61 protein-coding genes (2 of these 61 cut by a window edge) are annotated in these 52637 nt (G+C 67.9%); 33 read left to right on the plus strand and 28 right to left on the minus strand.

The window, feature by feature from the left end:
• The 3 genes in view from AC3WMR_RS16725 to AC3WMR_RS16735 are tightly spaced (at most 15 nt apart) and all read left to right on the plus strand, a layout consistent with a single transcriptional unit that may run on beyond the window.
• Nucleotides 1–720, plus strand: partial view of a DnaJ C-terminal domain-containing protein gene (locus AC3WMR_RS16725; protein WP_492264226.1) — the 3' portion only. It extends 228 nt beyond the left edge of the window; the window shows 720 of its 948 coding nt (coding positions 229–948); its start codon lies off the left edge, out of view; it ends in the stop codon at nucleotides 718–720.
• Nucleotides 721–722: 2 nt separating this feature from the next.
• Nucleotides 723–1037, plus strand: coding sequence for a chaperone modulator CbpM (locus tag AC3WMR_RS16730; protein WP_492264121.1), 315 nt, complete (start codon nucleotides 723–725; stop codon nucleotides 1035–1037).
• Nucleotides 1038–1052: 15 nt separating this feature from the next.
• Nucleotides 1053–1667, plus strand: coding sequence for a glutathione S-transferase family protein (locus tag AC3WMR_RS16735; protein WP_175194141.1), 615 nt, complete (start codon nucleotides 1053–1055; stop codon nucleotides 1665–1667).
• A gap of 13 nt (nucleotides 1668–1680) precedes the next feature.
• On the opposite strand, the gene AC3WMR_RS16740 is transcribed toward AC3WMR_RS16735, so the two are convergent.
• The 4 genes from AC3WMR_RS16740 to AC3WMR_RS16755 form a co-directional block, all read right to left on the minus strand.
• Nucleotides 1681–2328: a DsbA family protein gene (locus tag AC3WMR_RS16740; RefSeq protein WP_492264120.1), complete on the minus strand. Its 648-nt coding sequence runs from the start codon at nucleotides 2326–2328 to the stop codon at nucleotides 1681–1683.
• Nucleotides 2329–2434: 106 nt separating this feature from the next.
• Nucleotides 2435–3910: an inorganic phosphate transporter gene (locus tag AC3WMR_RS16745; RefSeq protein WP_263911364.1), complete on the minus strand. Its 1476-nt coding sequence runs from the start codon at nucleotides 3908–3910 to the stop codon at nucleotides 2435–2437.
• A 94-nt stretch (nucleotides 3911–4004) separates the two neighbouring features.
• Nucleotides 4005–4130: a hypothetical protein gene (locus AC3WMR_RS16750; RefSeq protein ID WP_255358783.1), complete on the minus strand. Its 126-nt coding sequence runs from the start codon at nucleotides 4128–4130 to the stop codon at nucleotides 4005–4007.
• Between the two features lie 52 nt (nucleotides 4131–4182).
• Complete coding sequence (locus tag AC3WMR_RS16755) at nucleotides 4183–5307, minus strand: D-alanyl-lipoteichoic acid biosynthesis protein DltD (protein WP_492264119.1); 1125 nt, start codon at nucleotides 5305–5307, stop codon at nucleotides 4183–4185.
• Between the two features lie 194 nt (nucleotides 5308–5501).
• On the opposite strand from AC3WMR_RS16755, the gene mog reads away from it, so the two are divergent.
• The 3 genes from mog to AC3WMR_RS16770 are packed head-to-tail and all read left to right on the plus strand — an operon-like array spanning nucleotide 5502 to nucleotide 7422.
• Nucleotides 5502–6152, plus strand: coding sequence for a molybdopterin adenylyltransferase (mog, locus tag AC3WMR_RS16760; protein WP_175219160.1), 651 nt, complete (start codon nucleotides 5502–5504; stop codon nucleotides 6150–6152).
• Between the two features lie 41 nt (nucleotides 6153–6193).
• The gene (locus tag AC3WMR_RS16765; protein WP_025137363.1) at nucleotides 6194–6541 is read left to right on the plus strand and encodes a hypothetical protein; all 348 of its coding nucleotides are present in this window, start codon (nucleotides 6194–6196) and stop codon (nucleotides 6539–6541) included.
• Nucleotides 6541–7422: a peptidoglycan DD-metalloendopeptidase family protein gene (locus AC3WMR_RS16770; protein ID WP_492264118.1), complete on the plus strand. Its 882-nt coding sequence runs from the start codon at nucleotides 6541–6543 to the stop codon at nucleotides 7420–7422. Before AC3WMR_RS16765 ends, AC3WMR_RS16770 begins: the two co-directional genes overlap by 1 nt.
• 33 nt (nucleotides 7423–7455) lie before the next feature.
• On the opposite strand, the gene AC3WMR_RS16775 is transcribed toward AC3WMR_RS16770, so the two are convergent.
• The 5 genes from AC3WMR_RS16775 to AC3WMR_RS16795 form a co-directional block, all read right to left on the minus strand.
• On the minus strand, nucleotides 7456–7785 hold the full coding sequence (locus AC3WMR_RS16775) for a hypothetical protein (RefSeq protein WP_175219162.1): 330 nt from the start codon (nucleotides 7783–7785) through the stop codon (nucleotides 7456–7458).
• Nucleotides 7786–7947: 162 nt separating this feature from the next.
• Nucleotides 7948–8211 carry a translation initiation factor IF-1 gene (infA, locus tag AC3WMR_RS16780; protein ID WP_006221179.1) on the minus strand — a complete coding sequence of 88 codons (264 nt, stop codon included), beginning with the start codon at nucleotides 8209–8211 and terminating at the stop codon, nucleotides 7948–7950.
• A 589-nt stretch (nucleotides 8212–8800) separates the two neighbouring features.
• Complete coding sequence (locus AC3WMR_RS16785; RefSeq protein ID WP_492264117.1) at nucleotides 8801–9340, minus strand: SRPBCC family protein; 540 nt, start codon at nucleotides 9338–9340, stop codon at nucleotides 8801–8803.
• Nucleotides 9333–9698, minus strand: a complete 366-nt coding sequence (locus tag AC3WMR_RS16790; RefSeq protein ID WP_492264116.1) for an ArsR/SmtB family transcription factor — start codon at nucleotides 9696–9698, stop codon at nucleotides 9333–9335. The genes AC3WMR_RS16785 and AC3WMR_RS16790 overlap by 8 nt, the downstream gene beginning before the upstream one ends.
• 53 nt (nucleotides 9699–9751) lie before the next feature.
• Complete coding sequence (locus AC3WMR_RS16795; RefSeq protein ID WP_492264115.1) at nucleotides 9752–10183, minus strand: GFA family protein; 432 nt, start codon at nucleotides 10181–10183, stop codon at nucleotides 9752–9754.
• Nucleotides 10184–10379: 196 nt separating this feature from the next.
• Between AC3WMR_RS16795 and phnC the strand changes: the two genes are divergently transcribed.
• From phnC to phnE, 3 genes are all read left to right on the plus strand, one after another.
• Nucleotides 10380–11222, plus strand: a complete 843-nt coding sequence (phnC, locus tag AC3WMR_RS16800; RefSeq protein ID WP_025137369.1) for a phosphonate ABC transporter ATP-binding protein — start codon at nucleotides 10380–10382, stop codon at nucleotides 11220–11222.
• A 28-nt stretch (nucleotides 11223–11250) separates the two neighbouring features.
• Nucleotides 11251–12234, plus strand: coding sequence for a phosphonate ABC transporter substrate-binding protein (gene phnD, locus AC3WMR_RS16805; protein WP_492264114.1), 984 nt, complete (start codon nucleotides 11251–11253; stop codon nucleotides 12232–12234).
• Between the two features lie 72 nt (nucleotides 12235–12306).
• On the plus strand, nucleotides 12307–13101 hold the full coding sequence (phnE, locus tag AC3WMR_RS16810) for a phosphonate ABC transporter, permease protein PhnE (RefSeq protein ID WP_025137371.1): 795 nt from the start codon (nucleotides 12307–12309) through the stop codon (nucleotides 13099–13101).
• A 37-nt stretch (nucleotides 13102–13138) separates the two neighbouring features.
• Here phnE and AC3WMR_RS16815 read toward each other — a convergent pair whose 3' ends face one another.
• The 3 genes from AC3WMR_RS16815 to AC3WMR_RS16825 all read right to left on the minus strand — a co-directional run bounded on the left by AC3WMR_RS16815 (nucleotide 13139) and on the right by AC3WMR_RS16825 (nucleotide 16539).
• Nucleotides 13139–13636: a GAF domain-containing protein gene (locus AC3WMR_RS16815; protein ID WP_492264113.1), complete on the minus strand. Its 498-nt coding sequence runs from the start codon at nucleotides 13634–13636 to the stop codon at nucleotides 13139–13141.
• Complete coding sequence (locus AC3WMR_RS16820) at nucleotides 13633–14604, minus strand: Bug family tripartite tricarboxylate transporter substrate binding protein (protein ID WP_025137373.1); 972 nt, start codon at nucleotides 14602–14604, stop codon at nucleotides 13633–13635. Before AC3WMR_RS16820 ends, AC3WMR_RS16815 begins: the two co-directional genes overlap by 4 nt.
• 99 nt (nucleotides 14605–14703) lie before the next feature.
• The gene (locus AC3WMR_RS16825; RefSeq protein WP_492264112.1) at nucleotides 14704–16539 is read right to left on the minus strand and encodes a gamma-glutamyltransferase family protein; all 1836 of its coding nucleotides are present in this window, start codon (nucleotides 16537–16539) and stop codon (nucleotides 14704–14706) included.
• A gap of 113 nt (nucleotides 16540–16652) precedes the next feature.
• On the opposite strand from AC3WMR_RS16825, the gene AC3WMR_RS16830 reads away from it, so the two are divergent.
• Nucleotides 16653–17621 carry a LysR family transcriptional regulator gene (locus AC3WMR_RS16830; protein ID WP_492264111.1) on the plus strand — a complete coding sequence of 323 codons (969 nt, stop codon included), beginning with the start codon at nucleotides 16653–16655 and terminating at the stop codon, nucleotides 17619–17621.
• Here AC3WMR_RS16830 and phnN read toward each other — a convergent pair.
• The 4 genes from phnN to phnF all read right to left on the minus strand — a co-directional run bounded on the left by phnN (nucleotide 17586) and on the right by phnF (nucleotide 20909).
• Nucleotides 17586–18164 carry a phosphonate metabolism protein/1,5-bisphosphokinase (PRPP-forming) PhnN gene (gene phnN, locus AC3WMR_RS16835; RefSeq protein ID WP_492264110.1) on the minus strand — a complete coding sequence of 193 codons (579 nt, stop codon included), beginning with the start codon at nucleotides 18162–18164 and terminating at the stop codon, nucleotides 17586–17588. The two genes, AC3WMR_RS16830 and phnN, sit on opposite strands and share 36 nt — an antisense overlap.
• Nucleotides 18161–18904, minus strand: coding sequence for a DUF1045 domain-containing protein (locus AC3WMR_RS16840; RefSeq protein WP_492264109.1), 744 nt, complete (start codon nucleotides 18902–18904; stop codon nucleotides 18161–18163). The genes phnN and AC3WMR_RS16840 overlap by 4 nt, the downstream gene beginning before the upstream one ends.
• A gap of 2 nt (nucleotides 18905–18906) precedes the next feature.
• On the minus strand, nucleotides 18907–20103 hold the full coding sequence (locus AC3WMR_RS16845; protein WP_175195412.1) for an alpha-D-ribose 1-methylphosphonate 5-triphosphate diphosphatase: 1197 nt from the start codon (nucleotides 20101–20103) through the stop codon (nucleotides 18907–18909).
• 83 nt (nucleotides 20104–20186) lie between these two features.
• Nucleotides 20187–20909 (minus strand): phosphonate metabolism transcriptional regulator PhnF, encoded by a 723-nt coding sequence (gene phnF / locus AC3WMR_RS16850; protein ID WP_025137379.1) that lies wholly within the window; start codon nucleotides 20907–20909, stop codon nucleotides 20187–20189.
• Nucleotides 20910–21093: 184 nt separating this feature from the next.
• Between phnF and phnG the strand changes: the two genes are divergently transcribed.
• The 8 genes from phnG (at nucleotide 21094) to AC3WMR_RS16890 (ending at nucleotide 27529) form a co-directional block, all read left to right on the plus strand.
• Nucleotides 21094–21564: a phosphonate C-P lyase system protein PhnG gene (gene phnG / locus AC3WMR_RS16855; protein ID WP_492264108.1), complete on the plus strand. Its 471-nt coding sequence runs from the start codon at nucleotides 21094–21096 to the stop codon at nucleotides 21562–21564.
• Between the two features lies 1 nt (nucleotide 21565).
• Entirely contained in the window at nucleotides 21566–22183 is a 618-nt protein-coding gene (gene phnH, locus AC3WMR_RS16860; protein WP_492264107.1) for a phosphonate C-P lyase system protein PhnH, read from the plus strand.
• Between the two features lies 1 nt (nucleotide 22184).
• Entirely contained in the window at nucleotides 22185–23336 is a 1152-nt protein-coding gene (locus AC3WMR_RS16865; protein ID WP_492264106.1) for a carbon-phosphorus lyase complex subunit, read from the plus strand.
• Complete coding sequence (locus tag AC3WMR_RS16870) at nucleotides 23333–24223, plus strand: alpha-D-ribose 1-methylphosphonate 5-phosphate C-P-lyase PhnJ (protein ID WP_492264105.1); 891 nt, start codon at nucleotides 23333–23335, stop codon at nucleotides 24221–24223. The genes AC3WMR_RS16865 and AC3WMR_RS16870 overlap by 4 nt, the downstream gene beginning before the upstream one ends.
• The gene (gene phnK / locus AC3WMR_RS16875) at nucleotides 24220–24996 is read left to right on the plus strand and encodes a phosphonate C-P lyase system protein PhnK (RefSeq protein WP_492264104.1); all 777 of its coding nucleotides are present in this window, start codon (nucleotides 24220–24222) and stop codon (nucleotides 24994–24996) included. The genes AC3WMR_RS16870 and phnK overlap by 4 nt, the downstream gene beginning before the upstream one ends.
• 2 nt (nucleotides 24997–24998) lie before the next feature.
• Nucleotides 24999–25715: a phosphonate C-P lyase system protein PhnL gene (gene phnL / locus AC3WMR_RS16880; protein WP_492264103.1), complete on the plus strand. Its 717-nt coding sequence runs from the start codon at nucleotides 24999–25001 to the stop codon at nucleotides 25713–25715.
• 4 nt (nucleotides 25716–25719) lie between these two features.
• Nucleotides 25720–26919, plus strand: coding sequence for an alpha-D-ribose 1-methylphosphonate 5-triphosphate diphosphatase (locus AC3WMR_RS16885; protein WP_492264102.1), 1200 nt, complete (start codon nucleotides 25720–25722; stop codon nucleotides 26917–26919).
• 175 nt (nucleotides 26920–27094) lie between these two features.
• On the plus strand, nucleotides 27095–27529 hold the full coding sequence (locus AC3WMR_RS16890) for a hypothetical protein (RefSeq protein ID WP_175195426.1): 435 nt from the start codon (nucleotides 27095–27097) through the stop codon (nucleotides 27527–27529).
• Between the two features lie 63 nt (nucleotides 27530–27592).
• Here the strand turns inward: AC3WMR_RS16890 and AC3WMR_RS16895 are convergent, their stop codons facing one another.
• Nucleotides 27593–27970, minus strand: coding sequence for a hypothetical protein (locus AC3WMR_RS16895; RefSeq protein ID WP_199166658.1), 378 nt, complete (start codon nucleotides 27968–27970; stop codon nucleotides 27593–27595).
• Nucleotides 27971–28190: 220 nt separating this feature from the next.
• Nucleotides 28191–29498 carry a dicarboxylate/amino acid:cation symporter gene (locus tag AC3WMR_RS16900; protein ID WP_492264101.1) on the minus strand — a complete coding sequence of 436 codons (1308 nt, stop codon included), beginning with the start codon at nucleotides 29496–29498 and terminating at the stop codon, nucleotides 28191–28193.
• A 306-nt stretch (nucleotides 29499–29804) separates the two neighbouring features.
• Here AC3WMR_RS16900 and AC3WMR_RS16905 point away from each other — a divergent pair, with 306 nt between their 5' ends.
• Together AC3WMR_RS16905 and fba are read left to right on the plus strand one after the other, a co-directional pair.
• Entirely contained in the window at nucleotides 29805–30704 is a 900-nt protein-coding gene (locus AC3WMR_RS16905) for an SMP-30/gluconolactonase/LRE family protein (protein WP_492264100.1), read from the plus strand.
• Between the two features lie 153 nt (nucleotides 30705–30857).
• Nucleotides 30858–31922: a class II fructose-bisphosphate aldolase gene (gene fba, locus AC3WMR_RS16910; RefSeq protein WP_183004456.1), complete on the plus strand. Its 1065-nt coding sequence runs from the start codon at nucleotides 30858–30860 to the stop codon at nucleotides 31920–31922.
• Nucleotides 31923–32027: 105 nt separating this feature from the next.
• Here fba and AC3WMR_RS16915 read toward each other — a convergent pair whose 3' ends face one another.
• Nucleotides 32028–32483: a GFA family protein gene (locus tag AC3WMR_RS16915; RefSeq protein WP_492264099.1), complete on the minus strand. Its 456-nt coding sequence runs from the start codon at nucleotides 32481–32483 to the stop codon at nucleotides 32028–32030.
• A 174-nt stretch (nucleotides 32484–32657) separates the two neighbouring features.
• Between AC3WMR_RS16915 and AC3WMR_RS16920 the strand changes: the two genes are divergently transcribed.
• The 6 genes from AC3WMR_RS16920 to AC3WMR_RS16945 all read left to right on the plus strand — a co-directional run bounded on the left by AC3WMR_RS16920 (nucleotide 32658) and on the right by AC3WMR_RS16945 (nucleotide 37287).
• Entirely contained in the window at nucleotides 32658–33539 is an 882-nt protein-coding gene (locus AC3WMR_RS16920; protein WP_025137393.1) for a phosphoribosylaminoimidazolesuccinocarboxamide synthase, read from the plus strand.
• A gap of 161 nt (nucleotides 33540–33700) precedes the next feature.
• Nucleotides 33701–33859 (plus strand): DUF5993 family protein, encoded by a 159-nt coding sequence (locus AC3WMR_RS16925; RefSeq protein ID WP_025137394.1) that lies wholly within the window; start codon nucleotides 33701–33703, stop codon nucleotides 33857–33859.
• Nucleotides 33860–33868: 9 nt separating this feature from the next.
• On the plus strand, nucleotides 33869–34441 hold the full coding sequence (locus AC3WMR_RS16930) for a disulfide bond formation protein B (protein ID WP_492264098.1): 573 nt from the start codon (nucleotides 33869–33871) through the stop codon (nucleotides 34439–34441).
• A gap of 74 nt (nucleotides 34442–34515) precedes the next feature.
• Nucleotides 34516–35037, plus strand: a complete 522-nt coding sequence (purE, locus tag AC3WMR_RS16935; RefSeq protein WP_492264097.1) for a 5-(carboxyamino)imidazole ribonucleotide mutase — start codon at nucleotides 34516–34518, stop codon at nucleotides 35035–35037.
• A 5-nt stretch (nucleotides 35038–35042) separates the two neighbouring features.
• Nucleotides 35043–36233, plus strand: coding sequence for a 5-(carboxyamino)imidazole ribonucleotide synthase (locus AC3WMR_RS16940; protein WP_025137397.1), 1191 nt, complete (start codon nucleotides 35043–35045; stop codon nucleotides 36231–36233).
• Between the two features lie 4 nt (nucleotides 36234–36237).
• Nucleotides 36238–37287 (plus strand): L-threonylcarbamoyladenylate synthase, encoded by a 1050-nt coding sequence (locus tag AC3WMR_RS16945; RefSeq protein WP_492264096.1) that lies wholly within the window; start codon nucleotides 36238–36240, stop codon nucleotides 37285–37287.
• Nucleotides 37288–37355: 68 nt separating this feature from the next.
• On the opposite strand, the gene AC3WMR_RS16950 is transcribed toward AC3WMR_RS16945, so the two are convergent.
• The 4 genes from AC3WMR_RS16950 to AC3WMR_RS16965 form a co-directional block, all read right to left on the minus strand.
• Nucleotides 37356–38183, minus strand: coding sequence for an IclR family transcriptional regulator domain-containing protein (locus AC3WMR_RS16950; protein ID WP_492264095.1), 828 nt, complete (start codon nucleotides 38181–38183; stop codon nucleotides 37356–37358).
• Nucleotides 38183–38824: a 3-oxoacid CoA-transferase subunit B gene (locus AC3WMR_RS16955; RefSeq protein WP_492264094.1), complete on the minus strand. Its 642-nt coding sequence runs from the start codon at nucleotides 38822–38824 to the stop codon at nucleotides 38183–38185. The genes AC3WMR_RS16950 and AC3WMR_RS16955 overlap by 1 nt, the downstream gene beginning before the upstream one ends.
• 25 nt (nucleotides 38825–38849) lie before the next feature.
• Nucleotides 38850–39530, minus strand: coding sequence for a 3-oxoacid CoA-transferase subunit A (locus AC3WMR_RS16960; RefSeq protein WP_492264093.1), 681 nt, complete (start codon nucleotides 39528–39530; stop codon nucleotides 38850–38852).
• Nucleotides 39531–39598: 68 nt separating this feature from the next.
• Entirely contained in the window at nucleotides 39599–40618 is a 1020-nt protein-coding gene (locus AC3WMR_RS16965) for a Bug family tripartite tricarboxylate transporter substrate binding protein (protein WP_492264092.1), read from the minus strand.
• A gap of 354 nt (nucleotides 40619–40972) precedes the next feature.
• Here AC3WMR_RS16965 and AC3WMR_RS16970 point away from each other — a divergent pair, with 354 nt between their 5' ends.
• The 7 genes from AC3WMR_RS16970 to AC3WMR_RS17000 all read left to right on the plus strand — a co-directional run bounded on the left by AC3WMR_RS16970 (nucleotide 40973) and on the right by AC3WMR_RS17000 (nucleotide 48277).
• Complete coding sequence (locus AC3WMR_RS16970) at nucleotides 40973–41995, plus strand: amino acid ABC transporter substrate-binding protein (RefSeq protein ID WP_492264091.1); 1023 nt, start codon at nucleotides 40973–40975, stop codon at nucleotides 41993–41995.
• Between the two features lie 159 nt (nucleotides 41996–42154).
• On the plus strand, nucleotides 42155–43021 hold the full coding sequence (locus AC3WMR_RS16975; protein ID WP_492264090.1) for an IclR family transcriptional regulator: 867 nt from the start codon (nucleotides 42155–42157) through the stop codon (nucleotides 43019–43021).
• Nucleotides 43022–43322: 301 nt separating this feature from the next.
• The gene (locus AC3WMR_RS16980) at nucleotides 43323–44231 is read left to right on the plus strand and encodes an arginase family protein (protein ID WP_492264225.1); all 909 of its coding nucleotides are present in this window, start codon (nucleotides 43323–43325) and stop codon (nucleotides 44229–44231) included.
• A gap of 39 nt (nucleotides 44232–44270) precedes the next feature.
• Nucleotides 44271–45062, plus strand: a complete 792-nt coding sequence (locus AC3WMR_RS16985; protein WP_492264089.1) for an ABC transporter substrate-binding protein — start codon at nucleotides 44271–44273, stop codon at nucleotides 45060–45062.
• A gap of 30 nt (nucleotides 45063–45092) precedes the next feature.
• On the plus strand, nucleotides 45093–45785 hold the full coding sequence (locus AC3WMR_RS16990; RefSeq protein WP_025137407.1) for an amino acid ABC transporter permease: 693 nt from the start codon (nucleotides 45093–45095) through the stop codon (nucleotides 45783–45785).
• Nucleotides 45786–45789: 4 nt separating this feature from the next.
• Nucleotides 45790–46542 carry an amino acid ABC transporter ATP-binding protein gene (locus AC3WMR_RS16995; protein ID WP_492264088.1) on the plus strand — a complete coding sequence of 251 codons (753 nt, stop codon included), beginning with the start codon at nucleotides 45790–45792 and terminating at the stop codon, nucleotides 46540–46542.
• Between the two features lie 175 nt (nucleotides 46543–46717).
• Nucleotides 46718–48277, plus strand: coding sequence for an acetolactate synthase large subunit (locus tag AC3WMR_RS17000; RefSeq protein WP_492264087.1), 1560 nt, complete (start codon nucleotides 46718–46720; stop codon nucleotides 48275–48277).
• Between the two features lie 56 nt (nucleotides 48278–48333).
• On the opposite strand, the gene AC3WMR_RS17005 is transcribed toward AC3WMR_RS17000, so the two are convergent.
• The 5 genes in view from AC3WMR_RS17005 to AC3WMR_RS17025 are tightly spaced (at most 9 nt apart) and all read right to left on the minus strand, a layout consistent with a single transcriptional unit that may run on beyond the window.
• Nucleotides 48334–49056 (minus strand): ABC transporter ATP-binding protein, encoded by a 723-nt coding sequence (locus AC3WMR_RS17005; protein ID WP_492264086.1) that lies wholly within the window; start codon nucleotides 49054–49056, stop codon nucleotides 48334–48336.
• Nucleotides 49044–49832, minus strand: a complete 789-nt coding sequence (locus AC3WMR_RS17010; RefSeq protein ID WP_492264085.1) for an ABC transporter ATP-binding protein — start codon at nucleotides 49830–49832, stop codon at nucleotides 49044–49046. Before AC3WMR_RS17010 ends, AC3WMR_RS17005 begins: the two co-directional genes overlap by 13 nt.
• Nucleotides 49825–50856, minus strand: a complete 1032-nt coding sequence (locus AC3WMR_RS17015; protein WP_492264084.1) for a branched-chain amino acid ABC transporter permease — start codon at nucleotides 50854–50856, stop codon at nucleotides 49825–49827. The genes AC3WMR_RS17010 and AC3WMR_RS17015 overlap by 8 nt, the downstream gene beginning before the upstream one ends.
• A 2-nt stretch (nucleotides 50857–50858) precedes the next feature.
• A complete protein-coding gene (locus AC3WMR_RS17020) occupies nucleotides 50859–51740 on the minus strand; it encodes a branched-chain amino acid ABC transporter permease (RefSeq protein WP_492264083.1) in 882 nt (293 codons plus the stop codon).
• A gap of 9 nt (nucleotides 51741–51749) precedes the next feature.
• Nucleotides 51750–52637: the 3' portion of an ABC transporter substrate-binding protein gene (locus AC3WMR_RS17025; RefSeq protein ID WP_492264082.1), read on the minus strand. The gene runs 273 nt beyond the window's last position; only the last 888 of its 1161 coding nucleotides appear in the window; its start codon lies beyond the right edge, outside the window — the gene reads right to left on this strand; it ends in the stop codon at nucleotides 51750–51752.

Here is a 52637-nt window from a genome sequence, read left to right on the forward strand (position 1 = left end):
GGCTTCCAGCCGCCCCCCGGCTGGGACGAAGGCTTCGAATTCCACCGCGGCGCGGCCCCCGGCGACGAAGCCCAGTTCAGTGAATTCTTCTCGTCGCTGTTCGGCGGGCGCGGCCGCCGCACGGCAGGCCAGGGCGCACAGCAGGAATTTCGCGCCCGCGGCGACGACCATCACGCCGCCATCGAGGTCGACCTCGAAGACGCGTTGCAAGGCGCCACGCGCGACATCAGCCTGCGGTCCATGCAGGTCGATGACCAGGGCCGCCCGCAAGTGCAGACGCGCACGCTCAGCGTGCGCATTCCGCCGGGCGTGCGCGAAGGCCAGTTCATCCGCCTGGCGGGGCAGGGCATGCCTGGCTACGGCGGCGGTGAAAACGGCGATCTGTACCTGGAAGTGCGCTTCAAGCCGCACGCCCGCTACCGGGCCGAAGGGCGCGACCTCTACATGACGCTGCCGGTCGCCCCCTGGGAAGCCGCGCTGGGCGCCAAGGTCAATGCGCCCACCCCGGGCGGCACCGTCGAAGTGTCGATCCCTGCCGGGTCCGGCAATGGCCGCAAGCTGCGCCTGCGCGGCCGCGGCATTCCGGGCGATCCGCCAGGAGATCTGTACCTGGTGCTTGAGCTTGCCTTGCCGCCCGCCGACACCGAGGCTGCCAAAGAAGCCTATCGCAAGCTGCAGCAAGACCTGCCGTTCAACCCGCGGCGCCACCTGGGGGTCTGATCATGAAGAAACTCGTCATCACCAGCGCCACCGTGGTGGGCAAATCGCAGCCGCTGTCCGCCGACGACCTGGCCCGCGCCTGCGGCGCCGAAGTGGAATGGGTCGCGCAACTGGTCGAAGTCGGCATCGTCGAGGCCGCCGGCCCGCAGCCAGCGCAATGGCGCTTCTACAGCGTGGACCTGCAACGCGCGCTGGATGCGCGCCGGCTGCAACACGATTTCGGCGCCGGCCTGGATGCCGTCGCGCTGATCCTGGACCTCAGCCAGGAAGTGCGGCGCCTGAAGGCGCAACTGCGCGCGCTGGGCGGCGGTGACTAACCCAGGAGACCGACCATGCTGACCCTTTATCACGCGCCGCGTTCGCGGTCGTTCCGGATACTCTGGCTGCTGGAAGAACTGGGCGTGCCTTACGACACCGAGATGGTGTCGATCCGCCGCCGTGACGGCTCCGGCCATATCTCGCCCGACTACATCGACATCCACCCGCATGGCAAGGTGCCGGCGCTGGTGCATGACGGCGTGCCCATCTTCGAAACCCCGGCCATCGCGCTGTACCTGACCGATCTGTATCCCCAGGCCGGCCTGGGTCCGGTGATCGGCGACCCGCAGCGCGGGCCCTATCTGACGTGGCTGGCCTATTCCACCGGCGTATTCGAACCCGCCATGACCGAGCGCGCCTTCAAGACGGCGCACCAGAGCGGGACGATGGGCTGGGGCTCGGCCGACGAGGTCGAACAGGTGGTGGCGCACGTGTTGCAGGCGCGGCCCTATTTCCTGGGCGACCACTTCAGCGCGGTCGATATCGTGCTGGGCGGCAGCTTGCAGTTCATGATGCAGGTGAAGCTGATTCCGGAGAATCCCGTGTTCTCGGCCTATGCCGAGCGGCTGGCCGCACGCCCGGCGATGCACCGCGCCTTGCAGCGCGATGGAGACATCGGCGATTCCTGATGCCGGGCGGTGTTTACTTCAGCCGCTCGCGCAGGTCCGCCTGCCATTGCGACGGACGGCCCAGGTAACGGCCCGGTTCCAGCACGGTGTAGGCGCCGTTCATTTCCAGTGCCAACGTCGGAAAGCCCGACCCGCCCACCCGCGTCAGCAGTGCGCGGCTGTCGGCGACGTGGCGCGCGGTGGCTTCGCCGTCGGCCTGCGCATAGGCCGCGCGAAAGGTCTCGGCATCCAGCCCGATGTCTTCGGCCAGCCGTTGCAGTTCGGCGGGGTCGGCGATGCGCAGACCTTGCACGTAGTGCGCGCGTTGCAGCCGCTTGAGCAGGTCCAGGCCGCGGCCGGCCAACGTCTCGGCGGCCAGCACCGCGGTGGTGGGCGGGGTCGAATCGAACACCGCGCCGTGGTCGCGCAGCAGGCCGTCGGTATAGTCCACGCCGAATTTCTGGCCGGTCAGGCCGGCGATGCGCTCGTCATGCGGCATGACGTAGCGGCGCAGCGCATCGGTGACGGGCTGTACGTTGCTGCCGGTCATCATGCCGCCGCCGTGGGGCGCGATCGTCAGGCCTGCGATGCCGCGGGCGGCCTCGATCAGCGGCGCGGCGCCATAGCACCAGCCGCAGAGCGGGTCATAGATGTAATGCAGGGTGGGGGTAGAGGTAGCCATGGCGCCATGGTAGTGGCGCGCCCACGCTGGGCATAGCCCGGCGCGGTTGCCAGAGTGTTGCGCCGGCCGCGCGGATCGCGCGGCCGGGGGGCATGGGCTTTGGCCCTTAGCCGGCGATCTGCACGCCGACCCAGAACAGGCCGGCCGCCAGCAGCATCGAGGCGGGCAGGGTCAGGATCCAGGCCAGCAGGATGTTGCGCACGGTGCCGCCCTGCAGGCCGCTCTTGTTGGCGATCATCGTGCCGGCCACGCCGGACGACAGCACGTGCGTGGTCGAGACCGGCAGGCTGAACACGTTGGCCAGGCCGATGGCGCCCACCGCGGTCAGCTGGGCCGACATGCCCTGGGCGTAGGTCATGCCCTGCTTGCCGATCTTTTCGCCCACCGTCAGCACCACGCGGCGCCAGCCCACCATGGTGCCGGCCCCCAGCGCCAGCGCCACCGCCACGATCACCCAGAAGGGCGCGTATTCGGTGGTGGCGGTCAGGTCGGCGCGCAGGCGTTGCAGGTCGGTGCGTTCACGGGCGGGCAGGCCTTCGATGCGCGCCACCTTCTTGGCCGTGTCGTCCAGGCACAGCAGGTAGCGGCGCACGTCGATGCGCTTGGCCGCCGACAGGTCGGCATAGTTGCTGACGCCGTGCAGGTCGGCCTGCAGCGCGTCGATGGTGGGCAGGGTCAGCTCGGGATCGCAGCGGAAATTGCGCGGCAGGTCCGACGCCGAACCGGCGCGCTTGAGCGCCAGGAAGTCGCCCAGCATGGCTTCGTTGCGCTGGTAGAAGGCGGACAGGTGGGTGGCCGCGTCGCGGGTGCGTTCGATCTGGTAGGTGGTGCTGTTGGTGTCCAGCACGAAGTTGGCCGGCACGATGCCGATCAGCACCAGCATGATCAGGCCGATGCCCTTCTGGCCGTCGTTCGAGCCGTGCACGAAGCTCACGCCCATGGCCGACAGCACCAGCACCAGGCGGTTCCAGAACGGCGGATGCTTTTTATTGTCGATGGCGCGGCGCTGTTCGGGCGTCTTGTGCATCTTGGACAGCGGCAGCCAGCGCTTGAGCGCCAGCAACAGCCCGCCGGCCACCAGGAAGCCCGCCACCGGCGACACCACCAGCGAGGCGCCGATGTCGATGGCCTTGCCCCAGTTGACGCCGTCCGCCAGGGGCAGGTCGGTCATCAGGGCATTGGCCAGGCCCACGCCCAGGATCGAGCCGATCAGCGTGTGCGAGCTGGACGCCGGAATGCCGAAGTACCAGGTGCCCAGGTTCCAGGCGATGGCGGCGGCCAGCATGGCGAACACCATGGCCAGCCCGCGCCCCGTGTCCACGTTGATCAGCAGTTCCACCGGCAGCAGGTGGACGATGGCGTAGGCCACCCCCACGCCGCCCAGCAGCACGCCCAGAAAGTTGAAGATCCCGGAAAGCACCACCGCCAGGTGCGGCGGCATCGCCTTGGTGTAGATGACCGTCGCGACGGCGTTCGCCGTGTCATGAAAGCCATTGATGAATTCGAAGGCCAGGACGAACGTCAGGGCCAGCGCAAGGCTGAGGCCGACCCAGAGGTCTAGGCCATGGAAGAGGGAGAACATGGAGGGCGGGGAGAGGTTCCGGCGAGGCCCAGATTATTACAGATTTGTGACCTGTCCCTGGTTGCTTGGCGCAACTTCGCCCCGGGCGGCAACCCTAGAACTTCTGATACTGGAATTCGATCTCTATCGGCTTGCCCAGGTTGGCCGACGTGTCGGCCTGGATCATCATGACCGCCAGCAGCCCCAGGTACAGCAGGCACAGCCACAGGGTTTTCTTCATCGCGGTCCCTTCTTGGCGGCCAGCACCGCGGCCAGGGGGGAAATGGGGGGCGTCATGGCCGGAATACCTCGGCGATGCGCTGGTTCACCCGCAGCCAGCCCAGTTCGCCCAGGTGCTGCACGTCGCGCAGGGTGCCGACCTCGTAGGGGGCGCCATACATGTCCATGCAGGTCATGGCGTAGCGGGCGCACAGGGCGTTGACCTCGTGCTGGATCGGGGTGAAGCGGTCCAGGTCCTTGAACACCAGCGGGTGCAGCGGTTGCATCACGAAGAGCGCATTCACGCCGTGGTTGCGCAGCAACTGCATCAGCGCGGCCAGCTCGCGCAATTCGTCCTTGCCGGTCAGCGGCTGGGGCTGGAAGGCCGTCTTGCCGCCCGCCGGCACCGTTTGCAGGTATTTGTCGAAGAAATCGTCGCGCACCGCGTAGCGGTTGTGGGCCATCTGTGCCTGCTCGGCGTCCTGGGCCTCGCGCGCCAGGGCATCCCAGTCCACCACGCGGGCGGCGGCGCCGGGGCCCGCGGTTTCGCTTTCCGGGGCCGGGGCGGCGTAGGCCGGCGTCCACAGGTCGACCAGTCGCTGGCGGAACACATAGGCCTGTTCGGAGGCCATCGACCAGGCGACGCGGGCATCGCCCTTGTCGCGCAGCCAGCGCGCCACCTGCTCGCGGCCTTCAGGCTGGCGCAGCAGGCGGGGCAGCAGGGGATTGGCATGCTCGCGGAATTCGTCCGGCCCCAGGCCGCCATCGCCGTCGAACCAGCCGGGCGACACCATCACCACCACCCGCGAGGCGGGCGACAGGTCGTCGGCCAGGGCGGCCAGCACCAGTTGCATGCCTAGCGACTGAAAACCGGAGTGGCCGTAGGCCATGACCGGCATCTGCAATTCGTCGGCCAGGAAGCGGTACGGCACGAAGCGCAGGTCGGTGCTGGTCAGTTCGGACGAACCCAGCACCACCAGCCGGTCGCCGGTGCGCAGCGCCTGGCTCAGGCGCGACAGGTTGCGGGTCTGGTCCGCCAGGGTGTTGCCCAGGTTGTGGATGTACACGCCGGCCGATGCGGCGGGCGCCGGGCCGGTCCGCAGGGCCAGCGAATGGCAGGCGCCCCAGCCGGCGGCCACGGCGACGGCCAGGGCCAGCGCCGCCGCCAGCGCATGCTGCCCGAGGGTGCGTTTGAACATGAGGAACCAGGAAGGCGCGGCGCGCGTCTCAAGTAAGGGATCGGATTGTGAGCGGATGTTATCCAGGCGCCATGACCGAGACAAGCGCGCAAACCCCAGGGTGCCCGCGGATTCCCCTTTTTGCGACAACCTGCGGCCCACCGGCCCGCGTGCACGCCCGGCTCGGCCGCCAAAGAATGCGATAGCATCCTGTCATGACTACCCCTACCCGAATCGCCCGCCGCCACCCCGACGAACTGATCATCGGCCTGGTGTCGATTTCCGACCGCGCCTCGGCCGGCGCCTACCAGGACCAGGGCCTGCCCGCCCTGCGTGAATGGCTGGGCGGCGCCCTGGCCTCGCCCTGGCAGGCGGTGGACCGCCTGATTCCCGACGAGCCCGCGCGCATTTCCGACACGCTGATCGAACTGGTCGACACCTGCGGCTGCGACCTGGTGCTGACCACCGGCGGCACCGGCCCCGCCCGGCGCGACGTCACGCCCGAGGCCACCCTGGCCGTCGGCACCAAGGAAATGCCCGGTTTTGGCGAACAGATGCGCCAGATCAGCCTGCGTTTCGTGCCCACCGCCATCCTGTCGCGGCAGGTTGCCGTCATCCGCGAGCGGCCGTCGCACGCCGCCCTGATCGTCAACCTGCCGGGCCAGCCCAAGGCCATCCGCGAAACGCTGGAAGGCCTGAAGGCCGACGACGGGTCGACGCTGGTGCCGGGCATCTTTGCCGCCATTCCTTACTGCATCGACCTGATCGGCGGCCCCTATGCCGAGACCCGCCCCGAGGTCATCGCCGCCTTCCGCCCGAAATCGGCGCGCCGCCCGCAGCCAGCCCCCGGGGACGCTGCGGTATAGTTGGCCGCCCCCTTTTTCACCCCCAGCCAGAGAGCCGTCCCATGAAGGTCCGTACCGCCTTGTCCCTTACCGCCGTCCTGCTCGCCGTATCGGCCTGCGCCAACGTCAAAGACGTGCGCGACCGCGACCCGGTGTTCTACGGGTCCACCCAACGCTCGGCCGAGGACTACACCAATTGCGTTGCCTCGGCCTGGAAGGGCATCGGCGTGAATTTCGAACGCAAGGCGGTGCGCAACGGCTTTGAACTGATCCAGCAGGACAGCCTGGGCGTCGAGGCCGTGCTGACCACCACCACCTGGAAGGGCAAGACCGAAGCCCGCCTGTCTACCCGCATCACGCGGCGCGACCAGAGCCTGATCGAACCGGCCAACCTGTGCCTGCAACAGTGATGCCGCAACGCCGAGACATGCTGCGGCTGGGCCTGGCCGCCGCCGCCGTGTGCCTGGGCCTGCCGGCCCGGGCGCAGCAAGCCTCCGGCGCGCAAGCCGGCTTCATCACCCGCAAGCTCAATGCGCCGGTGCCCGGCGGCGTGGCCGTGCTGGCGCTGGGCGACGGCCCCCGCGCCCCGGAAGTCACTTACCGTGATCGCCGCGTGCTGGTGCTGCGCGAAGACGGCAAGCAATGGATCGCCGTGGTCGGCATTCCGCTGGCGGTCAAGCCGGGCGCTCAGGAAATTTCGGTGCGCGACGGCAATGCCACGCGCCAGGTGGCCTTCACGGTGCGCCCCAAGGAATACGTGGCGCAGCACATCACGCTGAAGAACCCGCGCCAGGTCAACCCGGACCCCGACGACATGAAGCGCATCGAGCGCGAGATGGCCGAGCAAAGCGCCGCCAACCGCGCCTATCGCGCCGGCGTCACGCCCAGCAACGTGTTGCTGGATCGCCCCGTCACCGGCGGCCGTCTGTCCAGCCCGTTCGGGTTGCGGCGCTTTTTCAACGGCGAAGAACGCAATCCGCATTCCGGCCTGGATTTCGCCGTGCCGGCGGGCACGCCGATCAAGGCGCCGGCCGCGGGCGTGGTGTCGCTGGTGGGGGATTACTTCTTCAACGGCAAGACCGTGTTCCTGGACCACGGGCAGGGCTTCGTCAGCATGTTCTGCCACATGTCGGCCATCGACGTGAAGGTGGGCGACGAGGTGCCTCGCGGCGGCCTGGTCGGAAAAGTCGGGGCTACTGGCCGGGCAACCGGCCCGCACCTGCACTGGAATGTCAGCCTGAACGATGCGCGGGTCGACCCCGCGATCTTCATCGGCGCCTTCAAGCCCTGATGCACGGCGCGCACGGGCGCGCCGGGATGAAAGTCAGGCCGTGACGGCTTGCGCCTGCGGTTCGGGCGCGGCCGCTGCGGCGGCGGGTTGTTGCAGGGCGATGCGATGCAGCACGAACTGGTGCATGCGCTCGGCATACATCATCTGGTCCAGCATGCCGTGCAGCTGCACTTCCTGCTCATCCAGGCAATTGTCGTACTTGGTCTTGGCTTCGGCGTAGGTCAGGCCGGTGTTGCGCAGGCTGTTGATGAACGCCTCGCGCGATTGATGAAGCAGGCGCAGGCCTTCTTCCCCCTTGGCGAATCGTCTTCGCGTCAAAGAGAGCTGGTCAGCGGCTTCTTTCAGTTCCTGTGTCAGATCCATCTTGCTTCGTGCGGGTTCCGCCGGGCCTGGCGGCTGGGCGCCATTTTTTCATGAACCGGGGTCTTCTGCATTACTACGGCAGGGCGCGGGCAAGGTTAAGGGCTGCCCGAGCTGAAGCAAGCGGTGGGGGCCGGCGCACAGGCCGGCCCAGAGCCGGGCGTTTTAGCGGCGGTACTGCTGGGGACGGTGCGGCGCGGGTGCGCGCTCGTCCTTGTGGCGGAAGTTGATGCGGCCCTTGGTCAGGTCGTACGGCGACATTTCCAGGGTGACGCGATCGCCCGCCAGGATGCGGATGCGGTGCTTGCGGATGCGGCCAGAGGCGTAGGCGCCCACTTCGATGCCGTTGTCCAGTTTGACGCGGTAGCGGCTATCGGGCAGCACTTCGTCAACGATGCCATCCAATTCGATGAGTTCTTCTTTAGCCATTTTCTACTCCTTGATCGTTACGCGCCGCCATGCCGTTGGCATGGCGCGCCGCAGGGGCGGCGGGCGCGTTGGACCCTGAAATCCAGGTCCAGCGGTTTGAACGTAAAACGTCCGGGCAAGCGCGGGTAGGGGCCACGGCATCCCGATTGGATGTCTGAAATGACGGATACTCGCGCCGCGAGGGCTGTGTGCGCGCGATGCGCGGCTTGGTCGCGGGTCGGCGCTTGTGGCGCGTTGCCGGAAGAAGCGGGTTGGAGCGTCTGCTGCAGTGCCGGGCGGCGCGGGGTGCTGCAATGCGCTGCGGGACAGTCGTAGGTTTCGCCCAAGAAAACCGGTTGCCGTTCCGACCCGCCACCACAGGGTTGGCACGCAGAGTGAAAAAAGCCCGGTTTTTGCGGAAAAATCACGGACTTATGTTACTGCAAAGCGCAATATTTAGCCAGTTTTTATCCGCCGCCAGGGCGTGATAGTTGCTATTGAACGACTCGGCCGCGCCAGCAGGGCAGGCTGGCGGCGCGGCCGGGCCAAACGGCCCGGGCCAAACGGCCCGAGCCAAACGGCCCGAGCTAGCGGCCCGGGCCAGGGGCAGTCAGCGCGCCGGGATGCGCGCCCGGTAGTCGGCTTCCCAGCGTTGCAGCGCCGACCAGAACGGACCCGGGCTGCGGCCGGCCAGTCGGGCCGACAGCACGCCCAGGTGCGCATGCCAGCCGCCGGCCACGTCGACCATGTCTTCGCGGGTGGCCAGTTTGCGGTGGGTCAGCACCAGCAGGGTGTCATGGCCTTGCGGCGACAGTTCGAACGTGACTTCCGACGGTTCGCCGCGCGAACCGCCCCAGGTGAAGGCCAGCAGCCGCGGCGGCTCGCAGCGGGTGATGACGCCGTGCGTGGTGACCCCGTTTTCGTAGGGTTTGTAGGGGTCGGGCGTAGGTTCGGCCACGGACGACAGGTCGGCGTGCACGAAGCGCAGGGTGACGCCGCCGCCTTCGCGCAGGTCCATGTCGCCGGTGGCCAGCCATAGTCCGCGCTTGTCGGATTCGGTCAGAAACGCCCAGACGCGCTCGACGCTGCCGGGCAGGACGCGGGTGAAGGTCAGGGACTCGGGGCCGGTGACGACGCCGTATTCACTCATGTTGCTCTCCTTGGGGACTGGCCGGGGGTGTGTGGGCGGCGAGCGCGGCGGCCAGCGCGTCCAGCTTGCTGGACCAGAATTGTTCATAGAAGCGCAGCCATTGCATGGCCTCGGCCATGGGGGCCGGTTCCAGGCTGCAGACATGGTTGCGGCCCTTGACGGTGCGCCGCAGCAGGCCGGCCCGTTCCAGCGCCTGCACGTGTTTGGAGGCGCCGGCAAAGCTCATGCGCAGGGGCGCGGCCAGTTCACCGATGCTGCGGTCCCCCTCGGCCAGGCTGCGCAGCATCTCGCGCCGCGTGGGGTCGGCCAGCGCGCGAAAGACGGCATCCAGGGAGGGGGTGGGCATAAGTTCAACCATAGGGTTGAATATAGCCCGCTTTTCGTTGGAAGTTCAACCCCTGGGTTGAATATTCAGGTCACCGCGTGCGGCAGCTCCGCGTCGGCGCTCTCGTAGGCCTCGGGGTGTTGGGGCAGGGTGTCGGTGATGTCGAACCACGGCGCCTTGCTGGCCACGTGGCAATGCGCGGCGGGCTTGACGCCCGGATCGTCGTCCAGCGCGCCCAGCGGCAGGCCGTAGATGTCCGGGGTCTGGTCGAAGCGGCTGAGCAGCGGCGTGCCGCAGGCCTCGCAGAAGCCGCGGTAGTTGCCCGGCGACGAGCAGTACCAGGTCACGTGGTTTTCCCCCTTGGTCCAGGCGAAGTCCCTGGCCTGCACGGTGGCTCGGCTGCGGAACGCCGCGCCGTGCGATTTGCGGCACATGGCGCAATGGCAATTGAGGGCGTCGGTGAGCGGGCCGCTGATTTCGTAGGCAACGCGGCCGCAGAGGCAGGAACCTTTGATCATGATGAGCGCCTGGCGGAAAGGGGGGATTCCTTGAATATACCCGCGGCATGCGACAGCGGCGCGGCCTTATATGACGGATGTCTTTCAGTCGGTTGCCATGCCCCCATTTTCCGCCAAATGATTCGATCGTCAGGTCATCGCGCTGTCATGCCGCGAAAACAGAATGCGCCCATGAACTACCCAAGGGGATTCGACGATGACAACCGCCATCGAAGTGCAAGGCCTGAGCAAATCCTTCCATCCCGGCGCGCTGGCGCTGGACAACGTCAGCCTGCGCGTGGCCGACGGTGAAATGGTGGCGCTGCTGGGCGCCTCGGGCTCGGGCAAGTCCACCCTGCTGCGCCACCTGGCCGGCTTCGTGGCCGGCGATGCCGGGCAGGGCAGCGTGACCGTCAACGGCCAGCTGATCCAGCGCAATGGCCGCCTGTCGCGCAATGTGCGGGCTGCCCGCGCCAGTATCGGTTTCGTGTTCCAGCAATTCAACCTGGTGGGCCGCCTGCCGGTGATCACCAACGTGCTGACCGGCATGCTGCCGCGCGTGCCGATGTGGCGCAGCCTGATCCGCGTGTTCCTGCGAGCCGAAGTCCGCCAAGGGCTCGACGCGCTTGCCCAGGTTGGTATAGACGACTATGCATTTCAACGTGCCTCGACGCTGTCCGGCGGCCAGCAGCAGCGCGCGGCCATCGCCCGCACACTGGTGCAGAACGCTCGCGTGATCCTGGCCGACGAACCGATTGCCTCGCTCGACCCGGAATCGTCCCGCCGCGTGATGGACACGCTGGCGCAGATCAACCGCACCCGCAAGGTGGCCGTGGTGGTGTCGCTGCACCAGGTCGACGTGGCCCTGCGCTACTGCCCGCGAGTGGTGGCGCTGCGCCACGGCAAGGTGGTCTACGACGGCCCGTCGGCCGACCTGACCCCCGCCATGCTGCGCGACCTGTACGGCTCGGAACTGAGCGAGCTGCTTCCCGAATACTCGCCGCCGGTCACGCCGCTGCCCGGCCTGGCGCCGCTTTCCCAACAGGCCTACGCCGCCTGACCGCCCCTTTCCTACCCGGAGCTTTCCCATGCTACGCAGAACCTTTTGTGCCCTGATCGCCGCTGCCGCCCTGTCCACGCAAGCCCACGCCCAGGACGCCAAGCCGCTGAACTTCGGCATCATCTCGACCGAATCGTCGACCAACCTGAAGTCGGTCTGGCAGCCGGTCATCGACGACCTGAGCCGCGCCATCGGCGTGCCGGTCAAGCCCTTCTTCGCGTCGGACTACGCCGGCATCATCGAAGGCATGCGCTTCAACAAGGTGCAGGTTGCCTGGTATGGCAACAAGGCGGCCATCGAGGCCGTGGACCGCGCCAACGGCGAAGTGTTCGCCTCGGTGATCGACAAGGACGGCAACCCGGGCTACTGGTCGCTGCTGATCGTCAACAAGGACAGCGACCTGAAGACGCTGGACGACGTGCTCAAGCGCCGTGGCCAGCTCAGCTACGGCGCGGGCGATCCCAACTCGACGTCCGGCACCGCCGTGCCCGGCTACTACCTGTGGGCCGCCAACAAGATCGAACCCAAGACCTTCTTCAAGACGGTGCGGTCGAGCAACCACGAAGCCAACCTGCTGTCGGTCATCAACAAGCAGGTGGACGTAGCCGTGAACAACACCGAGGCGCTGGAGCGCTATCGCCTGAGCACCGGCAAGGACGCCAACGACAGCGTGCGCATCCTGTGGAAGTCGCCGCTGATCCCGGCCGATCCACTCGTCATGCGCACCGACCTGCCGGCCGACATGAAGGCCAAGATCCGCGACTTCTTCGTGAACTACGGCAAGGGCAAGGACGCCGAGCGTGAAATGGCCAACCTGAAGGCGCTGACCTACCAGGGCTTCCGCGCGTCGGACAACCAGCAACTGGTGCCGATCCGCCAGATCGAACTGGCCCGCGAAAAGGCCAAGGTCGAAGGCGACGCCACCATCAGCCAGACCGAAAAGCAGAAGCAGCTGGCCGAACTGGACCGCAAGCTGGCCAGCCTGGGCCAACCGGCCACGGCCAAGCAGTAACGATGCCGCACGCGCCGGCGCCTGATTGCAGGCGCCGGCGCGTGCGCATCGCACTTTCTACCTGGAATCGATATGACCCTGGCCGTGCCCACTTCCCGTAATTCCGCCGCGCCGCGCTCGTCGCTGCCGGTCCTGCTCGTATGGGCCATCGTGCTGGCACTGCTGGTGATGTCCTGGCGCGGCGCCGACATGCGGCCGCTGGACCTGCTGCGGGACTCCGGCAACATGGCGCAGTTCGCCGCCGACTTCTTTCCGCCCAATTTCCGCGATTGGCGCATGTACCTGGACGAGATGGTCGTGACGGTGCAGATCGCCGTGTGGGGCACGTTCCTGGCGATCGTGCTGGCCGTGCCGCTGGGCCTGCTGTGTTCGTCGAACATGGTGCCTGCCTGGGTCTATCAGCCGATGCGGCGCCTGATGGACGCCTGCCGCGCCATCAATGAAATGGTGTTCGCCATGCTGTTCATCGTGGCGGTGGGCCTGGGTCCGTTCGCCGGGGTGCTGGCGCTGTGGGTGCACACCACCGGCGTGCTGGCCAAGCTGTTTTCCGAAGCAGTCGAGGCCATCGATCCGCGGCCCGTGGAGGGCGTGCGCGCCACCGGTGCCAACGCCCTGGAGGAAATCGTCTACGGCGTGATCCCTCAGGTGCTGCCGCTGTGGATCTCGTATTCGCTGTACCGCTTCGAATCGAACGTGCGCTCGGCCTCGGTGGTGGGCATCGTGGGCGCGGGCGGCATCGGCACCGTGCTGTGGGAAATCATCCGCAGCTTCCGCTATGCCGAGACCTGCGCGGTGATGATCATCATCGTGGCGTTCGTGGTGGTGATCGACATGGCGTCCTCGCGCATCCGCCGCGCGCTGATCTAGGCTTGGCCGAGGTTGCAACCCCGGCCCGGTGCGGGCGTCAGTCCGGCGCCAGCGTCAGGAAGGCGGGCAGGGCCAAGAGGCCCGCCAGCCGCGCGGCGGCGATGTCCGCTGCGGACAGCGCGGCGCGCGGCATCAGGAAGTTGACGGTGCCCAGGCAGGCGCCGTCATGCACCACCGGCACGTTGATCACCGACTGCAAGCCCAGCTCGCGGATGGCATCGTGGTCGTTGAAGAATTCGCGGATGGCGGCTTCGCCTTCGCCAACGAACAGCTTGCGTTCGAGCAGCACGTGATTGCCCCAGGCGGTGCCGCGCTTGTCCTTGCTGCCGCCAGGCGGGTAGGCCGCCGGGTTCGAGCTGTACAGGCGCACCACGCGCATCTGGGCCGCATCGTGGCGGTTGATGGTGCACAGCGTATGGCCGAGCACGTCATGCGCATGGGCGTCGATGGCGGCGAAGGCCGCTTGCACCGATGCGTCGGCGTAGGCCTGCGCCAGGCGGTCGAGAGCGCCGGCGGTGTCCAAAAGCGTGCTCATTCGGCGGTGATCCCCAGTTCCTTGATGAGCTTGCCGTACTTGTCGGCATCGCGCGCCAGCACCTTGGAAAACTGTTCCGGCGTGGTGTCCATCAACAGCACGCCCATGTCGGCCATTTTCTTGATGACGTCGGGCCGCTTCAGGATGCGGTTGATTTCCTGGTTGAGGCGGGCGGTCAGTTCCGGCGGCATGCCGGCCGGGCCGAAGGCGCCGTACCACACCGACAGTTCATAGCCGGGCAGCGTTTCGGCCACCGTGGGCACGTCGGGCAGCAGCGGCGAGCGCTGCTCTTCGGTCACGGCCAGTAGCTTGAGCTTGCCGGTCTGCACGTGCGGCAAGGTCTGCGTGCCGGCGCTGAACAGTACCTGCGTGCGTCCGGCCACGGTGTCCATCACGGCGGGCGCGCCGCCGCGGTAGGGGATGTGCATCATCTTCACGCCCGCGGCCTTCTCGAAGAGCGCGGCGCTGAGATGGTTGGTCGACCCCTGGCCGGCCGACGCATAGGCGACGGTGCCGGGGTTGGCCTTGGCGTAGGCGATGAATTCCTTCAGGTTGGATGCCGGCACCGACGGGTGCACCACCATGGTGTTGGTCACTAGCGCCAGTTCGGCGATGGGCGTGAAATCCTTGACCCCGTCGAACGGCATGCTGGAATACAGCGCCTGGTTCATCGTGTGCGTGCTCATCGAGCCGACCAGCAGCGTGTAGCCGTCGGGCTTGGCGCGGGCCACGTAGGTGGTGCCGATGTTGCCCGATGCGCCCGAGCGGTTCTCGACGATGACCGGCTGGCCCAGCGATTGCGTCAGCCCTTCGGACAGCACGCGGGCCAGGATGTCGGTGGACCCGCCGGCGGCCCACGGCACTATCAGGGTGATGGGCTTTTCGGGCCAGGCGGCATGCGCCAGGGCCGGGCCGGCCAGGGCGACGCCCAGGGTGCAGGCGCGCAGCAGTCGTTGGATGAGCTTCATGGTGTTTACCCCTTGCAATGTGGCCGGTCTGGGCGCCGGCTGGATGGAAATATGGTCAGTCAGTAAAGGCAGTCGTTACGGGCAGTCAGTACGGGCAAGCTAGCGGCCGACGGCATAGCCTTGCATGCCGCGCGGATTGGCGCCCGCGCGCAGCAGCAGGCCACCGCCGGCGGCGGGTTCGCGGGTGCAGGCGCTGATGCGGCCTTCGGACCAGTCCGGCCCCACCCGCACCTCGTGGCCCGCGTCGCGCAAGGCCTGCACGGTGTGCTCCGGCAGACGCGCTTCGACGGTCAATCGATTCAGCGTCAGCGCGCGCGGCCAGAACGAGCCCGGAAAATGGTCGATATGCCAGGACGGCGCCTCGATGGCTTCCTGCAGATTCATGCCCAGCGCGTGGCGCAGGAAGAACGCCACGGTCCATTGGTCCTGCTGGTCGCCGCCCGGCGTGCCGAACGCCATGTAGGGCTGGCCGTCGCGCAGCACCAGACCGGGCGACAGCGTGGTGTTGGGCCGCTTGCCGGGTTGCAGCTGGCCGGGCACGCCTTCGTCCAGCCAGGTCATCTGCAGCCGCGTGGTCAGAGGAAAGCCCAGTCCCGGCACCACCGGGCTGGACGACAGCCAGCCACCCGAAGGCGTCGCGGCCACCATGTTGCCGTCCAGGTCGATGACGTCGATCTGGCAGGTGTCGCCCACGAAAATCTCGCGCTCGGCCCATTCGGCCACGGGCGGCAGGGCGGCAAACGTCGGCTCGCCCACGCCGAAGCGCGTGTCGGACGCGGCCAGCGTACGCACGGCCGCGCCCAGGTCGGGCAGGCGCGGCTCACGGCCGCCGGGGCTGCCGGGGCGCAGCGTGTCGCTGGCGCGCGGGCCGATCGTGGCGGCGCGCGTCCGGGCGTATTCGTCGCTGAGCAGGTCGGCCAGCGGCACGTCGACGAAGTCGGGATCGCCATACCAGACGGCGCGGTCGGCAAAGGCCAGCTTGGCGGCCTCGGCCACGTGGTGCACGAATTGCGGCGAGCACGGGTCGGTGCCCAGGTCCAGGTGGCGCAGTAGCGCCAGTTGCTGCAAATGCGCCGGGCCTTGCGACCAGATCCCGCACTTGGCCACCGTGTAGCGGCCATACTGGACCGTGGCCGGATCGTCGTAGCGGGCGCGCCAGTCGGCCAGGTCGGCCTTGCGCAGCAGGCCGCGGTTGCGCTGGCCGGTGGTGTCGCGCACTGCCTCGTGGGTGTAGTAGCGGTCGATCTCGTCGGCCACGAAGCCGCGGTACCAGACGTCCAGCGCGGCATCGATGCGGCCGCGGCGGTCGGTCGATGCGGCATGCGCCTCGTCCAGGATGCGGGTGTAAGTGGCGGCGATGGCCGGCGTGCGCATCAGCGCATCGGGCGCGCGCACGCGGCCGCCAGGCAGCCACACGGCAGCGGAACTGGTCCATTCGTCGCGGAACAGGGCCTGCACCGCCAGGATGGCCTGCGAGATGCGCGGCACCAGCGGAAAGCCGTTGCGGGCGTAGTCGATGGCCGGGCGCAGCACGTCGGCCAGTTCCCAGGTGCCGTAGTCGCGCAGCAGGGTCAGCCAGGCGCCGAACGCGCCGGGTACCGTGGCGGGCAGCAGGCCGATGCCGGGCACCAGGTCCACGCCCAGGCCGCGAAAGTAGCCGGGCGTGGCCAGTGCCGGTGCCGGCCCCTGGCCGCACAGCGCCCGCATGCGGCCTTCGGTTTCGCTCCAGAACAGGATCGGCACTTCGCCGCCCGGGCCGTTCAGGTGAGGCTCCACGATCTGCAGCGCGAAGCCGCCCGCCACCGCCGCGTCAAAGGCGTTGCCCCCGCGCTCCAGCACGCTCATGGCCACTTGCGAGGCCAGCCAGTGCGTGGACGAGACGACACCGAAGGTGCCGCGGATTTCAGGTCGGGTGGTGAAGGCTGGGGTGGACATGGGCGGTCGGGTCGGCAGGCGGCAGTGAATGGGCCCAGTATAGGATTACGAAATAACTGCAATCGCCTTTATTGGCATAATTGAATAACTATATGGTTATAGGGGGAAGCGTCGTGATCTGGGACCCTGCACGCCTGGCCAACCGCCTGAAGCAGCGCCACCTCGTGCTGTTGGCCAACATCGCCCGGCACGGCACGCTGACCCGTGTGGCGGCCGCCACCGGCATCAGCCAGCCCGCGGCGACCAAGGCGCTGGCCGAACTGGAAGACATCTTCGGCGCGCCGCTGTTCCTGCGCACGGGCCGCGGCCTGCTGGCCACGCCCCTGGGCGAGCTGGCGCTGGTGCGCGCCCGCCACCTGCAGAACGATCTGGACGTGTGGGCGCGCGAAGTCGCCGCGCTGCACGACGGCCGCGCCGCCCACCTGCACGTGGGCGTGGTGCCGTACGTGTCGAGCGCGCTGCTGACGGCGGCGATCAGCCGGCTGCACCAGCGCCATGGCGTGACGCTGACGCTGCATCGCGCCACCACCGACCACCTGGTGCCGATGCTGCGGCGGCACGAGCTCGATTGCATCATCAGCCGCGCTACCTCGACCGTGGCGCAGGACGACCTGAGCCACCGCGTGCTGTACCGCCAGCGGCCGCGCCTGATCGCACACAGCCGGCTGGCGCAGCGCCTGGCCCGCCGCAAGCCGGATTGGGCGGGGCTGGCCGAGATGGATTGGGTGCTGCCGGCCGCCAACACGCCGACGCGCCAGCTGATCGTCGAGCATTTCATCCGCGCCGGCCTGCGTTCGCCGTCGCCGGTGCTGGAAGCCTATTCCACCGACGTCATCGAAGGCATGCTGAGCGCCAACGATGCGCTGATGTCGGTGGTGCCCGAAGACATCGCGCGCGAGATCTGCCAGCGCGGCAAGCTGGGCATGGTGCCGTGGGATTTCGGCTGGGAACTGCCGCCGATCAACCTGATCCGGCGGCGTCGCGAACAGGCGCTGGCGGCGGAAGACCGGTTTTCCGAGATACTGCTGGAACTGTGCGCGCCCGCGTCAGGCGGCCAGCCGGTCCCGGGCGATATCCAGTAATTCTGCCGCCGCGGCTTCCGGCGCGCCGTTGTTGCCCACCCGCAGCAGGCGGCAGCCGTCGGGCACGCCGAAGTCCTGCGCCGCGCGCAACAGGCGCGACGCAATCTGTTCGGACGTTTCACGGCCGCGTTCGGCCAGCCGCTGCGCGAGCCGGGCGGGGTCGACCGTGATCTCGACCGCGGTCAGCGCCGGGTAGCGCTGATAGGCGTCGGCCAGGTGCGCGCGCGAGCCGTTGATGATGACGGCCGCGCCGCAGTCCAGCCAGGTATCGACCTCGATGCCGATGCCGTAGAAGAGGCCATGGCTGGCCCAGCGCAGGGCAAAGCAGCCCAGCGCGGCGCGACGCGCGAATTCCTCGACGGTCAGGCGCAGCGCGTCTTCGGTGGCGCCGCTGTCGCGCGTGATGTAGCGGTGCGCCACCAGCACGGGTTCGTCGCCGCGCAGGCGGGCGCGCATCAGCCGCAGCAAGGTGTCCTTGCCGCTGCCCGAGGCGCCCATCAGGTAGACGAGGCGGGCGCCGCTGGCGGGGGCGGGCGGGTTCATGTCGCGGCCGGCCCTTGCAGCCAGGCGGCGCCGACGGCATCGGTGTGCGTGCCGTCGAAACCGTAGTGGCGCGCGGCGATGAAATCCGCGCCCGCTTGCGGCTGCACATAGACGCTGACGCCCGGCACAGGCATGGCCTGGCCGCGCAACGGGTCGGCAAAGGCGGCTATCGCGGCCTGCGCCCGGGCCAGCGCGGCGCCTTCCAGCTTGCCGGTCAGCGTGATGTGGAAGGTGAAGGTGTCGAACACATACGGGTAACCCCAGCGCGCCAGCATGGCCTGCTGCTCGGGCGGCAGGGTGTGCGGCTGGCGACGGGCCAGTTCGTCGGCCGTGGGCGGGGCGCGCAGTTCGTCCAGCCCGCGCACGGCGGCCGCGGCCAGCGCGTGGATGCGGGCATGGCCGTCGGTGTCTTGCGGCGCCACCCGCCAGGCCAGGAAACCGCGCAGCGGTTCACATTCCAGTTCGATGGCGAAGGCGCTGCCGTCTTGCACCAGGCGGCGAGCCGCGGCATCGACGTCTTCAGGTGCGGTGCCGGTCCGCAGGCGGAACGGCGGCTTGAGCGTGGCGTGCAGGCCGTAGTGGCGCGGCGCGCGGGTCCAGTCGGACGCGGCGTCGGGTTGGCCGGGCAGCGGCGGCAGGGCCGCGCCGGTGTCGGCGCAGCGGCCCAGCCAGCGGCTGCCCAGGTCGCGCCAGGGGCCGGTGGGGGCCAGGTACAGGGCGTAACGGTGAGCCAGCGGCATGATCAGGCGGCCATGCGCTGGCTGTGGTCGTCGCCGAAGGCGCGGGTGGCGTAGCGCAATTCACCACCCACGATCGCGGCGCAGACGCGCGGCAGGCCGGGCACCTGGTCGTCCACCACGATGGCGTCGGCGATCAGGCCGGGGGCCAGCAGGCCGCGGTCCTGCAGGCCGGCGGCGCGCGCCGGGTTCAGCGACACCAGGTTCCAGGCCTGTTCCAGCGGCAGCACGCCGTCGTGGGCCAGGCGCATCACGGCGGCCAGTGGTGCGGGGTAGTAGTAATCGGACGTGAGGATGTCGCACAGGCCTGCGCGGATCATCTCGGTGGCGCTGGGGGCGTTGGTATGGCTGCCGCCGCGCACCACGTTGGGGGCGCCGAACACCACGGAATTGCCCAGGTCGCGCGCCACGCCGGCGGCTTCGCGGGTCAGCGGGAATTCGGCCACGCCGCAGCCCAGCTGGTGGTAGTAGCGGCGGGTGGCGGCGTCCGGGTCGTCGTGCGAGGCGACCTTCAGGCCGGCCGCCTGGGCGCAGGCGGTCAGTTCGCGCATGGCGTCGGCCACGGAATCGGCCGCGCCCATCGCCTGGCGGATGCGGGCCTGGAAGGTGTCCAGGTCGCACTCGGCGCGGTCGGCGTATTGCAACAGCTTGCGGTCATCGCCCAGGCGGCGGGCCATGCTGGGCAGGTGGTCGTTCAGCGCCACGAAGCGCACGCGGCCGTCGCGGATCCATTGCTGGGCGGTCTCGACGCCGCCGACGTGATGGGTCTCGAAGCGCAGGTGCACGTAGTGGCGCGCGCCCATGATGTGGCGCATGCGCTCCAACGCGTCGAACATGCGTTCGGCGTAGGCCTCGCCGCGCAGGCCGCCTTCCCAGGACAGCGTGACGCCGTGGAATTCGGTGGTGATGCCGTTGGCCAGCAATTGGCGGTCGACGTCGAACAGAGCGCCGTCGTACGGAAAGGTGACGCTGGGCCGCGGCATGATGGCGCGTTCGAAGGCGTCGCCGTGCAGGTCGACGATGCCCGGCAGCACCAGCAGGTTGCCGGCGTCGAACCAGGACGCGCCGCGCGCGGCCGTGCCCCCGCCGTCGTCGATCAGTCCTGCGTGAAAGCGCAGGCTGGCGTGCTCGATGCCGCGAGGGGTCAGGATACGTTGGCCTGTGACACCGGCCAGGGGCGAGGGGGCGTGTGCTTGGTTCATGACTGGGACGTTAGCGGTGTTGCATTACAACCAGATGTCTAGATGAGTGGAATCGCACTGCCGCGGCCGAGGCCGCGGGGCGTTCAGGTTTCGTCGGTCACCATCAATTGCACCAGGTCGCCGACGAAGCGGGTGATGCTGTATTGCAACGGCGCGCCGGCCTGGTCGATGTTCAGGGCTTCGACCTGCAGGATCGGGCGCGTCTTGGGCTGGCCCAGCAGCCGCGCCACTTCGGGCGAGGGCAGGGCGGCGGTAATGCGTGACCACTTGCGGGTGTAGTCGCCGATGCCGTAGTGGGCATAGACCTTGGACACCGACTTCAAGGCGGTCAGGCGGTCGGCGAAATCGGGAAAGCGCTTTTCGTCGAAGTAGTGCTCGGACGCGCTGATGGGACGGTTTTCGGCCTTGCCCACCAATTGCACGCGCAACAGCGGCGCGGTGCGCGCCAGGCCCAGGTGCTTGGCCACGTCGGCCGCGCGCAGGGTCTGGCTGCCCAGGGTTTCCAGGTGGCCCAGCACGCCCTGGCTGCGCAGGTTTTCGGAAAAGCGGGTGCGCTTGCCGATCGCGTAGTCGATGGCGTGCTCTTGCACGAAGGTGCCGCGGCCCTGCTCGATGCGGACCAGGCCGCTTTGTTCCAGTTCGCCCATGGCGCGCCGGATGGTGTGGCGATTGACGGAAAACTTGGCGGCCAGTTCGGGCTCGGACGGCAGCTGTTCGCCCGCCATGTAGAGCTTGTTGCGGATGTCGTCCGCCAAAGACTCGCCAATCTGCCGCCACACGGCAATGCCGGAACCTCTTTCAACCATGGGATGTGCTCGCGCTGTCATATCAGCTTCATCAAGAATGGCTGTGATTGTGCACCAAGCGGCGGGCGCGGGATAGGCGATGCGTCCCCGCCGCAACTGTCATCAAAAATTCACGCCAGGCTGTTGAACTTCGTTGTGAACGCGATCATACTCCATCCGGTCGTCTAGACGTTTAGAGGAAATAATGGATCATCGACACACAGCGCAAGGCGAGGCCAACGCGCAGCGGGCTGCCTGGATGCGGGTGCTGGCGTTGGCCGATCCGGCCATGCTGGACGGGGCCTTCGGCTCGTTGGGCGGCCTGCCGTCCCACCAGATGCTGCGCCCCGCGCAGACCGGCATGGCCATGGTGCGGGCCCGCAGCGGCGGCACCGGCGGACGTTTCAACCTGGGCGAAATGACGGTCACGCGTTGCGCCGTCAGCCTGGACAACGGCGTGGTCGGCATTGCCTACGTGCAGGGGCGCTCGCTGCGCCACGCCGAGCAGGCCGCCGTGGCCGACGCCCTGCTGCAACTGCCCGACTGGCACGACACGGTGCAGGTCCAGCTGATCGGGCCGCTGACGCGCGAACGCGCCGAGCGCGTCGAGCGCCAGGCGCGCGTGGCCGCGCAGACCAAGGTCGAATTCTTCACGATGGTGCGGGGCGAGGACTGACATGCAGCAACACATCACGAGCGCGGCGGCCGCCAGCCGCAAACTGCTGCCGGGTTTCGCGGACCCGGTGAACGATGCGCAGGCCACCTTCCGCACGGCACTGGACGCCATGGCGCACCCCGGCCGCGTCGTCGAAACGGCCGCCACCAGCGGTGTGCCCACCGGGTTGTCGCCCGCATTGACCGCGCTGCTTCTGACGCTGGTCGACGTCGACACGCCGCTGTGGCTGCCCGACGGCATCGATAGCGGCGTGCTGGATTTCCTGCGCTTTCATTGCGCCTGCCCGATCGTGCCGTCGCCCTCGCTGGCGCGCTTTGCCTGCGTGCCAGCGGGGTTTGCGGCGCCGGCCCTGTCGGCCTGCCATCCCGGCGACCCGGCGTATCCCGACCTGTCGACCACGCTGCTGATCGAAGTCGAATCGCTGCAAGCGGGGGCCGAAGTCACGCTGAGCGGCCCCGGCATCCAGACCCGCCAGGCGCTGCGCGCCGCCGGGCTGCCCGACGGTTTCTGGCGCGAATGGCGCCTGAACCATCAACGTTTTCCGCTGGGCGTCGACGTCTTCCTGACGCACGGGCGGCAACTGTGCGCGCTGCCCCGCAGCACGCGCGTGGAGAACTGACATGTACGTGGCCGTCAAAGGGGGCGAACGCGCCATCCTCAATTCCTATCGCATGCTGGACGACTACCGGCGCGGCGACCGCGCCGTGCCCGAGCTCAGCCTGGACCAGATCCGCGAACAAATGCCGCTGGCGGTGTCGCGCGTGATGGCCGAGGGCTCGCTCTACGATCCGCAATTGGCGGCGCTGGCGCTCAAGCAGGCCGCGGGCGACGTGATCGAAGCCGTGTTCCTGTTGCGCGCCTATCGCACCACCCTGTCGCGCTATGGCTATACGCAGCCGATCGACACGGGCCGCATGCGCCTGCAACGCCGTATTTCGTCCACCTTCAAGGACGTGCCTGGCGGCCAGATCCTGGGCCCGACCTACGACTACACCCAACGCCTGCTGGATTTTTCGTTGGAAGCCGAGCGCCAGGCAGACGCCTTGCCGGCGGGCGACGAGCCGCTGGACAGCGCCATGCCGCGCGTGACCGACCTCCTGGCGCACGATGACTTGATCGATGCCGAAGCCATTCCCGACGGCGATCCCGAACCCTTCGACCTGACCCGCCAGCCGCTGGACTTCCCGGCCTCGCGCGCCGCGCGCCTGCAGAACCTGGCGCGCGCCGACGAAGGCTTCCTGCTGTCGATGGGCTATTCCACGCAGCGCGGCTATGGCAATACCCACCCCTTCGCCGCTGAAATCCGCTATGGCTTCCTGGAAGTCGAGATGCACATCGAGGAACTGGGTTTCGCCGTTACCGTGGGCGAAATCGAGATTACCGAATGCCAGATGGTCAGCCAGTTTTCCGGCAACGGCGAAGCGGGCCCCAAGTTCACCCGCGGCTACGGCCTGACCTTCGGCTACGGCGAGCGCAAGACCATGTCGATGGCGCTGGTGGACCGCGCCCTGAAGGCCAAGGACCTGGGCGAACGCGCCGATTCCCCGGCCAACGACCACGAGTTCGTGCTGTATCACAGCGACAACGTCGAGGCCTCCGGTTTCGTGCAGCACTTGAAGCTGCCGCACTACGTCGACTTCCAGGCCAACCTGGAGCTGCTGCGGCGCATGCGCGCCGAGCGCGCCGCGCCGGATTCCGCGTCGGGTTCAGCATCTGATCCCGCGCTTGCTCCCGACACCACCCGCCAGCTGGACGAGGCCGTTGCCCCATGAATGCCACCCCCACCTCCGCCGCCACCGTCGCGCGCGATGACCACTACAACTTCGCCTACCTGGACGAATCCACCAAGCGCATGTTGCGCCGCGCGCTGCTCAAGGCCGTGGCCATTCCGGGCTACCAGGTGCCGTTCGGCAGCCGCGAGATGCCGCTGCCTTACGGCTGGGGCACGGGCGGCATCCAGGTCACCGCGGCCATCATCGGCCAGGGCGACGTGCTCAAGGTCATCGACCAGGGCTCGGACGACACCACCAACGCCATCAACATCCGCCGTTTCTTCGGCCGCGTGACCGGCGTGGCCACCACCGAATCCACCCGCGCCGCCAGCATCGTGCAGACCCGCCACCGCATTCCTGAAACGCCGCTGGCAGCCGGGCAGATCATGGTGTTTCAGGTGCCGATTCCCGAACCGCTGCGCTGGCTGGAACCGAGCGAAACGGAAACCCGCACGATGCATGCGCTCGCCGAATACGGCGGCATGCACGTCAAGCTGTACGAAGACATCGCGCAGCATGGCCACATCGCCACCACCTATGACTACCCGGTCATCGTCAACGACCGCTACATGATGCGGCCGTCGCCGATCCCCAAGTTCGACAACCCCAAGCTGGACAACAGCCCGGCGCTGATGCTGTTCGGCGCGGGCCGCGAAAAGCGCGTCTATGCCGTGCCGCCCTACACACGGGTCAAGAGCCTGGACTTCGAAGACCACCCCTTCACCGTCGAGAAGTGGTCGGAATGCTGCGACGTGTGCGGCTCGCGCGACAGCTTCCTGGACGAGATCATCCTGGACGATGCCGGCGCGCGCCGCTTCGTCTGCTCCGATACCGAATACTGCAACGACCGCCAGGCGCAGCAACACCCGAAAGAGGCCACCGCATGAACGCCCAACCTTTGCTTTCCGTGCGCGACATGACGCGCACCTGGGACGGCGTGCACGGCTGCCGCCACGTCAGCTTCGACCTGTTTCCGGGCGAAGTGCTGTGCGTGGTGGGCGAGTCCGGTTCGGGCAAGAGCACCTTGCTGTCGGCCGTGTCGTACCAGACCCCGCCGGACTCGGGCAGCGTCTGGTACGACACCCGCGACCAGGGCTTCACCGACCTGGCCGGGCTGCAAGGCGCGCGCCTGCGCCTGCTGTCGCGCACCGACTGGGGCTTCGTGCGCCAGAACGCGCGTGACGGCCTGCGCATGCAGGTCAGCGCGGGCGCCAACATCGCCGAACGCCTGATGGCCGTGGGCGACCGCCACTACGGCGACCTGCGCCAGGCCGCGGGCAGCTGGCTCGAGAAAATGGAAATCGACGCCGGCCGCCTGGACGACGCGCCGGCCGCGTTTTCGGGCGGCATGCAGCAGCGCCTGCAGATCGCCCGCAACCTGGTGACCCATCCGCGCCTGGTCTTCATGGACGAGCCGACCGCCTCGCTGGACGTCTCGGTGCAGGCGCGCCTGCTTGACCTGTTGCGCCAGCTGGTGACCGACCTGGGCCTGGCCGCGATCGTGGTGACCCACGACCTGGCGGTGGCGCGCCTGTTGGCGCACCGCACGCTGGTCATGCGCGGCGGCGAAGTCGTGGAAAGCGGCCTGACCGACCAGATTCTCGACGACCCGCAGCATCCCTACACCCAGTTGCTGGTGTCTTCCATTTTGCAGAGCTGACCATGACTGTAGCGACTCCCATGATCGAGGTGCGGGGCCTCGGAAAGATGTTCACCCTGCACAACCAGGGCGGCATTCGCCTGCCGGTGCTGGACGCGGTGGACTTCGACGCCGCCGCGGGCGACTGCCTGGTGCTGGCCGGCCCGTCGGGCACCGGCAAGAGCACGCTGCTGCGCTGCCTGTATGGCAACTACCTTGCCACCGAAGGCAGTATCCGCGTGCGCGCTGGCAACGATTGGGTGGAACTGGTCGGCGCGCCCGAACAGCGCATCCTGGCGCTGCGGCGCGATGTCATCGGCTACGTCAGCCAGTTCCTGCGGGTGATTCCGCGCGTGTCGGCGCTGGACGTGGTGGCCGAGCCGCTGCGCATGGCCGGCACCGATGCCGAAGAAGCCCGTGCCCGCGCCGGCGCCATGCTGCGGCGCCTGAACGTGCCGACCCGCCTGTGGGGCCTGGCGCCGGCCACGTTTTCGGGCGGCGAGCAGCAGCGGGTCAACATTGCCCGCGGCTTCATTGCGCAGCACCCCATCCTGCTGCTGGACGAACCGACCGCCTCCCTGGACGCCGACAACCGCGCCGTGGTGGTCGAGCTCATTCGCGAAGCGCGCGCCGCCGGCCGCTGCCTGCTGGGCATCTTCCACGACGCCGAAGTGCGCGACGCCGTGGCGACCCAGGTCCTGGCCTTGCGCCCTGCGCAGGCCGCCGTCGAATTGGAGTGACCCCATGCAAAGCATCTACCTGACCCACGCCCGCGTCGTGCTGCCGGATCGCGTGCTGGAAGACAGCGCCGTCCTGATCGACGATGGCGTGATCGTGGCCATCGCCCCTGACGGCGCCCGCGCCGACCAGGAAATCGACCTGCGTGGCCAGACGCTGGTGCCGGGGCTGATCGACCTGCACTGCGATGCCATCGAGAAAGAAGCCGAGCCGCGCTCGAAAGTGCTGTTTCCGCTGGATTTCGCGGTGGCCCAGGTGGACCGCCGCAACGCCGCGGCGGGCATCACCACGCCCTATCATGCGCTGTCGTTCGCCAACAGCGAGTCGGGTGTGCGCAACAACGAAACCGCGGCCCAGGTGGTACGCAGCGTGCGCGCATTTCGCTCGCACAGCCTGGTCGACAACCGCGTGCATTGCCGCTACGAGGTTACCGACGCCACGTCGCTGCCGGTATTGCAGGCGCTGATGGACGAGGGCGCGGTGGACCTGCTGTCGGTGATGGACCATTCGCCGGGCCAGGGCCAGTTCAAGACGCTGGAGTCGTACCTGCAATACATGATCGGCAACCACGCCATGAGCCGCGAGCAGGCCGAAGAAGCCGCCCGCGCCAAGACCCGTTCCAAGGATGGCGCGGTGCAGCGGGTGGAAACGCTGCTGGCGCATGCGCACGGCCTGGGCATTCCCACGGCCAGCCACGACGACGATTCGATCCACCGCATCGCCACCATGCGCAACCTGGGCGTGGCGATGAGCGAATTCCCGATCACGCTGGACACGGCGCGCGCCGCGGTGTCTTGCGGCCTGCCCACCATCCTGGGCGCGCCCAACGTGCTGCGCGGCAAGAGCCAGAGCGGTTCGATGCGGGCCATCGATGCCATCCGCGCGGGCGTGGCCAGCTGCCTGTGCTCGGACTACCAGCCGTCCACGCTGATCGCCGCGGCCTTTGCGGTGGCTGCGCAGACCGACCTGACGCTGCCGCAGGCCATGGCGCTGGTGACGGCCAATCCGGCCGACGCCTGCGGGCTGTCCGACCGCGGCCGCATCGCGGTGGGGCTGCGCGCCGACCTCGTGGCGGTGGCGCAGGTGGGCGCGCTGCCGCTCATCAGCCATGCCTGGAGCGCGGGCCGGCTGGTGTTTTCGGCCCACTATCCCGCAGCCCGGCCGACGATGCCGGCGGCCGAGCCGCGCGGCCTCGTCGCCGCCTGATCTCAGCCCGATCGCCCCGCGGCCCGGGCGCGCGTCTTTTTTGCGCCTGCGCAAGGCCCGGTGCGCAAAAACATCGCTGCCGGGCAAGCGGGCGTCGCGCGCATCTGGTTAAATGGGCAGATGACGAGGCGGCCCCGGCTTGCGGGGCCCGTCTTCCCTTTTTCCGGAGCGCGCGATGGCACGATTCAATTTCACCCAAGACCCCGAAGAACCCGATCTCTGGGCCGCGGAAAACGTGCCCGTGGGCGGCAGCCGCCCGCCCATCCACGTGATGATCCAGACCGACGGCGAAGAGCCCGACAGCGGCGCCTCGAAAGTGGTCAAGGCCATCATCGACAACCTCGATGACCACGTCCTGGCCGCTGCCGAGTTCCTGCTCGACAACTACTCGTACGAACACTACAAGAAGCTGGGCATCGAAGACGACCAGCTGCTGGCCGAAGAAACCGCCGAAGCCATGGCCGAAAAGGCCGTGCTGCGCGCGCTGTGGCTGTTCGACGAAGATGGCGACGGCTATGAACTCTGGTTCACGCTGCCCTGGGACCCGGTCCACACCTACGACGTGGAATTCGAAGACGGTTCGCCCGTCTCGTGTTCGGTCAACGACTAGCCCTGCAACGCCCCGCTAGCGGGGCGTTTTCTTGTGGGCATCGCGGTGTGACGGCGGTATCTGCTAGCGCGCCAGCTCAAACCGGGTGGCGCGGGCCTCGCCCAGCGATTCATCGTAGCGATACAGCAGCTTCAAGGGCTTGCCCTTGCGCACCGCCGACGGGTCGACGTTGTCCAGCGCCACGTCGATCAGGCGGTCGACGAATTCGGTGCAGTCGGTGTCGGCGCGTGCGCCCTCGGGAATATCCGCAGCCTTCACCTGCAACCGGAACAGCACGTGCGACACCTCGGTGCCGTCGGTGCGGTATTGGCGCATCTGTTCGGGCAGGGTGGCGACGATGCCGGTCAGGTCGCAGGAAATGCGGGTCCAGGCGTGAGCGGAGGGCAGCGCTGCCATCAGTGCCGCCGCCGCGAGCGCGGTGCGCAAGCGTAGAGATTTCATGGCATGGGTCGTGGGTGCGGGGTGCCAGGCGCGATGCCCGGCGCGACACCCGTTGCACGCCGCCTGTTGCTCGTCGCCTGTTCCACGTCGCCCTTAATGGGGCCAAGGGGCTTCTATGTTGCGCCGGGCGCGGCGCACGGTCAAGAAACGGAAACGGGCTCCGCATCATGATGCGGAGCCCGTTTCCCATTTCAGGAATGCGTCAGTGCGACGCGTCCGTTCAGGCGTTGCGCGACGCGGTCTGGCCGGGTTGCGACGCACCGCCGGCCGGCTGGCCGATGTCGGCCTTGGGGGCCAAGTCTTCCTCGTTGCCTTCCATCTTGGCGATCACGGCGGTGGCCAGGCTGTTGCCGACCACGTTCGTGGCCGTGCGGCCCATGTCGAAGAACTGGTCGATGCCCATGATCAGCAGCAGGCCGGCTTCGGGCAGGTGGAACATCGGCAGCGTGGCCGCCACCACCACCAGCGAAGCGCGCGCTACGCCGGCCATGCCCTTGCTGGTCACCATCAGCACCAGCAGCAGGGTCAGCTGCTGCGAGAAGCTCATGTCGATGTTGTAGGCCTGGGCGATGAACAGCACGGCGAACGACTGATACATCATCGAGCCGTCCAGGTTGAACGAATAGCCCAGCGGCAGCACGAAGCCCGAAATGCGCTTGGACACGCCGAAACGCTCCAGCGCCTCGATCGTCTTGGGGTAGGCCGATTCGCTGCTGGCGGTGGAAAAGGCGAGCAGGGTCGGTTCCTTGATCAGCCCGCCCAGCCGGAAGGTGGACTTGCCCAGGAACAGGTAGCCCACGGCAAACAGGATGGCCCACAGCAGCGCCAGGCCCAGGTAGAACTCGCCGATCAGCTTGCCGTAGCTGACCAGCACGCCCAGGCCTTCGGTGGTGATGGCGGCAGCCATGGCGGCGAACACGCCCAGGGGCGCGAAGCGCATGACGTAGTCGGTCACGCGGAACATGATCTTGGCCAGCTCGTCGATCATGTTGTAGATGGTGTTGTGGCCCTTGCCGCGAATGAACGACAGTGCCGCGCCGAAGAACAGCGAGAACACCAGGATCTGCAGGATCTCGTTGTTCGCCATGGCTTCGGCGATGCTTTTGGGGAACACGTGGGCGATGAAGGCCTTGAGCGTGAAGTCGCCCGTTTTCAGGCCGGCGGTGGCGGCCGCGTCCGGCAGCGCCAGGTTCAGGTGCGCGCCAGGCTGGAAGATGTTGACCAGGGCCAGGCCCAGCAGCAGCGAGATGGCCGAGGCGGCGATGAACCAGAACATGGCGCGCAGGCCGATGCGGCCCACGGCGCTGGCGTCGCTCATGCTGGCCAGGCCCGACACCAGCGTGGCAAACACCAGGGGCGCGATGATCATCTTGATCATGCGCAGGAAGATGTCCGTGATCAGGCTGAAGTACGAGGCGATTTCCTTGGCCTCTTGCGCGTTCTGCGCGTACTTGTTGCAGAAATAGCCCACCACGACGCCCAGCACCATGGCAATGCCGATGTAACGCGTCAGCTTCTTAGTATTCATCTTCTAAAAACGGAAAACAGGGACTCTATCGGTCGGCCGGGGGCCTTACCCGCCGGCACGAGGCGGGGCGAATCGGTCCAATGACGGATATGCCGGAGGGCGCCCGGAGCGGCACGGGTTAACCCTTGGGGCGCGATGTTAACGCCGTGAACCTGACAGTTAGTTGTCAGGTTGGGGACGGATCGGCACAATCGAACCCGTGCCGCCGGCCATGCCAGAATGGCAACACCCGGGTCCGCCGCCAGCCGGCGGACAACCGAGAAAAGTGGGCCGCCCAGGTCCGATACCTATATAGGAGACAGAGCTATGCCGAAACGCGAATTGTCCGTCCTGGCGTCCGGGTACACCTACCTGGAAGGCCTGCGCTGGCACGACGGGCGCTTGTGGGCGTCGGACTTCTACACCGGCCAGGTGCTCGCCGTGGACCTGCAAGGGCGCGTCGAGGTGATCTGTCGGGTGTTGCAGCAGCCCTCCGGCCTGGGCTGGCTGCCCGACGGGCGCCTGCTGATCTCGTCCATGAAAGACCGCAAGCTCCTGCGCCGCGAAACGGACGGCACGCTGTCGCAGCATGCCGACCTGTCTGCCCTGACCGGCGGGCCCATCAACGACCTGGTGGTGGATGACCAGGGCCGGGCCTACGTGGGCAACTTCGGCTTCGACCTGATGGCCGGCGAGCCATTTGCCACCACCACGCTGGTGCGGGTGGACACGGACGGCGTCGCCCAGGTGGTGGCCGACGGGCTGTGGTTTCCCAATGGCTCGTTCATCACGCCTGACGGCAAGACGCTGATCGTCAACGAAACCTTCGGCAACCGCATCTCGGAATTCGATATCCTGGCTCATGGCGCCCTGGGGCCGCGGCGCGACTGGGCCCATTTCGGCGCCTTGCCCGATTCCAACGACCTGTCGGTGCTGATCGCGGCCTCGGCCATCGGGCCGGACGGCGGCGCACTGGATGCCGAGGGCGCCCTGTGGGTGGCCGACGCCATCGGCAAGCGCATCGTGCGGGTGGCGCGCGGCGGCAAGATCCTGGAACAGATCGATACCGGCGAATTCGGCATCTTCGCCGCGGCGCTGGGTGGCCCGGACGGCAAGACCCTGTTCATGGCGGCCGCGCCCGATTTCATCGAGGCCAACCGCCGGGCCAAGCCCGAAGGGCGGATCCTGATGACGCAGGTGGACGTGCCGCACGCCGGCCGTCCCTAGGACGGACCTGCGGCCCCGTCAGACGGCCGGTTTAGTCCTGGTGGATAGGGATACCGGCCGTTTCAAGACCTTTCTTCGATTCCCCCGTAAAATCTCGCCATTCGGCTCGATTTCAACCATCTTTCAATCCACAGTACCTAAGGAGGACCACTCATGGCCCTAGTCTCCATGCGCCAGTTGCTCGACCACGCCGCCGAGCACGGCTACGGCATTCCGGCTTTCAACGTCAATAACCTGGAACAGGTCCAGGCCATCATGGAAGCCGCGGCGGAGACCGACAGCCCGGTGATCATGCAGGCTTCGGCCGGCGCCCGCAAATATGCCGGCGAAGGCTTCCTGAAGCACCTGATCCAGGCCGCCGTTGAGTCCTACCCGCACATCCCCGTGGTCATGCACCAGGATCACGGCCAGTCGCCCAAGGTCTGCCAAGGCGCCATCGACCTGGGCTTCTCCAGCGTCATGATGGACGGCTCCCTGAAAGAAGACGGCAAGACCATCGCCGACTACGACTACAACGTCGACGTCACCAAGAAGGTCGTGGACATCGCCCACAAGCTGGGCGTCACGGTCGAAGGCGAACTGGGCTGCCTGGGCTCGCTGGAAACCATGGAAGGCGACAAGGAAGACGGCCACGGCGCCGACGGCAAGCTGACCATGGACCAGCTGCTGACCGACCCGGAACAAGCCGCCGACTTCGTGCGCCGCACCCAGCTGGACGCCCTGGCCATCGCCATCGGCACCAGCCACGGCGCCTACAAGTTCACGCGCAAGCCCACCGGCGACATCCTGTCGATCGCCCGCATCAAGGAAATCCACGCCCGCCTGCCCAACACCCACCTGGTGATGCACGGCAGCTCCAGCGTGCCGCAGGAACTGCTGGCCGAGATCCGTGAATTCGGCGGCAACATGAAGGAAACCTACGGCGTGCCCGTCGAGGAAATCCAGGAAGCCATCAAGTACGGCGTGCGCAAGATCAATATCGACACCGATATCCGTCTGGCCATGACCGGCGCGATCCGCCGCTTCTTTGCCGAGAACCCCGAAAAGTTCGACCCGCGCGAATACCTGAAGCCGGCCCGCGCCGCCGCCAAGGCAATCTGTGTGGCTCGCTACACCGAATTCGGCACCGCCGGCAACGCCAGCAAGATCAAGGCCTTGCCGCTGACCGACATCGCCGCCCAGTACGCTTCGGGCAAGCTGGCCCAAGTGGTGCAGTAAGCCGCTGGGCCGGCCGGGTGGGGCGCCTTTCGGGGCCGCCACCGGCCGGAACCAGGCGAAAAAAAGGCGGGCCCCGGCGGGCCCGCCTTTTTCTTGCGCGTCGCGCTAGGCCGACGGCGCGTTCTTGGGAAAGTGCGGCACCGACTTGTCCACGTGGTGCCAGGATGGGGCCGAGTCGGTCCACAGGCTGACGCGGGTGTGGAAGGCCTCGGGGTCGTCCAGCGAGCCGGCCCGCACCACTTCGTACGTGGTGCTGTCCGAGCCGCCGAACAGCGGCGTGCCGCATTCCGGACAGAAGCTGCGCATCACGATGTGGCCGGAATCGCTCTTGTAGCGGTGCTCGCGCGGCTGGCCGCGCAGCAGGGTGACGGAGCCGGCCGGGAAGATCAGCGCGTGGGCCGGCGCGCCGCCGCTGGAATACTGGCAATCGCGGCAATGACAGGTGGCGGCCATGATGGGCTCGTCCGTCACCGCGAACCGCACGGCGCCGCATTGGCAGCCGCCGGTCAGGTGAACCTGCGCGTCGGCGTGGGACGCGCGTTTTAAGGATGCTTCCTGCATACGACTTTGTCTCCTCCAGGTGAAAAGGGGGCGCCGTGACGCGAGTTCGCGGCCGGCGCATCATTTGGAATGCAGCCAGACTAACCCGGGGTCCGCGACCCGGCAAGACGGACCTATTTGCAGTAACCTATGCGCTTTCTTGCGCCCTCATTTTTGCCATAGGCCATTTTTCCCGTGACTTCTGCTTTGCATCAATCCAGCATCAAGTCCTTGCCGCTGCTGGGCCGCGGTAAGGTCCGCGACATGTACGCCGTGGGCGACGACAAGCTGCTGATCGTCGCTTCGGACCGCATCTCGGCGTTCGACGTCATCCTCGACGATCCCATCCCCGGCAAGGGGCAGGTGCTGACCGAGCTGACCGAGTTCTGGCTGCAGAAGCTGGCCCACATCCTGCCGAACCACTCCACCGGCGTGAAGCCCGAAGACGTGGTGGCGCCCGACGAAGTCGACCAAGTGCGCGGCCGCGCCGTGGTGGTCAAGCGCCTGAAGCCCATCCTGGTCGAAGCGGTGGCCCGCGGCTACCTGATCGGTTCCGGCTGGAAAGACTACCAGGCCACCGGCGCCATTTGCGGCATCAAGCTGCCCGCCGGCCTGCAACAGGCCAGCCAGCTGCCCGAGCCCATCTTCACGCCCGCGGCCAAGGCCGAATTCGGCATGCACGACGAAAACGTCGACTTCGCCCACGTGGTCAAGGAAGTCGGCCAGGAAATGGCCGAACGCATCCGCGACGTCACGCTCAAGCTGTACGCCGAAGCCGCCAAGTTCGCCGCCACCAAGGGCATCATCATCGCCGACACCAAGTTCGAATTCGGCCTGGACGACGATGGCACGCTCTACCTGATGGACGAAGTGCTGACCCCGGATTCCTCGCGCTTCTGGCCCGCCGACGGCTACCGCGTGGGCATCAGCCCGCCGTCGTTCGACAAGCAGTTCGTGCGCGACTGGCTCGAAACCCAGACCTGGGACAAGACCCCGCCGGCCCCGCGCCTGCCCCAGGACGTGCTGGAAAAGACCGCCGCCAAGTACCGCGAAGCGCTGGATCGCCTGATCGCCTGATCGCGCCCACGCGCCTGGTCACCCCGCAACCCGCCCGCTTTCCGGGCGGGTTTCTTTTTGTCCGCGATGGCCGATCGATCAGGGAAATCCCTGTTTTTCGGTAAGAATTATTGCTTATTGTTACGTTATACTCGCCGCGGACATAGAGACGGGAGCTGCGCATGACAATGATGTTGCCTTTCCTGACCGGTTTGGTCGCGGTGTGGTTCGGCATGCTCGGCAAGCGCCGTCCCTGCGTGGCGTTCTGGCTGATCACCCTGCTGGTGTTCGCCGCCTGGTGCCAGTTCCACATGACCAGCCCGCTGGCGCTGTCGCTCTAGGCCGCCGACATGATCTTCACCCGCCATCCCGCGCGCGGCTCGCGCGTGCTCAACGGCCTGGCCCTGCTGGGCGTGACCGTCATCCTGGGCCTGGCATTCGCCTGGCAATTCGCCTACGACGAGCTGCCGTGCCCGCTCTGCCTGCTGCAGCGTGTGGCGCTGATGCTGGCCGGCGTCGGGCTGCTGCTGAATCTGCGGCTGGGGCCGTCGCCCATGCACTACGCCATGACGATCGCGGCCTCGCTGGGCGGCATGGTGGCCTCGGGCCGCCAGGTGCTGCTGCACATCGCGCCGGGCGACCCCGGCTACGGCACGACGCTGCTGGGCCTGCATTTCTATACCTGGGGGTTCATCGCCTTTACTGCGCTGATCGTCTTCTGCGTGGTGATGCTGTCGGCGGACCGCAAATGGGGCGACAACGTGCTCAAGCGGCCGGTCTCGGCATTGGGTGTGGTGGTCATGGCCCTGTTTTTCATCATGGTGCTGGGCAACCTGGGCAGCACCACGCTGCAATGCGGTTTCGGGCCTTGCCCGGACAACCCCACCCGCTATCTCTGGCTGGGTTCCGCCGATCCGTCGTAAGGGTGCCGCCGACGCCGGGTAAAATACCGGGTTTCGCGGTTTCGCCGCGGCCATCCAACTACTCGACATCGGTTATGACAGCCAAGACTTCCGCAGCGGCAGACGCTCCCCCCGTGGTGGGCGTGATTATGGGTTCTTCCAGCGATTGGGAGGTCATGAAGCACGCCGTCACCATGCTGGAAGACTTCGGCGTGGCCTATGAGGCCCGCGTGATCTCCGCGCACCGCATGCCGCAGGACATGGCCGAATACGGCGCCGCGGCGTTCGAGCGTGGCCTGCGCGGCATCATCGCCGGCGCCGGCGGCGCGGCGCACCTGCCGGGCATGATGGCGGCCTTGACCGAAGTGCCGGTGTTCGGCGTGCCGGTGCCGTCCAAGTACCTGCGCGGCGAAGACTCGCTGCTGTCCATCGTACAGATGCCCAAGGGCGTGCCGGTCGCCACCTTCGCCATCGGCGAGGCCGGCGCCGCCAACGCCGCGCTGCACCTGATCGCCACGCTGGCGGGCACCGACGCGGGCCTGCACAAGAAGCTGGTGGCGTTCCGCGCGCGCCAGACGCAGGCCGCGCGTGACATGAAGGTTCCGCCCGAGGCCTGATCCGAATGACGCAATCGACTGCTTTCTCCATCGCACCCGGCGGCTGGCTTGGCCTGCTCGGCGGCGGCCAGCTGGGCCGCATGTTCTGCCACGCGGCGCAAAGCCTGGGCTACAAGGTCGCGGTGCTGGACCCGGCCGCCGAATGCCCCGCGGGCATGGTGGCGGACCTGCACATCCAGGCCGCCTACGACGACGAGGCCGGCCTCGAGCGCCTGGCCAGCACCTGTCAGGCCGTCACCACCGAATTCGAGAACGTGCCGGCCGCCAGCCTGCGCGCGCTGGCCACGCGCTGCCGCGTCAGCCCGGCCGCCGATGCGGTAGCGATCGTGCAGGACCGCATTTCCGAAAAGAGCTTCATTGCCGGCCAGGGCATCACGGTGGCGCCGCACGCGGCCATCCGCAGCGAAGCCGACCTGCACGCCGCGCCTGATGCGCTGTTCCCGGGCATCCTCAAGGTGGCCCGGCTGGGCTACGACGGCAAGGGCCAGGCCCGCATCGACACGCGCGAAGCCGCGCTGGCCGCCTTTGCCGAATTTGGCGGCGTGGCCTGCGTGCTCGAAGCGCTGATGCCGCTGGACTACGAAATCTCGGTCGTGATCGCGCGCGGTTTCGATGGCGCGAGCGTGGTGTTCCCGGTGGCCCGCAACGTGCACCGCGACGGCATCCTGGCCGTGTCCACCGCGGCGCCGGTCAAGCAGGATGCTGCCCACGCCGAACGCCAGGCGCGCGCCACCGAGGCCGCGCAAGCCATCGCGCAGGGCCTGGGCTATCACGGCGTCCTGTGCGTGGAATTCTTCGTGTTGCAGGACGGCAGCCTGATCGTCAACGAGATCGCGCCGCGTCCGCACAACAGCGGCCACTACACCATGGACGCCTGCGTCACCAGCCAGTTCGAGCAGCAGGCGCGCGCCATGGCCGGCCTGCCGCTGGGCAGCACCGACCTGCTGGCGCCGGCCGTGATGTTGAACATCCTGGGCGACATCTGGTATCCATCGGCCACCGGCGATGCGCAGCGCGAACCCGACTGGGCCGCCGCGCTGGCCGTGCCCACCGCCAAGCTGCACCTGTACGGCAAGCGCGAAGCGCGCCGTGGCCGCAAGATGGGCCACGTCACCATCGTCGCTGCCAGCTTGCGCGAAGCGCAGGCCGACGCCGCGCGCGTGGCCGCCGCGCTGGGCATGCAAGCGCCCGAGTAACGTCATGCCTGTCCAGCCGTCCCATACTGCCAGCGCGCAAGACATCGCCGCCGCCGCCCAGCGCCTGCTGGACGGCGAGCTGGCGGCGTTTCCCACCGAGACCGTCTACGGCCTGGGGGCGGACGCCGAGAACCCGCAGGCCGTGGGCAAGATCTACGCCGCCAAGGGTCGCCCGTCGAACCACCCGGTCATCGTGCATATCGCCCCGCATGGCGACCTGTCGTACTGGGTGTCCGAGGTGCCGCCCGAGGCCCGTCTGCTGATCGACGCCTTCTGGCCCGGTCCGCTGACGCTGATCCTCAAGCGCGCGCCGCACATCGCCGACACGGTCAGCGGCGGCCAGGACAGCATTGGCATCCGTTGCCCCTCGCATCCGGTGGCGCAGGCGCTGCTGGCGGCGTTCGCGGCCGGCAAGCCGAACGGGCAGGGCGGCGTGGCCGCGCCGTCGGCCAACAAGTTCGGCCAGGTCTCGCCGACCCGCGCCGACCACGTGAAAAACGAATTCCCCGACGAGGTCGCCGCGGGCATGCCGGTGCTGGAAGGCGGCGCGTCCGAGGTCGGCATCGAATCCACCATCCTGGACCTGTCGCGGCTGGATCGCGGCGCGGGCCCGGTGCTGCTGCGCCCCGGCCACATCAGCGCCGCGCAGATCGAAGCGGTGCTGGGCGTGCAGGTGTTCGCGCCGGACGCCGCGGCGCCACGCGCGTCGGGCACGCTCAAGGCGCATTACGCGCCGCGCACCGCGCTGGAACTGGCTTCCGATACGCGCTTGCAGGCCGTGCTGCAAGGCCGCGGCCTGCCGGCAGGCAAGGTCGTGGTGGTGGCGTATGGGCCCCCCCCTGCGGGCCTGGATGCCCGAATGCAATGGCAGCAGGTGCCGGCGGACCCGGCGCGCTACGCCCAGGCACTGTATGCGCTGCTGCGCGACCTGGACGGCCAGGGCTTTGCCCGCATCGTCGTGCAGGCCCCGCCCGCCAACGACGACTGGCACGCGGTCAACGACCGCATCGGCCGCGCGGCGGCGGCGTTCACGCTGGACACGACGGACCTGTAAGGTCTGTCTTTCCCCACGCGGACCTGTAAGGTCCGTCCCTCACGCCGTGGACCTGTAAGGCCCGTCCCTTACGCCGCCAGGAATTCCCCGATCCGTTCCACCGCCTGCCGCATCGGCGTCAGGAATTCGCCGGTCAGCCGTTCCAGCGGCACCCGCGCCGCCTTCACGCTGACGTTCACCGCGCCGCAGGCCTTGCCGCTGGCCGAGCGCACCGGCACCGAGATCGCGCGCACGTTCAGTTCGAGTTCCTGGTCGACCACCGCGTAGTCCTGTTCGCGGATGCGTTCCAGCTCGGCGCGCAGCCGCGCTTCGGTGACCAGCGTGAATTCCGTGTAGGGTTGCAGGTCGACGGCGGCGAAGTAGCGCGCCAGCGCCGGTTCGGAGAGCTGCGCCAGCAGCACCCGCCCGATGGACGTGCAATAGGCGGGCAAGCGGCTGCCCAGCCCCATCGACGTGGCCAGCAGCCGGTTCACCTCGGAGCGCGCCAGGTACAGCATTTCGTGGCCTTCCATGATGGCCAGCGCGCAGGTCTCGTTGACGGTGGCGCTGAGTTCTTCCAGCACCGGTTGGGCCAGCGACACGAACGGCGTCGACGAGAAGTAGGCGTAGCCCAGGCCCAGGATGCGCGGGGTCAGTACGTATAGACGGCCGTGCTGCTCGGCAATGCCCAGCAGCATCAGCGTGTGCAGACAGCGCTGCACCACCGCGCGCGGCAGGTCGGCGCGGCGCGCCAGCTCGGCGGCGGTCTGCGGATGGCGCCGCGTGCCGAACGCGCGGATCACGTGCAGGCCGCGCGCCAGCGTCAGCATGTAGTCGGGATCGCCCCGCAACTGGTCGGGGTGGTCTTCGGGAGCCAGCGGCGCGGCGTAGCCGGGCGGAGGAAGGTTGGGCAGCATCAGCCTGCGTGCAGTGGCGCGCCGGTGCGCGCCTGCAGTTCCGTCAAGGTCATGCCGTCGATCATATCCCGGACCCACAGGCCGTCCGGCGTGATGTCGATGACGGCCAGATCGGTGTAGATGCGGTCCACCACGCCGGCGCCGGTCAAGGGATAGGTGCAGCGTTCGACGATCTTGGGCGAGCCGTTCTTGCTGTTGTGCTCCATCATGATGAACACGCTGCGCGCGCCCACGGCCAGGTCCATGGCGCCGCCCACGGCCGGCGCCTCGCCCGGCTTGTTCAGCGACCAGTTGGCCAGGTCGCCGTTGGCCGCGACCTGCATGCCGCCCATGACGCAGATGTCCAGGTGGCCGCCGCGCATCATGGCGAACGAGTCGGCGTGGTGAAAGTACGCGCCGCCGTCGAGCAGGGTGACCGGCTGCTTGCCGGCGTTGATCAGGTCCAGGTCGATGGCGTCGTCGGCGGGGGGCGGGCCCATGCCCAGGATGCCGTTTTCGCTGTGCAGCACGATCTCGCGGCCGGCGGGCAGGTGGGCGGCCACCAGCACGGGCATGCCGATGCCCAGGTTGACGTAGCTGCCGTCGGGAATGTCGCGGGCCAGGCGGCGCGCCATGGCCTCGCGGGTCAGGGGGGTAGGCATTGCGGGTTCCTTGAAGTTGCTGGGCCTAGCTGGAAAAAGCGGCGTCGGCCACTTCGGTGACGCGCGTGACGAAGATGCCGGGCGTCACCACGGCTTCGGGCGAGAGTTCGCCCAGCGCGGCCTTGGCGCGCACCTGCACGATGGTGGTCTTGGCGGCCATGCACATGACGGGACCGAAATTGCGTGCGCTTTTTCGGTAGGTGAGGTTGCCCCAGCGGTCGGCCTGGTCGGCCTTGACCAGCGCGAAGTCGCCGTGCAGCGGCGCCTCGAACACGTAGCCGCGGCCGTCGATGATGCGGGTTTCCTTGCCGGCGGCCAGTTCGGTGCCGTAGGCCGTGGGCGTGAAGAAGCCGCCCAGCCCGGCGCCCGCGGCGCGCAGCCGTTCGGCGATGGTGCCTTGCGGCACGCATTCAAGTTCGATCCTGCCCTGGCGGTACAGGTCGTCGAATACCCACGAATGCGAGGCCTTGGGAAACGAGCAGATCACCTTGCGCACGCGGCCCGCCTTGATGAGCGCGGCCAGGCCAGTTTCGCGGTTGCCGGCGTTGTTGCTCACCACGGTAAGGTCGCGCGCGCCCTGGTCGATCAGGGCGTGCAGCAGTTCGGTGGGCATGCCGGCGCCGCCGAAGCCGCTGACCAGCACGGTGGCGCCGTCATGGATGCCGGCCACCGCGGCGTGGGGAGTGTCGATGAACTTGTCGATCATGGTTGCCTTCGGGTCGGGCGGGGCGCGAGTTGCCGGCGCGCCCCGCGGATGCGTCGCCGCGGGGCGGCTCAGTCCAGCGTGATGTGCGCCTGCTTGATGATGTCGGCGTAGCGCGCCGAGTCCTGCTTCATCAGCTGGGCGAACTGGTCGCTGGTGCCGCTGGCGGGCAAGAAGCCGGCGTCCAGGAATTTCTGCCGCACGTCGGGCTCTTGCACGATTTCGCTGATCTCGCGCGCCATGCGGTCGATGATCGGCTTGGGCGTGTTGGCCGGCGCCATCAGGCCCGCCCAGGACCCGGTGACAAAGCCCGGCATGCCGGCTTCTTCCATGGTGGGAATGGCCGGTTCGGTGGGCCAGCGCGCCTTGCCGGTGAAACCCAGCGCCTTCAGGCGGTTCTGCTTCACGTATTGCATCGGCACCAGGATGGGGTCGAACACCATCGACACCCGCCCGCCCAGCAGGTCGGTCAGGATCGGCGCGCTGCCCTTGTAGGCCACGTGCGTCATGGTGAGCTTGTTCTGCAGGGCGAAATCGGCGCCGGTCAGGTGCGCGCTGGACCCGTTGCCGCTGGAGGCGTAGGTGAGCTTGTCCGGATGCTTGCGGGCATAGGCCACCAGTTCGGCCACGCTGTTCACGGGCAGGTCCTGCGAAACGAACAGGAACAGCGGCAGGTCGGCCATCTGCGCCACCGGCGTCAGGTCGTCGGGCTTGTAGGGCAGCTTGTACAGGTGGAAGTTGATGATGAACGCGGGCAGGATGGACAGGAAGGTGTAGCCGTCGGGGTCGGCCTTGGCGGCGATGCCCGCGCCCACGCTGCTGTTGGCGCCCGGCCGGTTCTCGACAATGATGGTCTGCTTCAGGCGCGGGCCGAGCTTTTCCATCACGATGCGCGTGACGATGTCGGTGGACCCGCCCGGTGTGTAGGGCACGATCACCTTGATGGGCTTGCTGGGCCAGTCGTCGGCGGCCTGGGCGCCGGCCGTGGCCAGGGCGCAGGCGGCCAGCGTGGCGCAGAGCAGGGTCTTGAGGGCGTGGCGGCGATGTCCTGCCGCAAGGTTGCGGGGCTGCGTTTTCCTTGCTTGTGCCATGGATTTGTCTCCTCCATGAGTCGGCCTTGAGCCAGCGCGCGCCCGAGGTTTTTTTGAATGGCGCGGCCGGTTTTTTGTGGGAATGTCGATCGCGCCGCCTTTCGGACAAGGCGCGAAAAAAGTATGGCACGCAGGGGGGAGGCCGCTGGGGGATGGGGGTGTGGATAAAGTTCGGTGATCGGACTTCACCTAGGTTTCCAGGACACTTTCACCTGGGGTTTCCACTAGGCCTGAGCGCGTTGTTCACGCCGTGGACATCGCGTAATCTGGCGGCCGGCCCGCAAAGCATGGGCTCGGTTTCAGCCGCAGCGGGCCTACAGGCCGGCGCGGGCATCTAATTCAGGAGAAGCAATAATGAAGCGGTTGATCTCGTTTGCTGCCGGCGCTCTGGCCCTGGCTTGCGTATCCCAGGCAGCGGTGGCCGGCCCCACGCTGGATGCAGTGAAGAAAAAGGGCTATGTGCAATGCGGCCTGACTGACGGCGTGTCCGGTTTCTCGGCCACCAACAGCAAGGGCGAATGGGAAGGCATGGACGTGGACATCTGCCGCGCCGTGGCTGCCGCGGTGTTCGGTGATCCGACCAAATTCAAGGGCACGGCGCTGTCGACCCAGCAACGCTTCACCGCGCTGCAATCGGGCGAAGTCGACGTGCTGCTGCGCACCGTCACGCTGACCCAGACCCGCGACACCTCGCTGGGCCTGTCGGCCGTGGCCGCCAGCTTCTACGACGGCCAGGGCATCCTGGTGAACAAGAAGCTGGGCGTGAAAAGCGCCAAGGAACTGAACGGCGCCACCGTCTGCGTGCAGCCGGGCACCACCACCGAGCTCAACCTGGCCGACTGGTTCCGCGCCAACAACATCGAGTTCAAGCCGGTCGTGATCGACAAGGTCACCGAAGTCGTGCGCGCGTTCGAATCGGGCCGCTGCGACGCCTTCACCGACGACGCCTCGCAACTGGCCGCCGTGCGCGCCACCCAGGTCGCCAAGCCGGACGACTACGAGATCCTGCCGGAACGCTTCTCGAAGGAACCGCTGGGCCCCATGGTGCGCCAGGGCGATGAGAACTGGCTGGGCATCGTGCGGTGGACCCTGTTCGCGCTGCTGGAAGCCGAGGAATACGGCATCACGCAGAAGAACGTGGACGACATGCTCAAGAGCAACAACCCCAACGTCGCGCGCATCCTGGGCGTGACGCCGGGCGCCGGCAAGAACATGGGCCTGGACGAGAAGTGGGCCTACAACGCCATCAAGGCCGTGGGCAACTACAGCGAAGTGTTCGAGCGCAACGTCGGCAAGGACAGCAAGCTGGGCCTGCAACGCGGCACCAACGCGCTGTGGAGCAAGGGCGGCGCCATGTACCCGTGGCCGATCCGCTAAACGCGGCGGCATGAGCAATCGGCCCGTTCGCGGGCCGTTTTTTTTGGGCGAGGCGCGTTGCCTGCGTTGCAGCCAGGATGCTGATGGGCATCGCCATGCGATATGGTTGAACCATTATGCGGTACGCTATGCGCTTTTCCACCCGACGCTGCGCGCGCCATGACGCAACCCCAACCCGCCGAGGATTCCCCCTTGTTCATCGCCGCGCTGGCACGCGGCGTTTCCGTGCTCAGGGCCTTCGGCGAAGGCCGGCCGGCGATGACCTTGCCCGAACTGGCCGAGGCCACGGGCTTGAGCAAAAGTTCGGTGCAGCGCTTCGCGCATACGTTATGGACGCTGGGTTACCTGCGCAAGGATCCGGCCAGCAAGAAGTTCTCGCTGGGGCCGTGGTCGCTGGAACTGGGCATGAAGTATGTGCAGACCAGCCCGTTGGTGCTGGGCGGCAACCCGTTCCTGCACTCGTTGAACCGCAACTGCCAGGAAACCTGCAGCCTGGCCGAGCCTGACGGGCTGGACATGGTCTACGTGGCACGCTTTGCCACCCACAAGGAAATGTTCGTCAACATGCCAGTCGGCATGCGCCTGCCGCTGTACACCACGGCCTCGGGCCGCGCGGTGCTGGCGCGCCTGGACCCGGACGTGGCGCGCGGACTGCTCGAGCGCTGCGACCGCAAGCCCTTCACGGCCTCCACCATCACCGACCTGGACGCATTGATGGCCGAGCTGGAATTCGCGCGCCGGCATGGCTATGCGCGTTCCAACAGCGAGTTCTATCCGGGCGACATGACCATCAGCGCGGCCGTGCTGGACGCGGGCGGCACACCGCTGGGCGCGGTCAATGTGTCGGTGCCTTCCAGCCGCTGGTCGTTCGAGCAGGCGCAGGCCGTGTTCGGTCCCCAGGTGGTCGAAACGGCCCATGCCATCAGCGCATCGCGCACGCTGGGACGCTCGCATCCGTTCTATGAATGGGAGCCGCCCGGCGGTTCGCTGCGTGGCGCGTTGCCGTCTTCGGGCGACGTGGCCTGACCGCGCGGGCCTGCCCCAGGGCAGGCCGCAATCTGGTGCGCGCTCGGCGCACCATGCGGGAGCCGGTCACGGCTTATTCCCGATTAATTCAATCAAGTAATAGACGGGCCGCTCAGGGAAATTCCCTAATTGGCGGGTAGTCTTTTTGCGCGTTACTCTAATTTTGACGTGATCGTATCGCATAGCGATTCGATTGAATCTAAATTTTCAGCCGGCTCGCCTCTGGCGCGGCTGGCTGATGCCAGGGAGCCGCGCTGTGCCGCCGTCCACCGAAGTCTGTTTTCATCCCGTCTCGGGGTTCATGGGCCTGCCGTCGGCGCGTGCCGCCGGCACCGGCGCCGCGCGCGCCTGCGTCGTGGGCATCCCCTTTGATTGCGGCACGCATCCGTTCCGTGTCGGATCGCGCCAAGGCCCGGACGCCATCCGCGAGCAGTCGCGGCTGCTGCGGCCGGTGGACATCTTCCGCCGCCATGGCATCGACAACCCGCCGGAATTCCTGCGCGCCATCGATGTGGGCAACGTGGCCTGCCATCCGGGCGACCCGGATGCGTCGTATCCGCTGATCGAAGCGGGCATCGGCGCCATCCTGGATGCCGGCGCGATTCCCATCTCGATGGGCGGCGACGGCGCGGTGACGCTGCCGCAACTGCGCGCCGTGGCGCGGCGCCACCCGGACTTCGTGGTGCTGCATTTCGATTCGCACACCGATACCTATCCGATTCCTGGCTACAACACGGCTACCACCTTCACCCGCGCCGCCGAAGAGGGCCTGCTGGACGTGCAGCGCAGTTTCCATGTGGGCACGCGCGGCAGTTCCTTCATGCCGGGCGTGCTGGAATTCGGCCGCGAGGTCGGCTACACGATCGTGCCCTACGACGAGTTCGACGCCGACCAGAAGGGCGCGCTGGACGACATCAAGCAGCGCATCGGCCAGCGGCCGGTGTACCTGTGCTTCGACATGGACATCTTCGATCCGTCGTGCGCGCCGGGCGTGTGCACGCCGGAGTGGGGCGGCCTTTCGCCCAAGGAAGGGCTGGCCCTGCTGCGCCAGCTGGCCGGCCTGAACTTCGTGGCCTTCGACGTGAACACCGTGTCGCCGCCGCAGGACGTGCAGGGCGCCACGGCTTTCCTGGCCGCTACCGTCATGCAGGAATTCTGCGCGCTGGCGGCGGTGGCGGTACGGCAGTACCCGGAAGGGCGTCCGGCCTGACACGGCGCCCGCGGCATTCATTCATACAAGGGGAATTCCATGAAACTCAAATCCATCCTGCTCGGCCTGGTCTCGGCCGCGCTGCTGTCCCAGGCCGGCGCCGTTGCCGCGCGCACGCTGGACGAAGTGCGCGCCGACAAGACGCTCAACGTGGTCACCACCGCGTCCGCGCCGCCGCATGGCTTCAAGAACCCGCAGTCGAACCGCCTGGAAGGCATCATGGTGGACGTGGCGGCCGCCGTGGCCAAGCACCTGGGCGTGGCCGACAAGCTGGCCGACGTGCCGTTCTCGGGCCTGATCCCGACGCTGACCTCGGGCCGCGCCGACGTCATGTCGGCGCCGCTGTTCATCACCGAGGAACGCGCCCGCGCCATCGACTTCTCGGCGCCGGTGTACGAGTGGGGCGAGGGCATCGTGGTCAGCGACAAGGCCACCCGGCGCTACGGCAAGTTCGAAGACATGCAGGGCCAGAAGGTCGGCGTGCTGGTGGACTCGGTGCAGTTCAACATGATCAAGGACATGCCCGGCACCAAGGTGTCGACCTACCAGGACTATTCGACGCTGCTGGCCGACGTGCGCGCCGGTCGCATCGACCTGGGCATCGTCGACCCGCCCAGCATCATCTACCAGATCAAGACCAAGAACATTCCGGGCGTGAAGCTGGACACCGGCTACCAGCCGCAGCGCAAGTGGCAGGTCGGCATGGCCGTGCAGAAGGGCAACGCCGCGCTGCTCGAGGCCGTGAACGCCGCGCTGGCCGAGATGAAGCGCAACGGCGAGCTGGGCGCCATCGGGCAGAAGTGGGGCGTATCGGACCTGCTCAGCAAATAAGGCCCCCGCGGCACGGATAAGGAGCACGACTTGGATCTCGCTACCCTGCGCATGTACCTGACCCCCCTGGCCGAGGGCACGGTCTGGACCCTGGCGCTGTTTTTCTGTTCGGCATTCCTGGCGGTGGCGCTGGGCCTGGTCGTCTGCCTGTGCCGCCTGTCGCGGCATCGGGCGCTGAGCCGCGCCGCGCGCCTGTATATCGACATCATCCGCGGCACGCCGCTGCTGTTGCAGCTGTTCTACATCTACTATGGCCTGCCGGAAATGGGCGTGGTGATCAACGGCTTCGTGGCCGGCGTGCTGGGGCTGACGCTGAACTTCGGCGCCTACCTGGCCGAGCTGTTCCGCAGCGGCATCCAGTCGGTGGATACTGGCCAGTACGAGGCCGCGCGCGCGCTGGGCCTGCGCCGTGGCCAGCGGCTGCAACGCATCGTGCTGCCGCAGGCGCTGCGCACGATCTTCCCGGCGCTGGGCAACTACGCGCTGGTGCTCATCAAAGAGACCTCGCTGGTGGCGGTGATCAGCGTGTATGAACTGATGCGCGCCGGTGAAATGCTGGCTGGCGCGACGTTCCAGGCGCTGACCGTCTACACCATGGTCGGCGTCATCTACTTCGCGCTGTGCAGCATCCTGGCCTATCTGTTCCGCCGCTCTGAAAAGCGCCTGACCGTGCCGGGCTACTGGAGCGGCGCCGGCGACAACCACGACATCTCGAAGGCCTGACGCCATGGACGGAATGAATCGCATCGCGCCTATCATCACGATGCAGGGCGTCTCGAAATGGTATGGCGACTTCCAGGTGCTGGACGGGCTGGACCTGCAAGTGAGCCCCGGCGAAAAGCTGATCCTGTGCGGCCCGTCGGGCTCGGGCAAGTCCACCACCATCCGGCTGCTCAACCGTCTGGAAGAGCACCAGAAGGGCCGCATCGTGGTCGACGGCATCGAGCTGAACGACGACGTCAAGAACATCGAGCGCATCCGCGCCGAAGTGGGCATGGTGTTCCAGCACTTCAACCTGTTCCCGCACCTGACCGTGCTGGAAAACTGCACGCTGGCGCCGATGCTGGTCAAGGGCGTGGCGCAGGCAGACGCCGAGCAGCGCGCCATGCAGTACCTGGAACGCGTCAAGATCCCGCAGCATGCGGCCAAGTATCCGGGCCAGTTGTCAGGCGGCCAGAAGCAGCGCGTGGCGATTGCGCGTGCGCTGTGCATGCAGCCCAAGATCATGCTGTTCGACGAGCCGACTTCGGCGCTGGACCCCGAGATGGTCAAGGAAGTGCTGGACACCATGGTGTCGCTGGCGCGCGACGGCATGACGATGGTGTGCGTGACCCATGAAATGGGTTTCGCGCGCGAGGTCGGCGACCGCGTGGTGTTCATGGACCAGGGCGCGATCGTCGAGGTCGACACGCCGGCGCAGTTTTTCTCGGCGCCGCGTTCCGAACGCGCGCAGGCCTTCCTGGGGCAGATCCTGGCGTAGGGGTGCGGTGCATTTGGTACGGCAGCCGGATAAATTCCGGCTGTTGGAACCCGCAAAATGGTTCCATGCCTGGCGCCGAAAATGGCTCTACCGGGTTTGCGCTACGCTACCTATCATGCCAATGGGCCGGCGCGCCGCCGCCGGCCCCAGCCAACAAAACCACCAGGGAAACACGATGAACGGCGCTGACAGTCTTTGCGACACCCTACTTGCCAACGATGTGGACGTCTGCTTTGCCAATCCAGGCACGTCCGAGATGCACTTTGTGGCGGCGCTGGATCGCAAGCCGAAGATGCGCTGCGTGCTGGGCCTGTTCGAAGGCGTGGTGACCGGCGCCGCCGACGGCTACGCCCGCATGGCCGACAAGCCGGCCGCTACCTTGCTGCACCTGGGTCCGGGCCTGGGCAACGGCCTGGCCAACCTGCATAACGCCAAGCGCGCCCGCACCCCGATGGTCAACATCGTGGGCGACCACGCCACCTATCATGTGCAGTACGACGCGCCGCTGACCAGCGACGTCGAAGGCGTGGCGCGGCCGATGTCGCACTGGGTCAAGCGCAGCCTGACCGCCCAGGCCATGTCCGCCGATGCGGCCGAGGCCATTGCCGTGGCGCGCCGCAAGCCGGGCAACATCGCCACGCTGATCTTGCCGGCCGACACCGCCTGGACCGAACTCCCGGCCGACACGCCCGCGCCGGTCAAGGTCACCGACGCCGCCGTGCCGCACACGTCCATCGAGGCCGTGCGCGCCGCTGCCCAGGCGATCCGCAGCGGCGAGGTCACGACCCTGATGCTGGGCGGCGCCGCGCTGCGCGACCGCGCGCTCAATGCCGCTGGCCGCATCGCGCGCGCCACCGGCGTGCGCCTGCTGTCCGAAACGTCCAACCGCCGCATCGAACGCGGCGGCGCGCGCACGCCGGTCGACCGGCTGCCTTACCCCATCGACCTGGCCGTGGCCAAGCTGAAAGACGTGCGCCACCTGGTGCTGGCCGGCGCCAAGGCGCCGGTGGGCTTCTTTGCCTATCCCGGCAAGCCCAGCCTGCTGGCCCCGCCCGATTGCCAGCAAGTGGTGCTGGCCACCGGCGAGCAAGACCTGGCGCATGCGCTGGAATGGCTGGCCGACGAACTGGGTATCGCTGCCGACGCGCCGCGCCTGGCCGCGCCGGCCGCCTCCTACGAGGTGCCGGCCACGGGCAAGCTGACGGGCGCCGCGGTCAATATCCTGGTCGCGCATCACCTTCCCGACAACGCGATCGTCTGCGATGAGTCGATCACCCAGGGCCGCGAATTTCCGATCTACAGCGCCAGCAGCGCCCCGCACGATTGGCTGATGCTGACCGGCGGCGCCATCGGCATCGGCCTGCCGATGGCCGCGGGCGCGGCGGTGGCCTGCCCGGATCGCAAGGTCATCACGCTGCAGGCCGACGGCAGTGGCATGTACACGCTGCAGGCGCTGTGGACGCAGGCGCGCGAAAACCTCGATTGCCTGACGGTGATCCTGGCCAACCGGTCCTACGCCACGCTGCACGGCGAAATGAAGAACGTCGGCGTGCAGGAACCGGGCCGCAATGCGCGCCGCATGCTCGACCTGGAAGAACCCTGCCTGGACTGGACCCACCTGGCGCGCGGCATGGGCGTCGAAGCGGTCAGCGTGGACACGGTCGAAGGCTTCGCCCGTGCGCTGCAAGACGGCCTGAAGCGCCGCGGTCCGTTCCTGATCGAAGCGCTGATCTGACCTGACGGGATAGAGGCAAGCCCCGCCGCGCCGGCCATCGGCACGGCGGGGCTTTTTCATGGTCGGCCCTGGACGCCCAGATAGCGCGTCAACTGTTCCGGTGCGGCCGCCAGCGCAGCGCTGTCGCCATCCTGCGCGATCAGGCCTTTCTCCATCACCAGGCAGCGGTCGGTATGGGCCAGCACCGCGCGGTAGTTGCGATCCACGATCAGGGTGGACATGCCCGTTTCGCGGATGCGCCGGATGATGCGCCAGATCTCGGCCACGATCAGCGGCGCCAGGCCTTCGGTGGCTTCGTCCAGGATCAGCAGGTCGGGGTTGGTCATCAGCGCGCGGCCGATGGCCAGCATCTGCTGTTCGCCGCCGGACAATTGCTGGCCGCCGTGGCCCAGGCGTTCGGCCAGCCGGGGAAAGGTTTCCAGCACACGGTCGTAGTGCCAGTCCTGGCGGCCCTGGACGCCGGCGCGCGCCGCCACCAGCAGGTTCTCGCGCACGCTCAGGTTGGGAAAGATGCCGCGGCCTTCGGGCACGTAGGCGATGCCCAGCCGCGCGATGGCGTGGGGGCGGGCCCGGGTGCAGTCCCGTCCGCGCACGGCGACGTTGCCGCGCGCGCTGGGCACCTGGCCCACCAGGCTGCGGATCAGCGTGGTCTTGCCCATGCCGTTGCGGCCCACCAGGCCCACGGATTCGCCCGCCGCGATGCGCAGGTCGACGCCGCGCAGCACATGGCTGGCGCCGTAATACACATGCAGGCCGCCGGCCTCGATCAATGCGGGCATGCGGGGTCTCCGAAAGCGGGGGCTGCCGCCAGGTCTTCGCCCAGGTAGGCGCTGCGCACCTCGGCGTTGGCGCGGATCGCCGCGGGGCTGCCGCTGGCGATGCTGCTGCCGTTGACCATGACGGTGATGGTGTCGGCGATGCGAAAGACGGCGTCCATGTCGTGTTCCACCAACAGGATCGCGTGGCCGTCCTTCAGCGTCTGCAGCAGGGCCAGGATGCGGTCGGTTTCTTCCGGCCCCATGCCGGCCAGGGGTTCGTCCAGCAGCAGCACCTGCGGTTCGCCCGCCAGGCACATGGCGATTTCCAGCTGGCGCTTGCGGCCGTGCGGCAGCAGGCCGGCCGGCTGCGCGGCGTCGTCCGCCAGGCCGGTGCGGGTCAGCGCCTGTTCGGCCAGCGCCGCGCTGGTCCGGCAGGCCGATGCCGGCCGCCACCAATGCCAGAAGCGCTGGCGCCGCGCTTGCGCGGCCAGGCGGCAATTCTCGAACACGCTCAGTTCGGGAAACAGCGTGGACCGCTGGTAGCTGCGGCCCAGTCCCGCCTGGGCCCGTTCGGGCTGGCTCCAGGCGGTGATGTCGCGGCCGCCCAGCGAGACCTCGCCGCTGGTGGGCGCCAGTTCCCCGGACAGCAGGTTGATCAGCGTCGACTTACCCGCGCCGTTGGTGCCGATGACGGCATGGACTGCGCCGCGTTGCAGCGCCAGCGATACGTCATTGACGGCGGTCAGGCCGCCGAAGCGGCGCGTGATGCCGCGGGCGGCCAGCAGGGGATCAGGCATGGGGCTCTCCCGGTAGGGGCAGGCGCAGCGGCGCCGGGGTGGAGGCGGCGGGCGCGTCGCGGCGCGCACGGCGGCGGCGCCACTGCGCGGGCAGGCCCGCCAGGCCATCGGGCAGCAGGGCGACCAGCGCGATGATGGCCAGGCCCAGCGGCAGGTGCCAGTGGCGCGCGTAATCGCCAAACAGCGCCTGCGACTGGAACAGTTCCTGCAGCAGCACCAGCGCCGCCGTGCCGAGCACCGCGCCGCCCAGGCTGCCCATGCCGCCCAGGATCACCATCAGCAGCACCAGGCCCGACTGTTCCCAGGCCAGCAGCTCGGGCGTGACGAAGCCGTCCTTCAAGGCAAACAGGAATCCGGCCAGGCCCGCCAGCGCGGCGCCGATGACATACGCGGCCAGCTTGTACGGATAGGTCGAATACCCGGCCGCGCGCATGCGCTGTTCGTTGATGCGGATGCCGGCCAGCGCCGCCCCGAAGGGCGAACGCCGCAGCAGGGCCAGAAAGCCCCAGGTCAGCGCCAGGCAGGCGAGCACGAAGAAGTAATACGTAGCGCCCTGGTCCAGGTCGAACGGGCGCCAGCCGCCGACGTCGGCCTGCGGCCGGAAGTACAGGTAGATGCCGTCGCTGCCGCCGCCCGCCTTGGTGTCGTGGAACACGTAATAGGCCATCTGCGCGAAGGCCAGCGTCACCATGATGAAGTACACGCCGCGGGTGCGCAGCGCCAGCGCGCCGGTGATGAGGGCGTAGACGGCCGCGGCCAGTAGCGCCGCAGGCAGCAGCCACCACAGGTTGCCCGTTTCCGATGCCGGCGACAGCAACGCGGCGGCATAGGCGCCGATGCCGAAGAAGGCGGCGTGCCCCAGGCTGACCAGCCCCGCGCCGCCCACCAGCAGTTGCAGGCTCAGCGCGAACACCGCGTAGATCATGATCTTCACGGCCAGCCCGGTGTAGTAGTCGCTGCCGCTCCAGGCGAAGGCCGCCAGCGCCAGCAGGGTCAGGCAGGGAAGGAGTCGGTTCAGCTTCATGATCAGCCCTGTTTGAACAGCCCTTCGGGCTTGCACAGAAGAATGGCGGCCATCAGCACGTACACCAGCACGCCCGCGGCGGCCGGGAACAGCACCTGGCCGAAGGTCTCGACCACGCCCACCAGCATCGCCGCCACGAACGCGCCGCGGATCGACCCGATGCCGCCGATCACCACCACCACGAAGCAGACGATCAGCACGCCGTTGCCCATGCCGGGGTACACCGACGACACCGGCGCGGCAATGCTGCCTGCCAGCGCCGCCAGCGCCACGCCCGCGGCGAACACCAGCCGGTAGAGCTTGTTGATGTCGATGCCCAATGAGCCGGTCATCTCGCGGTTGCTGGCGCCGGCGCGCAACATCATGCCCAGCCGCGTGCGCGCGATGACCCAGTACAAGAGCAACGCCACGCCGATGCCCACGCCCGAGATGAACAGCCGATACACCGGATAGGTCATCACGTCGCCCAGCGCGATGCTGCCTTGCAGCCAGGTGGGCAGCGGCACGCCGTGCACGTCGTTGCCCACCAGGATGCTGCGCAATTCCTCGAACACCAGGATCAGGCCGTAGGTCATCAACACCTGCTGCAGGTGGTTGCGCCGGTACAGGTAGCTGAAGAACGCGGCCTCGAGCAGGTAACCCAGCGCGGCGGCCGCCAGCACGCAGGCCGCCAGCGTGGCCAGGAAGCCGCCGCCCAGCCAGCGGTCCACCGCCGGCCCCAGCGCGAACGCCATGTAGGCGCCGATCATGTAGAAGCTGCCATGGGCCAGGTTGATGATGCCCATGATGCCGAAGATCAGCGTCAGCCCGCTGGCCACCAGGAACAGCAGCAGGCCGTACTGGAAGGCGTTCAGGCTCTGGATGAGCAGGATGCCGGCGTCCATGGGCCTGTCCTAGAGCTTGCAGCCGCGGGCGGGGTCGGCCAGCTTGCGCACGGCCACGTCCACCACCTTGTTTTCCAGCCCGTCGACGCGTCGCAGGTAGATGTCCTGCACCGGGTTGCCGGCGGCCGACAGCGTGAACGGGCCGCGCGGGCTGTCCACCGTGGCGCCGCGCATGGCCCGGCGGAAGTCCGCTTTCTTGGCGAAGTCGCCCTGCACCGCGGTCAGGCCCGATTGCATCAGCTGCGCCGCGTCATAGCCCTGCACCGCATAGACGTCGGGCTGTGCGTTGTAGGCCTTGGCGTAGTCGGCGCGAAAGGCGTTGTCGCGTGGCGTGTTCAGTCCGTCGGCATAGTGCAGCGTGGTCAGGAGACCCTGCGCCGATGCGCCCTGCGCGGGCAGCGTGCCGTCGGTGAGAAAGCCCGAGCCATACAGCGGAATGGTCTTGTCCAGGCCCGCCGCGTGGTAGTCCTGCACGAACTTCACCGCGCCGCCGCCGGCAAAGAAGGTGAACACCATGTCGGGTTTGAGCGCGGCGATCTCGGTCAGGAGCGATTGGAATTCGACGTTGGGGAAGGGCAGGCTCAGTTCCTTGACCACCTTGCCGCCGGCCTGCTCGAAGCCTTCCTTGAAGCCGCCGATGGCCTCGTCGCCGGCCGCGTATTTCCAGGTGATGGTGACTGCCGTCTTGTGGCCGCGCGCCTTGGCCACGGGCCCCATGGCGTAGGCCGGCTGCCAGTTGGTGAACGACGTGCGGAAGATGCCCGGTCCGCACAGCGGGCCGGTGATGGCGTTGGCGCCGGCATTGGTCACGATCAGCGTGGTGTCCGAATCCTTGGCCGCCTTGGCCAGGGCCATCGCCACGCCCGAATGCACGGTGCCGATCAGCACGTCCACCTG

This window comes from Achromobacter sp. FW305-C-28 (assembly GCF_058783235.1).

What these genes read in the sequence shown, in the direction of transcription:
- AC3WMR_RS16765 (WP_025137363.1), top strand. Translation starts at nt 6,194, where the DNA reads ATGAAGGTCCGTACCGCCTTGTCCCTTACCGCCGTCCTGCTCGCCGTA.
- AC3WMR_RS16980 (WP_492264225.1), top strand. Translation starts at nt 43,323, where the DNA reads ATGGGCCTGCCGTCGGCGCGTGCCGCCGGCACCGGCGCCGCGCGCGCC.
- phnC (WP_025137369.1), top strand. Translation starts at nt 10,380, where the DNA reads ATGACAACCGCCATCGAAGTGCAAGGCCTGAGCAAATCCTTCCATCCC.
- phnD (WP_492264114.1), top strand. Translation starts at nt 11,251, where the DNA reads ATGCTACGCAGAACCTTTTGTGCCCTGATCGCCGCTGCCGCCCTGTCC.
- AC3WMR_RS16865 (WP_492264106.1), top strand. Translation starts at nt 22,185, where the DNA reads ATGTACGTGGCCGTCAAAGGGGGCGAACGCGCCATCCTCAATTCCTAT.
- AC3WMR_RS16825 (WP_492264112.1), bottom strand. Translation starts at nt 16,539, where the DNA reads ATGTCCACCCCAGCCTTCACCACCCGACCTGAAATCCGCGGCACCTTC.
- AC3WMR_RS16995 (WP_492264088.1), top strand. Translation starts at nt 45,790, where the DNA reads ATGGACGGAATGAATCGCATCGCGCCTATCATCACGATGCAGGGCGTC.
- phnG (WP_492264108.1), top strand. Translation starts at nt 21,094, where the DNA reads ATGGATCATCGACACACAGCGCAAGGCGAGGCCAACGCGCAGCGGGCT.
- phnE (WP_025137371.1), top strand. Translation starts at nt 12,307, where the DNA reads ATGACCCTGGCCGTGCCCACTTCCCGTAATTCCGCCGCGCCGCGCTCG.
- AC3WMR_RS16960 (WP_492264093.1), bottom strand. Translation starts at nt 39,530, where the DNA reads ATGATCGACAAGTTCATCGACACTCCCCACGCCGCGGTGGCCGGCATC.
- AC3WMR_RS16785 (WP_492264117.1), bottom strand. Translation starts at nt 9,340, where the DNA reads ATGAGTGAATACGGCGTCGTCACCGGCCCCGAGTCCCTGACCTTCACC.
- AC3WMR_RS16735 (WP_175194141.1), top strand. Translation starts at nt 1,053, where the DNA reads ATGCTGACCCTTTATCACGCGCCGCGTTCGCGGTCGTTCCGGATACTC.
- AC3WMR_RS16885 (WP_492264102.1), top strand. Translation starts at nt 25,720, where the DNA reads ATGCAAAGCATCTACCTGACCCACGCCCGCGTCGTGCTGCCGGATCGC.
- AC3WMR_RS16750 (WP_255358783.1), bottom strand. Translation starts at nt 4,130, where the DNA reads ATGAAGAAAACCCTGTGGCTGTGCCTGCTGTACCTGGGGCTGCTGGCG.
- AC3WMR_RS16730 (WP_492264121.1), top strand. Translation starts at nt 723, where the DNA reads ATGAAGAAACTCGTCATCACCAGCGCCACCGTGGTGGGCAAATCGCAG.
- AC3WMR_RS17020 (WP_492264083.1), bottom strand. Translation starts at nt 51,740, where the DNA reads ATGGACGCCGGCATCCTGCTCATCCAGAGCCTGAACGCCTTCCAGTAC.
- AC3WMR_RS16820 (WP_025137373.1), bottom strand. Translation starts at nt 14,604, where the DNA reads ATGAAGCTCATCCAACGACTGCTGCGCGCCTGCACCCTGGGCGTCGCC.
- AC3WMR_RS16970 (WP_492264091.1), top strand. Translation starts at nt 40,973, where the DNA reads ATGAAGCGGTTGATCTCGTTTGCTGCCGGCGCTCTGGCCCTGGCTTGC.
- AC3WMR_RS16895 (WP_199166658.1), bottom strand. Translation starts at nt 27,970, where the DNA reads ATGAAATCTCTACGCTTGCGCACCGCGCTCGCGGCGGCGGCACTGATG.
- purE (WP_492264097.1), top strand. Translation starts at nt 34,516, where the DNA reads ATGACAGCCAAGACTTCCGCAGCGGCAGACGCTCCCCCCGTGGTGGGC.
- phnL (WP_492264103.1), top strand. Translation starts at nt 24,999, where the DNA reads ATGACTGTAGCGACTCCCATGATCGAGGTGCGGGGCCTCGGAAAGATG.
- AC3WMR_RS16915 (WP_492264099.1), bottom strand. Translation starts at nt 32,483, where the DNA reads ATGCAGGAAGCATCCTTAAAACGCGCGTCCCACGCCGACGCGCAGGTT.
- phnH (WP_492264107.1), top strand. Translation starts at nt 21,566, where the DNA reads ATGCAGCAACACATCACGAGCGCGGCGGCCGCCAGCCGCAAACTGCTG.
- AC3WMR_RS16955 (WP_492264094.1), bottom strand. Translation starts at nt 38,824, where the DNA reads ATGCCTACCCCCCTGACCCGCGAGGCCATGGCGCGCCGCCTGGCCCGC.
- AC3WMR_RS17000 (WP_492264087.1), top strand. Translation starts at nt 46,718, where the DNA reads ATGAACGGCGCTGACAGTCTTTGCGACACCCTACTTGCCAACGATGTG.
- AC3WMR_RS16900 (WP_492264101.1), bottom strand. Translation starts at nt 29,498, where the DNA reads ATGAATACTAAGAAGCTGACGCGTTACATCGGCATTGCCATGGTGCTG.
- mog (WP_175219160.1), top strand. Translation starts at nt 5,502, where the DNA reads ATGACTACCCCTACCCGAATCGCCCGCCGCCACCCCGACGAACTGATC.
- AC3WMR_RS16840 (WP_492264109.1), bottom strand. Translation starts at nt 18,904, where the DNA reads ATGCCGCTGGCTCACCGTTACGCCCTGTACCTGGCCCCCACCGGCCCC.
- AC3WMR_RS16755 (WP_492264119.1), bottom strand. Translation starts at nt 5,307, where the DNA reads ATGTTCAAACGCACCCTCGGGCAGCATGCGCTGGCGGCGGCGCTGGCC.
- AC3WMR_RS16950 (WP_492264095.1), bottom strand. Translation starts at nt 38,183, where the DNA reads ATGCTGCCCAACCTTCCTCCGCCCGGCTACGCCGCGCCGCTGGCTCCC.
- AC3WMR_RS16775 (WP_175219162.1), bottom strand. Translation starts at nt 7,785, where the DNA reads ATGGATCTGACACAGGAACTGAAAGAAGCCGCTGACCAGCTCTCTTTG.
- AC3WMR_RS16905 (WP_492264100.1), top strand. Translation starts at nt 29,805, where the DNA reads ATGCCGAAACGCGAATTGTCCGTCCTGGCGTCCGGGTACACCTACCTG.
- AC3WMR_RS16740 (WP_492264120.1), bottom strand. Translation starts at nt 2,328, where the DNA reads ATGGCTACCTCTACCCCCACCCTGCATTACATCTATGACCCGCTCTGC.
- AC3WMR_RS16965 (WP_492264092.1), bottom strand. Translation starts at nt 40,618, where the DNA reads ATGGCACAAGCAAGGAAAACGCAGCCCCGCAACCTTGCGGCAGGACAT.
- AC3WMR_RS16845 (WP_175195412.1), bottom strand. Translation starts at nt 20,103, where the DNA reads ATGAACCAAGCACACGCCCCCTCGCCCCTGGCCGGTGTCACAGGCCAA.
- phnF (WP_025137379.1), bottom strand. Translation starts at nt 20,909, where the DNA reads ATGGTTGAAAGAGGTTCCGGCATTGCCGTGTGGCGGCAGATTGGCGAG.
- AC3WMR_RS16945 (WP_492264096.1), top strand. Translation starts at nt 36,238, where the DNA reads ATGCCTGTCCAGCCGTCCCATACTGCCAGCGCGCAAGACATCGCCGCC.
- AC3WMR_RS17005 (WP_492264086.1), bottom strand. Translation starts at nt 49,056, where the DNA reads ATGCCCGCATTGATCGAGGCCGGCGGCCTGCATGTGTATTACGGCGCC.
- AC3WMR_RS16745 (WP_263911364.1), bottom strand. Translation starts at nt 3,910, where the DNA reads ATGTTCTCCCTCTTCCATGGCCTAGACCTCTGGGTCGGCCTCAGCCTT.
- phnK (WP_492264104.1), top strand. Translation starts at nt 24,220, where the DNA reads ATGAACGCCCAACCTTTGCTTTCCGTGCGCGACATGACGCGCACCTGG.
- AC3WMR_RS17010 (WP_492264085.1), bottom strand. Translation starts at nt 49,832, where the DNA reads ATGCCTGATCCCCTGCTGGCCGCCCGCGGCATCACGCGCCGCTTCGGC.
- AC3WMR_RS16930 (WP_492264098.1), top strand. Translation starts at nt 33,869, where the DNA reads ATGATCTTCACCCGCCATCCCGCGCGCGGCTCGCGCGTGCTCAACGGC.
- AC3WMR_RS16940 (WP_025137397.1), top strand. Translation starts at nt 35,043, where the DNA reads ATGACGCAATCGACTGCTTTCTCCATCGCACCCGGCGGCTGGCTTGGC.
- AC3WMR_RS16975 (WP_492264090.1), top strand. Translation starts at nt 42,155, where the DNA reads ATGACGCAACCCCAACCCGCCGAGGATTCCCCCTTGTTCATCGCCGCG.
- fba (WP_183004456.1), top strand. Translation starts at nt 30,858, where the DNA reads ATGGCCCTAGTCTCCATGCGCCAGTTGCTCGACCACGCCGCCGAGCAC.
- infA (WP_006221179.1), bottom strand. Translation starts at nt 8,211, where the DNA reads ATGGCTAAAGAAGAACTCATCGAATTGGATGGCATCGTTGACGAAGTG.
- AC3WMR_RS16890 (WP_175195426.1), top strand. Translation starts at nt 27,095, where the DNA reads ATGGCACGATTCAATTTCACCCAAGACCCCGAAGAACCCGATCTCTGG.
- AC3WMR_RS16870 (WP_492264105.1), top strand. Translation starts at nt 23,333, where the DNA reads ATGAATGCCACCCCCACCTCCGCCGCCACCGTCGCGCGCGATGACCAC.
- AC3WMR_RS16985 (WP_492264089.1), top strand. Translation starts at nt 44,271, where the DNA reads ATGAAACTCAAATCCATCCTGCTCGGCCTGGTCTCGGCCGCGCTGCTG.
- AC3WMR_RS16925 (WP_025137394.1), top strand. Translation starts at nt 33,701, where the DNA reads ATGACAATGATGTTGCCTTTCCTGACCGGTTTGGTCGCGGTGTGGTTC.
- AC3WMR_RS16815 (WP_492264113.1), bottom strand. Translation starts at nt 13,636, where the DNA reads ATGAGCACGCTTTTGGACACCGCCGGCGCTCTCGACCGCCTGGCGCAG.
- AC3WMR_RS17015 (WP_492264084.1), bottom strand. Translation starts at nt 50,856, where the DNA reads ATGAAGCTGAACCGACTCCTTCCCTGCCTGACCCTGCTGGCGCTGGCG.
- AC3WMR_RS16770 (WP_492264118.1), top strand. Translation starts at nt 6,541, where the DNA reads ATGCCGCAACGCCGAGACATGCTGCGGCTGGGCCTGGCCGCCGCCGCC.
- AC3WMR_RS16790 (WP_492264116.1), bottom strand. Translation starts at nt 9,698, where the DNA reads ATGGTTGAACTTATGCCCACCCCCTCCCTGGATGCCGTCTTTCGCGCG.
- phnN (WP_492264110.1), bottom strand. Translation starts at nt 18,164, where the DNA reads ATGAACCCGCCCGCCCCCGCCAGCGGCGCCCGCCTCGTCTACCTGATG.
- AC3WMR_RS16795 (WP_492264115.1), bottom strand. Translation starts at nt 10,183, where the DNA reads ATGATCAAAGGTTCCTGCCTCTGCGGCCGCGTTGCCTACGAAATCAGC.